This is a genomic window from Microbispora bryophytorum (assembly GCF_006874465.1).
In the GTDB taxonomy this organism is placed as follows: Bacteria; Actinomycetota; Actinomycetes; order Streptosporangiales; family Streptosporangiaceae; genus Microbispora; species Microbispora bryophytorum.
Window position 1 is genome coordinate 1 of record NZ_VIRL01000027.1, and the last position, 55,455, is coordinate 55,455.

Annotated in this window: 52 protein-coding genes (1 of these 52 only partly in view); 26 read left to right on the plus strand and 26 right to left on the minus strand. The window is 72.2% G+C overall.

Going from position 1 to position 55,455, the window contains the following annotated elements; all coding sequences use genetic code 11:
• Positions 1 to 128: 128 nt before the first annotated feature.
• Positions 129 to 410, minus strand: a complete 282-nt coding sequence (locus FLX07_RS32495; RefSeq protein ID WP_142575516.1) for a hypothetical protein — start codon at positions 408 to 410, stop codon at positions 129 to 131.
• A 318-nt stretch (positions 411 to 728) separates the two neighbouring features.
• Here FLX07_RS32495 and FLX07_RS32500 point away from each other — a divergent pair, with 318 nt between their 5' ends.
• The gene (locus FLX07_RS32500) at positions 729 to 1,013 is read left to right on the plus strand and encodes a hypothetical protein (protein ID WP_142575517.1); all 285 of its coding nucleotides are present in this window, start codon (positions 729 to 731) and stop codon (positions 1,011 to 1,013) included.
• 148 nt (positions 1,014 to 1,161) lie between these two features.
• Here FLX07_RS32500 and FLX07_RS32505 read toward each other — a convergent pair whose 3' ends face one another.
• On the minus strand, positions 1,162 to 2,556 hold the full coding sequence (locus FLX07_RS32505) for an aminopeptidase P family protein (protein ID WP_142575518.1): 1,395 nt from the start codon (positions 2,554 to 2,556) through the stop codon (positions 1,162 to 1,164).
• 167 nt (positions 2,557 to 2,723) lie between these two features.
• Here FLX07_RS32505 and FLX07_RS32510 point away from each other — a divergent pair, with 167 nt between their 5' ends.
• From FLX07_RS32510 to FLX07_RS32525, 4 genes are all read left to right on the plus strand, one after another.
• A complete protein-coding gene (locus FLX07_RS32510; protein ID WP_142575519.1) occupies positions 2,724 to 3,152 on the plus strand; it encodes a CBS domain-containing protein in 429 nt (142 codons plus the stop codon).
• An 80-nt stretch (positions 3,153 to 3,232) separates the two neighbouring features.
• Positions 3,233 to 3,487: a Smr/MutS family protein gene (locus FLX07_RS32515; RefSeq protein WP_142575520.1), complete on the plus strand. Its 255-nt coding sequence runs from the start codon at positions 3,233 to 3,235 to the stop codon at positions 3,485 to 3,487.
• A gap of 1,246 nt (positions 3,488 to 4,733) precedes the next feature.
• Positions 4,734 to 5,150: a YciI family protein gene (locus FLX07_RS32520; protein WP_142575521.1), complete on the plus strand. Its 417-nt coding sequence runs from the start codon at positions 4,734 to 4,736 to the stop codon at positions 5,148 to 5,150.
• Positions 5,150 to 6,376: an RNA polymerase sigma factor gene (locus FLX07_RS32525; protein WP_142575522.1), complete on the plus strand. Its 1,227-nt coding sequence runs from the start codon at positions 5,150 to 5,152 to the stop codon at positions 6,374 to 6,376. Before FLX07_RS32520 ends, FLX07_RS32525 begins: the two co-directional genes overlap by 1 nt.
• Positions 6,377 to 6,934: 558 nt before the next feature.
• Here FLX07_RS32525 and FLX07_RS32530 read toward each other — a convergent pair.
• Positions 6,935 to 7,585 (minus strand): cupin domain-containing protein, encoded by a 651-nt coding sequence (locus tag FLX07_RS32530; protein ID WP_142575523.1) that lies wholly within the window; start codon positions 7,583 to 7,585, stop codon positions 6,935 to 6,937.
• A 396-nt stretch (positions 7,586 to 7,981) separates the two neighbouring features.
• Positions 7,982 to 8,380 carry an HGxxPAAW family protein gene (locus tag FLX07_RS32535; RefSeq protein ID WP_208762508.1) on the minus strand — a complete coding sequence of 133 codons (399 nt, stop codon included), beginning with the start codon at positions 8,378 to 8,380 and terminating at the stop codon, positions 7,982 to 7,984.
• A gap of 67 nt (positions 8,381 to 8,447) precedes the next feature.
• On the opposite strand from FLX07_RS32535, the gene FLX07_RS32540 reads away from it, so the two are divergent.
• Positions 8,448 to 8,963, plus strand: a complete 516-nt coding sequence (locus FLX07_RS32540; protein WP_142575524.1) for a MarR family transcriptional regulator — start codon at positions 8,448 to 8,450, stop codon at positions 8,961 to 8,963.
• 149 nt (positions 8,964 to 9,112) lie between these two features.
• On the opposite strand, the gene FLX07_RS32545 is transcribed toward FLX07_RS32540, so the two are convergent.
• On the minus strand, positions 9,113 to 9,403 hold the full coding sequence (locus FLX07_RS32545) for a hypothetical protein (protein ID WP_142575525.1): 291 nt from the start codon (positions 9,401 to 9,403) through the stop codon (positions 9,113 to 9,115).
• A 39-nt stretch (positions 9,404 to 9,442) separates the two neighbouring features.
• Complete coding sequence (locus FLX07_RS32550; RefSeq protein WP_142575526.1) at positions 9,443 to 9,895, minus strand: carboxymuconolactone decarboxylase family protein; 453 nt, start codon at positions 9,893 to 9,895, stop codon at positions 9,443 to 9,445.
• A gap of 131 nt (positions 9,896 to 10,026) precedes the next feature.
• Here FLX07_RS32550 and FLX07_RS32555 point away from each other — a divergent pair, with 131 nt between their 5' ends.
• On the plus strand, positions 10,027 to 12,843 hold the full coding sequence (locus FLX07_RS32555) for an AfsR/SARP family transcriptional regulator (RefSeq protein WP_208762509.1): 2,817 nt from the start codon (positions 10,027 to 10,029) through the stop codon (positions 12,841 to 12,843).
• Between the two features lie 135 nt (positions 12,844 to 12,978).
• Here the strand turns inward: FLX07_RS32555 and dhaM are convergent, their stop codons facing one another.
• The 5 genes from dhaM to FLX07_RS38600 form a co-directional block, all read right to left on the minus strand.
• Positions 12,979 to 13,353: a dihydroxyacetone kinase phosphoryl donor subunit DhaM gene (gene dhaM, locus FLX07_RS32560; RefSeq protein WP_142575527.1), complete on the minus strand. Its 375-nt coding sequence runs from the start codon at positions 13,351 to 13,353 to the stop codon at positions 12,979 to 12,981.
• A gap of 108 nt (positions 13,354 to 13,461) precedes the next feature.
• Positions 13,462 to 14,088 carry a dihydroxyacetone kinase subunit DhaL gene (gene dhaL, locus FLX07_RS32565; RefSeq protein ID WP_142575528.1) on the minus strand — a complete coding sequence of 209 codons (627 nt, stop codon included), beginning with the start codon at positions 14,086 to 14,088 and terminating at the stop codon, positions 13,462 to 13,464.
• A gap of 28 nt (positions 14,089 to 14,116) precedes the next feature.
• Entirely contained in the window at positions 14,117 to 15,109 is a 993-nt protein-coding gene (gene dhaK / locus FLX07_RS32570) for a dihydroxyacetone kinase subunit DhaK (RefSeq protein WP_142575529.1), read from the minus strand.
• A gap of 136 nt (positions 15,110 to 15,245) precedes the next feature.
• Positions 15,246 to 16,724, minus strand: a complete 1,479-nt coding sequence (locus FLX07_RS32575) for a hypothetical protein (RefSeq protein ID WP_142575530.1) — start codon at positions 16,722 to 16,724, stop codon at positions 15,246 to 15,248.
• Positions 16,725 to 16,759: 35 nt separating this feature from the next.
• Positions 16,760 to 16,960 carry an aquaporin gene (locus FLX07_RS38600; protein ID WP_280116562.1) on the minus strand — a complete coding sequence of 67 codons (201 nt, stop codon included), beginning with the start codon at positions 16,958 to 16,960 and terminating at the stop codon, positions 16,760 to 16,762.
• A gap of 139 nt (positions 16,961 to 17,099) precedes the next feature.
• Between FLX07_RS38600 and FLX07_RS32585 the strand changes: the two genes are divergently transcribed.
• The 8 genes from FLX07_RS32585 to FLX07_RS32620 all read left to right on the plus strand — a co-directional run bounded on the left by FLX07_RS32585 (position 17,100) and on the right by FLX07_RS32620 (position 27,201).
• Positions 17,100 to 18,044, plus strand: coding sequence for an NAD-dependent epimerase/dehydratase family protein (locus FLX07_RS32585; RefSeq protein WP_142575532.1), 945 nt, complete (start codon positions 17,100 to 17,102; stop codon positions 18,042 to 18,044).
• A 6-nt stretch (positions 18,045 to 18,050) separates the two neighbouring features.
• Entirely contained in the window at positions 18,051 to 18,977 is a 927-nt protein-coding gene (locus FLX07_RS32590) for an RNA polymerase sigma-70 factor (protein WP_142575533.1), read from the plus strand.
• Between the two features lie 267 nt (positions 18,978 to 19,244).
• Positions 19,245 to 19,628: a DoxX family protein gene (locus tag FLX07_RS32595; RefSeq protein ID WP_142575534.1), complete on the plus strand. Its 384-nt coding sequence runs from the start codon at positions 19,245 to 19,247 to the stop codon at positions 19,626 to 19,628.
• 414 nt (positions 19,629 to 20,042) lie between these two features.
• Positions 20,043 to 20,612: a DUF1062 domain-containing protein gene (locus FLX07_RS32600; protein WP_229689963.1), complete on the plus strand. Its 570-nt coding sequence runs from the start codon at positions 20,043 to 20,045 to the stop codon at positions 20,610 to 20,612.
• Positions 20,612 to 21,385: a cyclase family protein gene (locus tag FLX07_RS32605; RefSeq protein ID WP_142575536.1), complete on the plus strand. Its 774-nt coding sequence runs from the start codon at positions 20,612 to 20,614 to the stop codon at positions 21,383 to 21,385. Before FLX07_RS32600 ends, FLX07_RS32605 begins: the two co-directional genes overlap by 1 nt.
• On the plus strand, positions 21,382 to 23,118 hold the full coding sequence (locus FLX07_RS32610; RefSeq protein ID WP_142575537.1) for a thiamine pyrophosphate-binding protein: 1,737 nt from the start codon (positions 21,382 to 21,384) through the stop codon (positions 23,116 to 23,118). Before FLX07_RS32605 ends, FLX07_RS32610 begins: the two co-directional genes overlap by 4 nt.
• Before the next feature lie 185 nt (positions 23,119 to 23,303).
• Entirely contained in the window at positions 23,304 to 24,041 is a 738-nt protein-coding gene (locus FLX07_RS32615; RefSeq protein ID WP_142575538.1) for a lysophospholipid acyltransferase family protein, read from the plus strand.
• A gap of 130 nt (positions 24,042 to 24,171) precedes the next feature.
• Positions 24,172 to 27,201, plus strand: coding sequence for a helix-turn-helix transcriptional regulator (locus tag FLX07_RS32620; RefSeq protein ID WP_142575539.1), 3,030 nt, complete (start codon positions 24,172 to 24,174; stop codon positions 27,199 to 27,201).
• 140 nt (positions 27,202 to 27,341) lie between these two features.
• On the opposite strand, the gene FLX07_RS32625 is transcribed toward FLX07_RS32620, so the two are convergent.
• Complete coding sequence (locus FLX07_RS32625) at positions 27,342 to 29,567, minus strand: M4 family metallopeptidase (RefSeq protein WP_142575540.1); 2,226 nt, start codon at positions 29,565 to 29,567, stop codon at positions 27,342 to 27,344.
• 415 nt (positions 29,568 to 29,982) lie between these two features.
• Here FLX07_RS32625 and FLX07_RS32630 point away from each other — a divergent pair, with 415 nt between their 5' ends.
• On the plus strand, positions 29,983 to 30,408 hold the full coding sequence (locus tag FLX07_RS32630) for a PPOX class F420-dependent oxidoreductase (protein WP_142575541.1): 426 nt from the start codon (positions 29,983 to 29,985) through the stop codon (positions 30,406 to 30,408).
• Positions 30,409 to 30,625: 217 nt separating this feature from the next.
• Here FLX07_RS32630 and FLX07_RS38135 read toward each other — a convergent pair whose 3' ends face one another.
• From FLX07_RS38135 to FLX07_RS32655, 5 genes are all read right to left on the minus strand, one after another.
• Positions 30,626 to 32,095, minus strand: coding sequence for an arabinofuranosidase catalytic domain-containing protein (locus FLX07_RS38135; RefSeq protein ID WP_142575542.1), 1,470 nt, complete (start codon positions 32,093 to 32,095; stop codon positions 30,626 to 30,628).
• A 405-nt stretch (positions 32,096 to 32,500) separates the two neighbouring features.
• Positions 32,501 to 33,316 carry an SDR family NAD(P)-dependent oxidoreductase gene (locus FLX07_RS32640; RefSeq protein WP_142575543.1) on the minus strand — a complete coding sequence of 272 codons (816 nt, stop codon included), beginning with the start codon at positions 33,314 to 33,316 and terminating at the stop codon, positions 32,501 to 32,503.
• A complete protein-coding gene (locus FLX07_RS32645; RefSeq protein ID WP_142575544.1) occupies positions 33,313 to 33,786 on the minus strand; it encodes a DUF6789 family protein in 474 nt (157 codons plus the stop codon). The genes FLX07_RS32640 and FLX07_RS32645 overlap by 4 nt, the downstream gene beginning before the upstream one ends.
• 19 nt (positions 33,787 to 33,805) lie before the next feature.
• On the minus strand, positions 33,806 to 34,216 hold the full coding sequence (locus tag FLX07_RS32650; protein ID WP_142575545.1) for a hypothetical protein: 411 nt from the start codon (positions 34,214 to 34,216) through the stop codon (positions 33,806 to 33,808).
• Between the two features lie 252 nt (positions 34,217 to 34,468).
• On the minus strand, positions 34,469 to 34,918 hold the full coding sequence (locus tag FLX07_RS32655; RefSeq protein ID WP_142575546.1) for a DUF4383 domain-containing protein: 450 nt from the start codon (positions 34,916 to 34,918) through the stop codon (positions 34,469 to 34,471).
• Positions 34,919 to 35,027: 109 nt separating this feature from the next.
• On the opposite strand from FLX07_RS32655, the gene FLX07_RS32660 reads away from it, so the two are divergent.
• The 3 genes from FLX07_RS32660 to FLX07_RS32670 all read left to right on the plus strand — a co-directional run bounded on the left by FLX07_RS32660 (position 35,028) and on the right by FLX07_RS32670 (position 38,139).
• Positions 35,028 to 35,819, plus strand: coding sequence for an alpha/beta fold hydrolase (locus FLX07_RS32660; RefSeq protein WP_142575547.1), 792 nt, complete (start codon positions 35,028 to 35,030; stop codon positions 35,817 to 35,819).
• Positions 35,820 to 36,950 carry a PP2C family protein-serine/threonine phosphatase gene (locus tag FLX07_RS32665; RefSeq protein ID WP_142575548.1) on the plus strand — a complete coding sequence of 377 codons (1,131 nt, stop codon included), beginning with the start codon at positions 35,820 to 35,822 and terminating at the stop codon, positions 36,948 to 36,950. It begins immediately after the preceding gene.
• 127 nt (positions 36,951 to 37,077) lie between these two features.
• Positions 37,078 to 38,139: a hypothetical protein gene (locus FLX07_RS32670; RefSeq protein WP_142575549.1), complete on the plus strand. Its 1,062-nt coding sequence runs from the start codon at positions 37,078 to 37,080 to the stop codon at positions 38,137 to 38,139.
• Here the strand turns inward: FLX07_RS32670 and FLX07_RS32675 are convergent.
• Entirely contained in the window at positions 38,122 to 38,724 is a 603-nt protein-coding gene (locus FLX07_RS32675) for a copper chaperone PCu(A)C domain-containing protein (protein WP_142575550.1), read from the minus strand. The two genes, FLX07_RS32670 and FLX07_RS32675, sit on opposite strands and share 18 nt — an antisense overlap.
• Before the next feature lie 125 nt (positions 38,725 to 38,849).
• Here FLX07_RS32675 and FLX07_RS32680 point away from each other — a divergent pair, with 125 nt between their 5' ends.
• Entirely contained in the window at positions 38,850 to 39,836 is a 987-nt protein-coding gene (locus tag FLX07_RS32680) for a serine hydrolase domain-containing protein (protein ID WP_142575551.1), read from the plus strand.
• An 11-nt stretch (positions 39,837 to 39,847) separates the two neighbouring features.
• On the plus strand, positions 39,848 to 40,180 hold the full coding sequence (locus FLX07_RS32685; RefSeq protein WP_142575552.1) for a putative quinol monooxygenase: 333 nt from the start codon (positions 39,848 to 39,850) through the stop codon (positions 40,178 to 40,180).
• Between the two features lie 72 nt (positions 40,181 to 40,252).
• Here the strand turns inward: FLX07_RS32685 and pruA are convergent, their stop codons facing one another.
• Positions 40,253 to 41,926: an L-glutamate gamma-semialdehyde dehydrogenase gene (gene pruA / locus FLX07_RS32690; RefSeq protein WP_142575553.1), complete on the minus strand. Its 1,674-nt coding sequence runs from the start codon at positions 41,924 to 41,926 to the stop codon at positions 40,253 to 40,255.
• Positions 41,926 to 42,837 carry a proline dehydrogenase family protein gene (locus FLX07_RS32695; RefSeq protein ID WP_142575554.1) on the minus strand — a complete coding sequence of 304 codons (912 nt, stop codon included), beginning with the start codon at positions 42,835 to 42,837 and terminating at the stop codon, positions 41,926 to 41,928. Before FLX07_RS32695 ends, pruA begins: the two co-directional genes overlap by 1 nt.
• Before the next feature lie 83 nt (positions 42,838 to 42,920).
• Here FLX07_RS32695 and FLX07_RS32700 point away from each other — a divergent pair, with 83 nt between their 5' ends.
• Positions 42,921 to 43,973 carry a PucR family transcriptional regulator gene (locus tag FLX07_RS32700; protein ID WP_223854254.1) on the plus strand — a complete coding sequence of 351 codons (1,053 nt, stop codon included), beginning with the start codon at positions 42,921 to 42,923 and terminating at the stop codon, positions 43,971 to 43,973.
• Positions 43,974 to 44,049: 76 nt separating this feature from the next.
• Here the strand turns inward: FLX07_RS32700 and FLX07_RS32705 are convergent, their stop codons facing one another.
• The 3 genes from FLX07_RS32705 to FLX07_RS32715 form a co-directional block, all read right to left on the minus strand.
• A complete protein-coding gene (locus FLX07_RS32705) occupies positions 44,050 to 45,489 on the minus strand; it encodes a hypothetical protein (RefSeq protein WP_208762510.1) in 1,440 nt (479 codons plus the stop codon).
• A gap of 63 nt (positions 45,490 to 45,552) precedes the next feature.
• Positions 45,553 to 46,605 carry a glycosyltransferase gene (locus FLX07_RS32710; RefSeq protein WP_142575557.1) on the minus strand — a complete coding sequence of 351 codons (1,053 nt, stop codon included), beginning with the start codon at positions 46,603 to 46,605 and terminating at the stop codon, positions 45,553 to 45,555.
• Positions 46,606 to 46,777: 172 nt separating this feature from the next.
• Entirely contained in the window at positions 46,778 to 48,583 is a 1,806-nt protein-coding gene (locus FLX07_RS32715) for a SpoIIE family protein phosphatase (RefSeq protein ID WP_223854253.1), read from the minus strand.
• 97 nt (positions 48,584 to 48,680) lie between these two features.
• Between FLX07_RS32715 and FLX07_RS32720 the strand changes: the two genes are divergently transcribed.
• On the plus strand, positions 48,681 to 49,391 hold the full coding sequence (locus tag FLX07_RS32720; RefSeq protein WP_142575558.1) for a GAF and ANTAR domain-containing protein: 711 nt from the start codon (positions 48,681 to 48,683) through the stop codon (positions 49,389 to 49,391).
• A gap of 124 nt (positions 49,392 to 49,515) precedes the next feature.
• Here the strand turns inward: FLX07_RS32720 and FLX07_RS32725 are convergent, their stop codons facing one another.
• Complete coding sequence (locus tag FLX07_RS32725) at positions 49,516 to 49,872, minus strand: STAS domain-containing protein (protein ID WP_229689964.1); 357 nt, start codon at positions 49,870 to 49,872, stop codon at positions 49,516 to 49,518.
• A 187-nt stretch (positions 49,873 to 50,059) separates the two neighbouring features.
• Here FLX07_RS32725 and FLX07_RS32730 point away from each other — a divergent pair, with 187 nt between their 5' ends.
• The 3 genes from FLX07_RS32730 to FLX07_RS32740 all read left to right on the plus strand — a co-directional run bounded on the left by FLX07_RS32730 (position 50,060) and on the right by FLX07_RS32740 (position 52,690).
• A complete protein-coding gene (locus FLX07_RS32730) occupies positions 50,060 to 50,839 on the plus strand; it encodes a SigB/SigF/SigG family RNA polymerase sigma factor (RefSeq protein ID WP_142575560.1) in 780 nt (259 codons plus the stop codon).
• A 120-nt stretch (positions 50,840 to 50,959) separates the two neighbouring features.
• Complete coding sequence (locus tag FLX07_RS32735; RefSeq protein WP_167748480.1) at positions 50,960 to 51,382, plus strand: ATP-binding protein; 423 nt, start codon at positions 50,960 to 50,962, stop codon at positions 51,380 to 51,382.
• Between the two features lie 9 nt (positions 51,383 to 51,391).
• Entirely contained in the window at positions 51,392 to 52,690 is a 1,299-nt protein-coding gene (locus tag FLX07_RS32740; RefSeq protein WP_142575562.1) for an NAD(P)/FAD-dependent oxidoreductase, read from the plus strand.
• 87 nt (positions 52,691 to 52,777) lie between these two features.
• Here the strand turns inward: FLX07_RS32740 and FLX07_RS32745 are convergent, their stop codons facing one another.
• Entirely contained in the window at positions 52,778 to 54,790 is a 2,013-nt protein-coding gene (locus FLX07_RS32745) for an ABC transporter ATP-binding protein (protein WP_142575563.1), read from the minus strand.
• Positions 54,787 to 55,455, minus strand: the 3' portion of a protein-coding gene (locus FLX07_RS32750; protein WP_142575564.1) for an ABC transporter ATP-binding protein. Its footprint extends 1,065 nt past the window's final position; the window shows 669 of its 1,734 coding nt (coding positions 1,066-1,734); the start codon falls outside the window, past its right edge; its stop codon occupies positions 54,787 to 54,789. The genes FLX07_RS32745 and FLX07_RS32750 overlap by 4 nt, the downstream gene beginning before the upstream one ends.

The window sequence follows — 55,455 nt, forward strand, 5'->3', positions numbered from 1 at the left end:
GAGGGCCTCCGGGCGATGTGAATCTTGGTCGACTCACACCACGCCAGAAGGCCCTCACCCTTTTCAAGGTCATCGACAGCGTGTCGCCGATCCTCCACCGCTGTCACCAACGTCCATGGTCAGAACATCTAGGCCAGGTCGAGCAGCAGGGCCCGAAGTTCGGGGTCCGGCTCGCTCTCCTGCTCCTCATGCTTGAGTCGGCCGTCGGGCTGCCTGACGACCTCGCTACGAATGAGCCGGCCGCCGAGTGAGGCGATGGCGGCGGCCTGCCAGGCGATCTCCTCTGGGATCCCGCAGGCATCGGCAGCCTCGTCGACGGAGCGGCGGGCCTTGATCTCTTCCACGAAGCGGGCTTCGAGCGCCCGCGGCAGCAGGCTCTTCGGCCGCTGCGGATCCTCATGCGCCTTCATGGCGGTAGGGGTACCAGACGAACGAACTAGGGTCGCGTCCTGAACTGCGTGAGAGGTCGCAAGCGAGCCGGTGTGATAACGCTGCCGCCGCTCCCCCGCCGTGCCCCAAGGTGAACACGCCGAAGCACAGCGGCTAGGCCACCTCCGCCACTACCAGCAGGGCCTGCTCAGTACCCAGCTGGAGGGATGCGAGCCCCGCCCGACACGCTCGACTCATGGACTTCAAGCTCGAAGTCGGGGCTGGAGTCGGCCGAGCGTGAGGATCTCCCGGAGGGCACGGTCGGTCTCATGGCCAGAATGCGACCGGTGTGCCAGGCCATGATCAACTTGACGTCCTGGGAACCCGTCTACTTCCAGGTCCCCGATCCGGTGGCACAGAAGTCCTGGCACCGGTTCGGGGTGGAAGTCAGGAAGGCGGGGTCTGCGTGCGTCCGGGCCGTCGACCGCGCAGACGTCGACGCATTCCACGTGTCCATGATCGGCCTCTTGGGCGGGTCCATAGGGGCGACAACCACCTCGGCCCTGATCGATGTGATCATCGATGATGCCGCCGACCCCGTTTACAAGGGCGAGCCCATAGAGCCGCCTCAGCCGCGTCTGTGAGGTGCGAGACGGCAACTCGTCGCGGAGGTACAGGCGGGGCAACCCGTCTCCGAGGTACGGGCCGGCACCCTGCAGGACGGCGACGGACACTCCTCCGGCTTCCGGTCCGGGCGGCGGGGCCCGGACCGGAAGCCACGAGCGGGGACGCTCACCCGGCCAGGGCGGCCATCCACGACTCGATCTCGTCGGCGCGGCGGGGCAGCGCGGCCGACATCAGCCGCGCGCCGTCGGCCGTGATGACGAGGTCGTCCTCGATGCGGACGCCGATCCCGCGCAGCTCCGGCGGCAGCGTCAGATCGTCGGGCTGGAGGTAGAGCCCCGGCTCGACGGTCAGCACCTGGCCCTCCTCAAGCACGCCGTCCAGGTAGGTCTCCGACCGCGCCCGGGCGCAGTCGTGCACGTCGAGGCCCAGCATGTGTCCGCTGCTGCACAGGGTGTAGCGCCGGTGCAGGCCTGCCTCGGCCTGCGCCCGGCTCAGCAGGCCCCACTCGCGCAGCCCGTCGGAGATCACCCGCATGGCGGTCTCGTGGAACTCGCGGAAGCGCACCCCCGGCCGCAGCACGGCGATGGCGGCCGTCTGCGCCTCGTAGACCAGGTCGTACACCTGCCGCTGCACCGGGCTGAACCGGCCCGACAGCGGCAGCGTGCGGGTGACGTCGGCTGTGTAGAGGTTGTCGCCCTCGACCCCGGCGTCCAGCAGCAGCATCTCGGCGGGGTTGAGCCGTCCGTCGTTGCGGATCCAGTGCAGCACGCACGCGTGCGCCCCGGAGGCCACGATCGACTGGTAGCCCACGGCGTTGCCCTCCAGCCGCGAGCGCATGCCGAAGACGCCCTCGACGTACCGCTCGCCGCGCGGGTGCGCGAGGGCCGCGGGCAGCGCGCGCACGACGTCCTCGAACCCGCGCGCGGTCGCGTCCACCGCCTGCTGCAGCTCCGCGATCTCCCACTCGTCCTTGACCAGCCGCAGCTCCGACAGGACCGCGGCCAGTTCGGCGTCGCGGTCGTCGCCGGCGGGGGAGACGAGCGCGTCGACCGAGGCGTCCACCCCGCGCAGAACGCGCGCCGGTCCGTTCAGCGCGGCCGGCAGCGCGTCGATGTGCGCGCACTCGATCTGGTACGCCGCATCGGCCTCCGCGAGGTCGAAACGGCGGCCCACCCAGAACTCGCCGTACCGCCGGTCGCGGTAGAACTCCTGCGACTCGGCACGGGACGGGCGGGGGTGCAGGAACAGCCGGGCGTCGCCCGACGGCTCGATCACCAGGACGTCGTCGGGCTGCTGGCCGCCGGTCAGGTACGCGAACGCGCTGTGCGTGCGGAACCGGTGGTCGTCGTCGTTGCTGCGGGCCCGCAGCGTGCCCGAGGGGATGACCAGCCGCTCGCCGGGCAGCCGTTCGGCGAGCCGCGCCCGGCGCTTGGCGGCGTACGCGGCGACCGGCAGCGGCGGCACGTCCTCGCGCGTGCCGGCCCAGCCGCCGCGCATGAACTCCGCGAGCGCCTCTGAGATAGGGAGATCGTGGCTCCCGGTGTTGATCTTCTCGGCCATCCTCTGCCCCCAGGGTGCGGTGATATTTCGCCATCGTAGGGGTGGGGGCCCTTGACGAGGTAGGACGACCGCTGTTGCCTGGGGAAACAGGATTCGCCGCTCCGGCCGGCCGGCGGGAGCGGAAGTGGGGACATGTCCCCCCGGGTGCCCCCTGAGAGGCGGTGTCGATGCTCATCGGAACGATCTTGCAGAGTAAGGGAACAGGTGTGGCGACCGTTCCTCCGCATGCCACGGTGTCCGAGCTTCTCGCCCGGCTGGCCGAGCTCAACATCGGCGCGGTCGTGGTCTCCGAGGATGGCCTGTCCATCGCGGGCATCGTGTCGGAACGCGACGTCGTGCGGAGGCTCAACGAGCACGGCGCCGCGCTGCTCGCCATGCCCGTATCGTCGATCATGACCGCGGAGGTGCGCACCTGCAGCCCGGACGCCAACGTCGACGAGCTGCGCCGCACCATGACCAACCACCGGATCAGGCACGTGCCCGTGGTCCGCGACGGCCGGCTGGCCGGCATCGTCAGCATCGGCGACGTCGTCAAGACCTCGATCCAGGAACTGGAGAGCGAGAAAGAGGCCTTGGTCGGCTACATCAACGGCTGACGCGAGGCCCCGCCGGCGTGGGGCGCGGTGACCTGCCTCGCCCCGCCCCCCGCGGCGAGCGGCGATTTAGACTCGGCTGCGTGAAGCTGAAGCTGGACCTCCACGACATCTACAACAAGGGCAGCGAGATCGACAAGGCGCTGCACGGCATCATCCAGGAGGCCATACGCAAGAAGGCGACCCAGGTGGAGATCATCCCGGGCAAGGGGTCCGGCCAGCTCAAGAAGAAGGTGCTGCGCTTCCTTGAGCAGAAGGAGATCAAGGCGCTCTACCACCGGATCGACAAGGATTCCAAGAACCACGGACGTCTGTTCGTCTACTTCCAGTGGAAGTAGGGGCGTCTCGCGTCCGCCCGGGTGAACGTCATGTCGATCCGGCCGAGGGCACGACCAGGGCACTCGGCGCGGTCGGCTCTTGGGTAGAAAGCGATCAGCGGCCCTGTGTCCAGGAGCAGCGGTCACACCGACCGATTGAAGCGCTCCGCCAGCAGATCTTCGACCCGTTCCGACAGATCGCCCTCTCCGGATGCGCCGATCCCCGCGATCGAAGGTCAGAGCGTGCCCGCTGCGTGCCCGTTCAATCGGCGATCAGCGGGGAAGCAACGGGAACGCACGGTGACTCCGCCAGCGTACGTCCAGGCCATCGTTTGCCCAGCTCAGATGGCTTGATCTTGAGAGACTTCCCAAGCACCTGGTCACGACATACGCCGTACCGCTCCTGGCGGCTATCGGGGGCGGCGGAGGGGCCCGTACGGACCGGACACCTCATTCAGGCAGTTCGCACAGCGTGAGGTCCGGCACGCCCAGGCTCCCGAAGGTGCACTGGGGGGCACTTCACTCACCAGCAGGGGCCCAGCAGACGGGCTCCTCGCCAGGCTCGGCACCCTCGCAACAGTCAGCCGGATCGCCGGAGCGAGCACCGGCCCGCAGCGATGAGATAAGCCCGTGCCCGTAGATCATCAGTGAGTCCACCCGGCGCCACCCTTCGCATCGGGGATCACAATCGCCCCAGCCGATCGTAATCACATTGACACATTCTGTCATCAGTACGTGTGTTCGCATCGTTCGGTCTGCACAGACACGCCTCTCGCGGAACCGCCGGTTAGGGGGTGGTGCCGGATGTGCGGCCACGCGCTGGTCACGAAGTTTGACAGCGCCGTAGGACCCGGGAATGCAGGGCATCCCTCAGGTGAACGTCCTGTCGATCCGGCCGAGGGCGCGACCAGGGCACTCGGCCCGGTTCGGCTCTTGGGTGAAGAACGCGTTCCCTGCGCGCCCCGGTCCGCTGCGTCCGGCGTCCGGAGGGCGTGCGTCGCGAAGCCGGGGTCCGCTGACCGAGTCACACGGCAACCGTGCGCATGTCCACCCCTGCTCCGAGTCATCCCTGCTCCGAGTCACCCCTGCTCCGGGTCACTCAGGCACTGCGGTGTGCCGCGGCACATGGCATCCGTACGGAACTGGGGGCGGGGGATCGGCCGTGACGCGACGATAAATTCTCCGGGGCCGTGTCGATCCGCGGGCCGCTCGTTCGACGTACGAGTGCGAGGGTCGACAGGCGGCCCCGCCGGAGGAGGAGAACACGATGTCGAAGTACATGCTGATCATGCGCGGCACCGATGAGTCGAACGCGGCCCTGATGGCCGACATCGACGAGATGATGGCCACGACCCGCCAGTTCATCGAGGAGATGGTCAAGGCCGGGGTTCTCCTGGCGGCGGAAGGGCTGGACGATCCGGGCCGGGGCGTCGTGGTCGACTTCAGCGGCGAGGTCCCGGTGGTCACCGACGGGCCGTACGGGGAGACCAAGGAACTGTTCGGTGGCTATTTCCTGCTCGATGTCGCCTCCAAGCAGGAGGCGGTCGAGTGGGCCAAGCGGGTCCCGGCGGCCACCGGGTCCAAGATCGAGGTCCGGCGGGTGGCCGGCGACGACGAGACGCCGCAGGACGCCGCGGGGTCCGTCGAGGCGCCGGCCCGGGGCGCGAGCAACGGCCCGATCTGATGGGCGCGGCCGACGTCGAGGCCGTCTGGCGGATCGAGTCGGCGCGGATCGTCGCCGCGCTGACCCGGTTCACCGGCGACTTCGCTCTGGCCGAGGACGCGGCCCAGGAGGCGGTGGCCCAGGCGCTGGTGTCGTGGCCGCTCGCTCCTCCGACCAATCCGGCCGGTTGGCTGATGGCCACGGCCCGGCGGCGGGCGATCGACGAGATCCGCCGCCGGACCGCCCTTCAGGACCGGCACGCCCTGCTGGCGGCCGGCCCGGCGGTCGACTCGGCGGTTGACGAAGAGGTCGACCCCGACAAGATCGACGATGACGTCTTGGCGCTGATGTTCATCAGCTGCCACCCGGTGCTTTCCCCCGAGGCCCGGGTGGCGCTGACCCTGCGCGTGGTCGGCGGTCTGTCCAGCGAGGAGATCGCCCGTGCGTTCCTCGTGTCCGTGCCGACCGTGCAGGCCCGCATCACCCGGGGCAAGAAGACGATCGCGGCGGCCGGGGTGCCGTTCGAGTTGCCGCCGGCCGACGAGCGCCGGCAGCGGCTGGGCGGGGTGCTCAGCGTCCTCTACGTGATCTTCACCGAGGGGTCGACGGCCACATCGGGTGACCGGCTGCTGCGCCCCGACCTCGCGTACGAGGCGATCCGGCTGGCCCGCACGCTGGCCGCGCTGCAGCCGGACGAGCCGGAGGTGCACGGCCTGCTGGCGCTGTGCGAGCTGACGGCCGCGCGCTTCCCGGCCCGGACCGGCCCGGACGGTTCACCGATCCTGCTGGAGGACCAGGACCGGCGGCGGTGGGACTTCTCGGCGATCCGCCGTGGGCTGGCCGCGCTGGTCAAGGCATCGACGCGCGGCCTCGGCCCCTACGGCCTGCAGGCCGCGATCGCGGCCGCCCACGCGACGGCGCCCTCGGTCGAGGAGACCGACTGGGACCGGATCGTGGTGCTCTACGAGGCGCTCGGCCGGGTGGCGCCCTCGCCGGTGGTCGAGCTCAACCGGGCCGTGGCCGTCGCCATGGCCTCGGGCCCGGCGCAGGCCCTGGCCATCGTGGACGAGCTGATCGCCTCAGACCGGCTCCCCGGTTCGCATTTGGTTCCGACCGTACGCGGGGAGCTGCTGGCCCGCCTCGGCCGGCGACCCGAGGCGCGCGCCGAGCTGGAGCTGGCGGCCCGGCTGTGCGCCAACCAGCGCGAACGCTCAGTGCTGCTGCGCAAGGCGGCCGCGCTGGGCTGACTTCTCCAGCCCGGCCGGCCGGGATCAAGCGCGACCTGGACGCCGCCGCGATCACGAGGGCGTCGAAGCCATGACCACACTCGATCCGGTGATCCACAGCGCGACAGCCTCGGCTCCGGCTTTCGGCAAGCCGTGCACCCTGCAGGGAGCCGTTTTGCCGTCTGCGGGTGCGGCCGGTGCGAGCATCGCGAGAGGCAGAAGCGATCACCACGGCTGGGGGAACATTGCGTCGAGCACTGATCGTGATATTGGGCGTGGCCATGGCGGCATCACCAGCCGCCACGGCCTGGGCGGGCCGGACGCCGGAGGTCGCGGGCGCGTCGGCGATCTTGCCGGGCGGGCAAGGGCCCGGTGCATGCGGTCCCGGATCCGGGCACGCAGACGCGGCCCGGACCACAGTCGACCGCCGCACACGGCCCCACCACGACACCTTCTGGCTCTGAGAACCGGACGGGCACGACGTCGTCGGCGCGACCGCGGCGGTCGCGGTGGCCGCCGCCGCCGCGGTGCTGCGCGGTGCGGTGCGGTGCGGTGCGGAGCGGGCTCGACGAGCCGGGTTCACACCTGGAGGCCGATCGCCGCTCCGATGGTCCGCGCCGGGTCACCAGGAGTGCCGGCAGGCGAGTTCGCTGGGCCGTCCGCCGTTCGCCCGTGCTGCGGGTGGGCCGGTCGCTGCTCCGGCTCCCGGGGCCACCACCGGCCCGGGTGCGAGCCGGGGCGGGCAGGCCGGTGATCCGAGCGGGGAGCCGAGGCGAGGTAGAACTCCGCCTTCTCCTCTTCGCTCATGTCCGCGAGCGTGAGCAGTCCCTCGAAATAGCCCTCTCGCGGGGCGCCCGGCGCGAAGTGCAGCAGCATCGACGCCGGCTCTCCCGACTCGTTGCGGAACGCGTGCACGCCGCCCTCCGGGACGTGCACGAAGTCGCCGGGGCCGGTGTCGATCCAGCGCCGCCCGTCGTAGATCCGCACCGTGCCGGTGAGGATGTAGAACGACTCGGAGATCGACCGATGGAAGTGGGCCGCCGGGCCGCTGGGCTCCGGTCCCATGTCCCAGCGGTAGAGCCCGAACTGTCCGTTGGTCGTCGCACCGGTCGCCAGATAGTGCACCGTGGTTCCGCTCGGATAGTCGAGCTCGGGCGTGGCGTCCGGGCGCCGGTACGAGGCCGTCGGCTCGCCCGTGTCACCGTGGTAGGTGGACGGTGGATAGGTCAATGGTCGTCCTCTCGTCGGATGCGGGTCGCTCGTCGGGACGCGGACCGAGCTGTTCGGCCTCCGTTCGGCGACACGAGCTGGTGAGGGTCAATCCTCCTCGCCCGTGGTGCTGAGTTCTTCGTACGTCCCCCTGCGTCGCTCGGTGTCGTTCGGCGTCGCCGGGTGCGTACGGCAGCACTCGCCGATTGAGATCGACAGTACGCCGACGGCCCGCCGAGGTGGACGAGGACGGCGTCCGCAGGGGGACCTGGTGCGAGTCCTCCGTCCTCTCCCGCGGGTCCTGTAGGGTCGCCGGGAAACCGGGGGCGTCCCGAGCCTCCACGGCACGGTAGAGGTCGTCGCACCGTTGATGGAGCACCTGGTCGAGCACCGCTCGATGCCGGGACGGTGCGGAGCTCAGCGGCCGGCGAATGCCGACATGCCGGAGAGGGCGGGTTCCTCGCGGACGGCGCCGGTGTGGGGAGCGCCTTCGGTTCCGGGTTCGTCTCCCCGGCCGCGTGGGCGGGCCGCGAGACGGCAGGCGAGGCAGTCGCCGTGGCCCGTCATCGGATCCTGCACCCGCCAGTCCCACTGCTCGGGGGGACGGGGGCCGCTGGGCTTGCCCCAGCCCGCCAGGTGCAGGGCCCAGGTGGCCAGGCCGCCCAGGACGATGACGCCGATGCCGAGCCAGACGCCGAGGGACGAGGCGGAACACATCGACACGCCCACCGTGGCGCAGCCGCACAGCGCGACGACGCAGCCGGTCCAGCCCGCGACCGTGTGCCCGAGATCCACGTCGTCGTGCATGCCGCTCATGATTCTCCTCGACGTGCGAGACAATTATCTCACGAACTAAACATCTTAGATTCTAAGGAGATTGAGGATGGACGGCAAGCCGCGCCCGGAGGCGACGCCCGAGCAGGCTCTCGCCGGCATGGACCAGCTGATCGCGCTCAGCCTGGTCGGGCAGCACGACATCGCCCAGCGGCTCGGGCTGAACGTCACCGACGTCACCTGCCTGGGCTTCATCCTGGCGGCGGGGGACGACCCGATCAGCGCGGGCGCGCTCGCCGAGCAGGCCGGCCTGACCACGGGTGCGGTGACCGGTGTGCTGAACCGGCTGGAGAAGGCCGGGTTCGCGCACCGCCGGGCGGACCCCGAGGACCGCCGCCGCGTGCGCGTCGTCGCCGACCCGGCCGCTGTCGCCACCGCCGCGGCCGTCTACGAGCCCTTCTACCGGAGGTTGAACGAGCTGTTCGCCGACTACACGCCCGCGGAGATCGCGGTGCTGTCCGACTGGTTCACCCGCGCGGGCGACCTGATGCGGACCTACCTGGAGGAGATCCGGCGCGACCAGCTCGCCGCCATGCCCCGCGCCCGGCGCACGCGGAGCCGTTGAGGCCAAGGCGCCCTGCCCACCGCTGCGCCCTGCCCACCCGCGCGCCCTGCCCCCTGCCGCCGCGCCCTGCTGCCGTACCCTGCCTCCCGCCTACCCGGCCCGGCCGCACCGGGCGTTCCCGCCCGGCCGGCCACTGCCTGTGGGCCGGGTCAGCGCTCGTCGACGACCCGGCCGTTCAGGGCGATGGCGTCCTTGGTCAGGGCCATGGTCAGCGGCGCCTCCGGGAAGGTCGGCATGGCGGCGAGCGCGGCGCCCATCTGCTCGCCGCTCTCCCAGTGCCAGGTGTCGGTGTAGGCGCCGTCCTCGAGCTGGACCAGCACGGTGCGGGTGAGGCCGGGATGCCCCTCCCTGACGGTCGCGATCAGCGAGGTCCTGCGGGCCAGGAACTCCTCCAGGTCGGATTCGGGGACGGAGTAGCGGTGCGAGCGGACGGCGGACATGTCGGTCTCTCCTTCTGTGTGGAGGTCGGGGGAGGGGGCCTACCAGCTGCCGGCGATCTGCCGGACCGGGGCGTTCAGGCGGTTGAAGAGGTTGCTGACGGCGGTCATCAGCAGGATCGAGGCGAGCTGCTTCTCATCGAAGTGGTCGGCGGCGTTGTCCCAGACCTCGTCGGAGACGGCGTCGGCGCGGTCGGCCAGCCGGGTGGAGGCCTCCGCCAGCGCCAGTGCGGCGCGCTCGGCGTCGGTGTAGTACGGGGTCTCGCGCCAGGCGGAGACCAGGCCGATGCGTTCGTCGCTCTCGCCGAGCTTGCGCAGGCTCTTCAGGCCGGCGTCGACACAGTAGCTGCACCCGTTGATCTGGCTGACCCGCAGGTGAATCATCTCCATGAGCTCCTGGGGGAGACCCTGCGACTGGGTGGCCTTCATCAGTTCCATGATCGGCTTCATCGCCGCGGGGATGATCGTGGCGGGGTTCTGCATCCGGGCTTCCATCGTGTTTCCTCCGTATCGGTTCCGGTGAGAGCCGTCTCGGTTCGTGCGAGAGCGGTTCGTGTGGGATCAGAGTCGCCGCCCGGATTGATACATTCGCTATGTGCGCACGATGTGATCGTGATGGGGGGGCGATGCTGCGCTTCACCCTTCTCGGCCCCGTCCAGATGGTCGTCGACGGCGCGCCCCTGACCGGCATCGCCCCACGTCATCGGGCTGTCCTGGCCTACCTCCTGCTCAACGCCGGCCGGGTGATCGGCATCGAGCGGCTGATCGACGCGATGTGGGGCTACGACCGGCCCGACACCGCCCGGTCGCAGATCCACGCCTCGATCACCGCGATCCGCAAGGTCCTGCGCGGCGCGGGAGCCGTAGGGCTCCTGCAGACGCGTGCCGGCGGCTACGTCGCGCAGCCGGAGCCCGGACAGGTCGACGCGCAGGAGTTCACCGAGCTGGTGGCCGCCGGCGAGCTGCGTAAGGCCCTGGACCTGTGGAGCGGCGAGGCGCTGGAGGACGTGCACGCGCATTACGTCACCGGCGTCCGGGAGCTCTGGAACGACCGGCGGCTGTCGGCGTACGAGCGCCTGGCGGAGGGCGAGCTGGCCGCGGGGCGGCACGGCGATCTGCTCGACGGGCTCGCGGCCCAGGTGGCCGCCAATCCGCTGCGGGAGAAGCTCAACGGTCATCTCGTCCTGGCCCTGCACCGGGCGGGGCGGCAGCCCGACGCCCTGGCCGCCGCGCGCGCCTACCGTACGGCTCTCGCGGACGAACAGGGCCTCGACCCCGGACACGCCTTCACCGAACTGGAACGGGCGGTCCTGAAGGACGATCCGGCCCTGCGCCTGGCCGGTCCGGCGCCGGTGGCTCCCCACCCGCCGTCCCGCTCCACCTTCCTGCCCTACGACACTCCCGATTTCTCCGGACGGACCGCCGAACTGGAGCGGCTCGCGGACGAGCACCACAACGACCACGACGAGCCGGCGGTCGTCACGATCGACGGCATGGCCGGGATCGGCAAGACCGCTCTCGCCGTCCACGTGGCCCACCGGCTGGCCGCCCGCTATCCGGACGGCCGGCTCTTCGTCGACCTGCAGGCCCACTCCGCGGGCCGGGAGCCGATCGACGCCGCCGCCGCGCTGGAGACACTCCTCCGCCAGCTCGGGGTGCCCGCCGGCCGCATCCCGGTCACCCCGGCCGAGCGGAGCGCCCTCTGGCGCGCCGAGCTGGCCGGTCGCCGGGTGCTCGCCGTGCTGGACAACGCTCTCGATGCCGAGCACGTGCGCCCCCTGCTGCCGGGACGCTCCGGCACCCTCGTCCTGATCACCAGCAGGCGGCGGCTCGTCGATCTGGACGGCGCCCAGGCGTTGTCGGTGGACGTGCTGGGCGAGGCGGACGCCGCCGGGCTGTTCGCGCGGATCGTGGGTGAACGCGCTCACCAGGAGCCGGACGCCGTCCGCGAGGTGCTGCGGCTGTGCGGGCACCTCCCGCTCGCCATCCGGATCTCCGCGGCCCGTCTCCAGCATCGCCCGCGCTGGACCGTGGCCTACCTGGCCGGGCGGCTGCGGGACCATCGCCGGCTCCTCGACGGGGTGTCGGCGGCCTTCGCCCTCTCCTACGAGCAGCTCCACGAAGACGAGCAGCGCATGTTCCGCCTGCTCGGGCTGGTGCCGGGGCGCGACATCGACGTCTGCGGCGCGGCCGTGCTGGCCGGGATCCGCGAGGACGAGGCCGAGGAGCTGCTCGAAGGCCTCCTCGACGCCCACATGCTCCTGCAGCTCGAACCAGGCCGCTACACCTTCCACGACCTGCTCCGTGAGCACGCCCGCTCGCTCGCCGATGACGACTGCGCCGTCATGCGGCTGCTCACCTACTACCTGCACCGCTCCCGGGCGGCGATGGACCGGCTCTTCCCGTACACGGTCGGCCAGCGGGAGGGCATCCCCCAGCCGGCCGCCCCGATCGCGCCCATCCGCGACGCCGCGGAGGCGATCGCCTGGCTCGACGCCGAACGCTCCAACATCATCGCGACCGCAGTGCACGGCCCCGAGATCTGCCTGGGCATGCTGGCCCTGGCACTGCGCCCCTACCTCGACCGGCACGCGCATCATGACGACGCGCTCACGCTGCACACCCTGGCGCTGCGGCGCAGCCGCGCGCTCGGCGATCCCGAGGTCCAGGCGCGAGCGCTCACCGACCTGGCGCGGACCTACTGGCGGCTCGGCGAGTACGAGCGGGCGGAGGAGCATGCGCGGCAGGCCCTCGACGCGTGCGAGGACGCCGGCGAGCGGGCCCGGGCACTGCTCACCCTGGGAAACGTGGCCCTGCGCCGCGGCCGGGACACCCAGGCGGAGCAGCACCTCAAACAGGCGCTCGACCTCACCCGCATCGGCGCCGACACCTGGGGCGAGGCCAACGTGCTCGGCATCCTCGCCCTCCTCCTCGACCGGGCCGGCCGCCCCGAGGAGGCCCGGCGCCATCTCGACCTGGCACTGGCGCTCCACCGCAAGGTGGGCGACCCGGCGGGAGAGGCGGTGATCCTCGACCACCTCGGCGTCGTCCTCCGGCGCCAGGGCGAGCTCGCCCAGGCACGCATCCGCCATGAGCAGGCCGTGGTTGTCTGCCGCACGCTCGGCAACACCGCCGGTGAGGCGTCCGCGCGCAACGGGCTGGCCGAGGCGGCGGGAGACCCGGCTCTGGCGGTCGAGGAGCACACGTCCGCACTCGCGCTCGCCGACCTCGCGCGCAACCGGCCGGAGCGGGCGCGTGCCCACGACGGGCTGGCACGCGCCTACCTCGCGCTCGGGCACGCGGAGCAGGCGTGTGAGCATGCGCGGCTGGCGCTCGGCCTCTACGCCGAGCTCGGTGTTCCGGAGGCCGAGGAGGTCCGCGACTTCCTGGAGAGCGCGGGAAAGTCCGCGAGGCAGGACCGCCCTGCGCCCGTGGGGTCCTGACCGCTCTGTCGCAGAACGGCTCCGGCCGCCTCGAACCGGGCTCCGGCGCGTCCGTCAGCCGCCGAGCACCACGCCGTGGGTTCAGAGCTCGCTGTGGGTTCAGAGCTCGCCGTGGGTTCAAAGCTCGCCGTGCGTTCAGAGCTTGCGGACACGCCACGCCTCCTCGGCCGCTGCCAGCACACCGTCCAGCGAGGCCCCGCCGCCCGCCGCGACGACCGCGGAGACGGCGCCCTCCACGAACGGCACGTCGGCGATCACGACGTGACCCGGAGTCTGCAGCAGTCTGGCGGTGAGCACCGAGCTGCCGAGGTCGGGGATCAGCACGACGCCGTCTCCCTGGTCCACCTCCTCGATGGCGGCGGTCACCCGGTCGGGGCTGGTGCCGAGGCCGCCGTCCTCGGTGCCTCCCGCCGCCGCCAGCGGCACCTGCGCGCCGCCGATCTGCCTGGCCAGATCGGCCACCTCCGCGGCCAGGCCGCTGCTGTGTGAAATGAGTACGATGCCAACCATTCGCTGTTCCTGAAGATCGTCCGGCATGGTCGAAAAGTGATCCGGTCGGTGGAGCGCATGGCGCTCATCACCGGCCCGGGCTCCGCGCGGCCCGGCCGGGGCTCGCGGTCATCGGGAGGCGGCGGCCTTCAGCGCGCCGAACAGCAGAGCCGTTGAGGCGGCGCCGGGATCCTCGTGCCCGACGCTGCGCGGCCCCAGGTAGCTGGCCCGCCCCTTGCGGGCCTGCAATGGGATCGTCGCCCCGGCGCCCTGCTCGGCCGCGGCGGCCGCGGCCTCCAGCGCCTCCTCCGGCTTCAGCCCGTCCCGAACGGCCTGGGCCAGCGCCTCGGCGGCCGGGGCGAGGGCGTCGACCATGGTCTTGTCGCCCTCGGCCGCGGCGCCGAGGCGCTGGACGCCGGCCAGGGCCGCGTTCAGGCCCGTGCTCAGCTCGGCCGGGGAGATCTCGGCTGCCTCGCCGAACGCCTTGCCCATCTCGCGGAAGGCGGTGCCGTACAGGGGGCCCGAGGCGCCGCCGACCTTGCGGATGAGCGTGGAGCCGACGAGGACGAGGAGCGCGCCCGGGGTCTGCGGGGAGGCGCCGGCCAGCGCCTCCTGCGCGGCGGTGAACCCGCGGTCGAGGTTGGCGCCGTGGTCGGCGTCGCCGATCGCGGCGTCCAGTTGGGTGAGGTGGTCGCGCCGCGCCCGCACGGCGGTGGCGATCTCCTCGATCCAGGCGGCGAAGAACTGGGTGTTCACGAGGGGACTCCAGAGGTTCGGATGGCGGTCAGCGGCCCCAGCGCAGCGCGGGTGTCTCCACCGGCGCGTCCCAGAGCCGGGTGAGCTCGCCGGTCGGCGAGCACGTCGTCACCGAGAAGCCTTGCATGTCGAGGCTGGTCACGTAGTTGCCGACCAGGCTGCGCACCGCTGTGGCGCCCTTCTCCCGCAGGTACGCCTCCACCTCGGCGAAGACGATGTACAGCTCGATGAGCGGGGTCCCGCCCATGCCGTTGACCATGACGAGCGTCTCGCCCGACAGCGGCAGGTCGGCGTCGATCGCGTCCATGGCGGTACGCGCGATCTCGCGGGCCTCGCGCATCGGGGCCCGGGTCCGGCCGGGCTCGCCGTGGATGCCGATGCCGAGCTCGATCTCCGTGTCGCTCAGCTCGAACGTGGGCTTGCCCGCGGCCGGGACCGTGCCGGGTGTCAGCGCCACCCCGAACGAGCGGCTGCGCTCGTTGACCTCCCGGGCGACCCGCGCCACCTCGGCCAGGGGCGCGCCGGTCTCGGCCAGCGCGCCGGCGATCTTCTCCACGAACAGCGTGGCGCCGGTGCCCCGGCGGCCCGCGGTGAACAGGGAGTCCTGCACCGCCACGTCGTCGTTGACGAGCACGGTCGCCACCTCGACGCCCTCGTCGCCGCTGAGCTCGGCGGCCATCTCGAAGTTCAGCACGTCGCCCGTGTAGTTCTTCACGATGTGCAGCACGCCGGCGCCGCCGTCCACGCCCTTGGCGGCCTCGATGAGCTGGTCGGGGACGGGGGAGGTGAAGACCTCTCCGGGGCAGGCCGCGTCGAGCATGCCGTAGCCGACGAACCCGGCGTGCAGCGGTTCGTGTCCAGAACCGCCGCCGGAGACCAGGCCGACCTTGCCCGGCCGGGGGGCGTCGGCGCGGAAGACGACCTTGTTCTCGATATCGACGCGGAGCGAGGGGTGTGCCGCGGCGAGGCCGCGCAGCGCGTCGGTGACGACGGAATCGACACTGTTGATGAGCTTTTTCATGATGCGGTCCCTACTGCCGTGGTCGTGCTCTCCAGCTTCGTCCTTCCTCGCGAGGCCGCAAGCGCCGTGTAGGCGAGTGCCCCGACCAGGCCGCCCGCGAACTCCCCGATGAAGGAGGCCGGCAGCCGGTCCCGGCTCACCCGCGGCGGTAGCCGCCACGGGCCCGGATCGCGAGATGCGCGCCGAGGGCGACGGCCGGACAGCACAGCACGACCGCCAGCAGCACGGCGGTGCCGTAGTCGTCGGGCCACCCGGCGCTCCAGCCACGGAACGGCAGGTAGATCGCGGCGAAGGTCAGCGGCGCCGCGATGATCGAGCTCAGCCCCCGCGTACTGGAGTAGACGACGGCGGCGGCCAGCCCGACGCTCCCGCCCAGCACGAGGAGCGCGCCCAGGATCGTGAACGGCAGCCCGAAGATGCCCGGCGGGCCCTTCACCGTCATGTAGAGGCCCCCCCAGGTGACGTACCCGGCGGCCACGAACCCGAGCGGCGACCTCCGCCAGCCCCCGGCGAACGCCAGTGCGGCCAGCAGCACGGTGAGCGCGGTGAGGTAGGCCGTCCCCGTCTCCGCCTCGATGTGCTCGCCCGCGTCGAAGAGGGGAGCGGCCGCCTGCTCCGACAGGTCCTCGTATCCCCGCAGACCGAGCCGGTGCCATCGCCCGGAGACATCGCGCAGCGCCACGCCGTCGCGGCCGTTCGCCACGGCGACGAGGTGCCCCCGGGGCGCGGGCAGGACCGTCACGGCCACGGACCGCGCCGTGTCGCTGCTCGCGTAAGGGGCGTAGATCCGGTTCAGGTAGCGCTGCCGGCTGGGGGAGATCTCCCAGGCCGTCGTCCAGGTGGCTCCCGCGTCGTCGGACTGCTCGACCCTGAGCAGTGGCGGGGCCACTCGGTAACAGCGCCTCGGCTCGCCGGGGACACAGGATGTCCGCGACGATTTCTCGGACGGCGGGCTGGTCCAGCGATGCCACGACCGGCCCTGGTCGCTCGTGGCGAGCCCGTCCGGGCCGTAGCCGAGGTACACGACGATCACCGCGTCGTGCGCCTCCACGTGCAAGGCGGACGGAGGGATCGGAGCCGCGGCGGTGGCGGTGACCGCGAAAACCGCCGCGGGCAGGGCGACCAGCAGCCGGGCGCGGCGTGCGGAACGGCCGGGGAGGGAGGACGGTCGTACGGCGTGCCGCCGGACGACCCAGGCGAGGCCGAGGGCGGGCAAGGCGAGCAGGTCGGTCGGGTCCGCGACGACGCCGGCGGAGGGGGTGAACAGCGCCCAGATGTCGGCGGCCGCCCGCGCTCCGACCGGCGTGGTCTTCACGAGGGCGAAGACCGCGCCGGTCAGCGCGATCGCCGCCAGCGCGGCCCGCCTGCCCGCCTCCCCGGGGGCGACGGCGCCGCCCGGGGCGGGCGCGGCGGGGCGCTGTACGGCGAGGGCCGCAGCGAGCGCCAGCAGCGGCGGGGCGACCAGCATGCCCGCGACGTCGCTCAGCTTGCCGGTGACCAGGCCCGGCCACAGGCGCTTGAGCAGGTGGTCGTTGACGAGGAGCACCGCGATCGCGGTCAGCGTCGCGGGGTGACCGAGCCACGCCCCGGCCGTCACCCGGCTCCGATCGGTCATCCGCGCCATCCCGTCCTCCCCGCGTCCCCTGATGATCAACCCGGCGTACGGTTCATCGCGGCCCGGGGCGCGGGCGTTGCACGGGCGTTGCACGGGCCGGGGATATGGCGTTCCGGGGGGAAGCGGCCGGTCGCGGCGAGGGCGACCGTGACCGCCGGATTGATGTGGGCGCCGGAGATGTGCCCGATCGCGTACACCATGCCCACGATGACCAGCATGAACGCGAAGCTGATCAAGCCGAGCTGGCCATGGAGAAGGGCGCTTGGGAGCCGCCTCCGGCATCTGTGTGAGGTGCGTCACGGCCGTTCATGGGCAGGCGGGGTGCCTCGTCTCTAGTGCTGAGCGCGACTTCATAGCGCAGTGAACGGAGACGACATGAGAATCTTCATCGCCGGGGCGTCCGGGGCGATCGGCACCCACCTCGTCATCCGGTTGGTGGCCCGGGGCCACCAGGTGGTCGGCACGACCCGCTCGCGGGCCAAGACCGGGCCGCTGCGGGCGCTGGGCGCCGAACCGGTCGTCGTCGACGCGCTCGATCCTGACTCGGTGGCCGACGCGGTGGCCAAGGCCGCGCCCGAGGTGATCGTCCACCAGCTCACCGCGCTGGGCGGGCCGTCGGGCTTGCGGCAGGTCAAGCGGATGGCGGCCGCCACCAACCGGCTGCGGACGGAGGGCACCGACCACCTGCTGGCGGCGGCGCGCGCGGTCGGCGTCGGCAGGTTCGTGGCGCAGGGCAACGCCTTTTGGATGGAACGCACCGGCGGACCGGTCGCCGACGAGAACGGCCGGATCGAGCCGCACCCGCCCGCCGACGCCGCGGAGGCCGTGGCCGCGCTGCGCCACGTGGAGGACGCTGTGACCGGCATCACCTGGGCCGACGGCATCGTGCTCCGCTACGGTTCCTTCTACGGCCCCGGGACGGGCCTCAGCGCCGCGCCGGACGCGGTCATGACCGAGCAGATCCGCAAGCGGAGGTTCCCCATCATCGGCAGCGGCGACGGCGTGTGGTCGCTGGTGCACATCGCCGATGCCGCAGCGGCCACCGTCACGGCCGTCGAGCAAGGCGAGGCCGGGATCTACCACGTCGCCGACGACGACCCGGCTCCGGTGCGCGTCTGGCTGCCCTACCTGGCCCGCATGCTCGGCGCCGAACCGCCGCGCCGGGTGCCGGCCTGGCTCGCCCGCCCGCTGGCCGGTGAGGGCGCGGTCGACATGATGACGCGGGCCCGCGGGATCTCAAGCGAGAAGATCAAGCGCGAACTGGGGTGGACGCCGCAGCACCCGAGCTGGCGCACCGGGTTCGTCAACGGATTGAGCTGACCAGGCATGTCCACCTCGGATCTGTACGGCGAGCTGCGGCCGCGCGCCTTCGCCATCGCCTACCAGATGCTCGGCAGCGTCGGCGAAGCCGACGACGTGGTGCAGGAAGCGTTCCTGCGGCTGCACCAGACCCAGAGCGGAGGCGAGACGATCGCCTCACCACGGGCCTACATCGCCACCCTGGTCACCCGGCTGGCCATCGACCAGTTGCGCTCGGCACGCGTACGGCGGGAGCGATACATCGGCGAATGGCTGCCGGAACCGCTCGCCACCGATCCCACGCCGGGCGAGCACGCCGAGACCGCCGACTCGCTGTCGCTGGCCGTCATGGTGCTGCTGGAAAGCCTGACGCCGCAGCAGCGGGCCGCGTTCCTGCTCCGCGAGGTGTTCGACTATCCGTACGCGGAGGTCGCCGAGATCGTCGGCACCGACGTGGACACCACAAGGCACCTGGTCGCCCGCGCCCGCGGCCACCTCCGGCAGCGCCGCCCGCGCTACCACGCCTCCCGGCAGCAGCGGCAGCAGCTCGCCGGACGCTTCTTCGCCGCCGTCGAGCACGGCGACCTGCGCGCGCTGGAAGAGCTGTTGGCACAGGACGTGGCGATGCACGGCGACGGTGGCGGCAAGGTGCCGGCGCTGGGACGGCCGCTCAACGGACGCCTGCGCGTGGCGCGCGTCCTGGCGGCGATGGCGCCCCTGCTGGCCCGTGCCGGCGGTGTGCGCTTCCACCTCACGCAGGTCAACGGCCAGCCGGGGGCCCTGGTCTTCGACGCCCGCGACCTGCTGGTCGGGGTGATGGGACTGGAGATCTCCGACGGCCGGATCCAGACCATCCACTCCATCGTCAACCCCGACAAGCTCCAGCATTTCGACCGGGTCGGCGACCTCGGCGCCCTGGTCCTCGCGGAGCACGGGGAAACCGGAAAGGGCTGAACCCGCCGGGCAGACGGGTCACGACGCCTCCCGGCGATCCCCGGCGATCTCCGCCGACGAGCGGATCGCCCCTGGAACCGGCCGATCCGGGCGCTCGCATTGTCGATGCGATCGAGCGGCGCCGCTCCCGGTTCCGACATCGTCCAGCAGCCGCCTGAAACCACCGGCTCGATCGCCGCCGGTCCGGACACTCGGCGGCCTCCACTTCATCCGCGCCCTTGGGCGCATCCACGACGTTCGTACCCCTGATCCCGATTGGACGACTCGATGAACCTCGCACTGTGGCTCGTTGCCGGCCTGCTGGCCGTGGTAGCACTGGCCGGCGGCGCCATCAAGGCACTCACGCCGAAGGAGAAGCTTGCCGCGACCCCAGGTGGAGCATGGACGCGAAGCGTCAGCGCCGGGGGAGTCAAGGCCCTCGGCGTCCTGGAGATCCTCGCCGCGGCCGGCTTCACGCTGCCCGCCGCGACCGGCATCGCACCGGTGCTGGTGCCGGTGACCGCCCTCTGCTGGACCGCGCTGATGGCCGGAGCGATGATCACCCACGGCCGTCGCGGCGAGCTCCGGTTCGCGGCGCTGAACCTGGCCTACCTCGCGCTTGCCGTGTTCGTGGCCTGGGGCCGCTTCGGCCGCGGCACCTTCACGGGCTGACCGCCCACTTCCCGGGCGGTGCCGGGGGCCGAGGCCGCGGGTTCGGCCCGGCCCCCGGCGCGACGCGGCCGAACCGCGGCCGAACCGCGGGCCCCGGCGATTCGTGGGCGCGTGTCCCACGCCGGCGTCCGCCGGCGGTGCCGAGGCAGCACCACCGTCGGCGGAAAAACCGTTTGAGCCTGCCGTACGCGCTCTCGTAGGGTGCCTGCGGCCCATCGCTGTGAGGACAGAGGACATAACCGCGTGACCCCGCCTGCTCTTCAGACCTGACACCTTCTTCCGCTCACCTTCACGCCGACCGTTCCGTCGGCTCTGCCGGGCTGCCCGCGTGCGCCCGGTCATGCAGCGTTTAAGGCCGCGCGCAATCGGCCTCGTGTCAGGTCTAGAGAGATCATGTCTTCACAACCTCATATCGTGCTGCCCTGGGTCGTCCGCCGGACCAGGCTGCCTCTGCTGTCGTCGCGGTGCGTGGACTGCCGGTCGGAGTCGGCCACCACCGGCGAGGGCAGGTTCCGCGTCAACGCCAACGGCAAGCTGCTGGACGTGTGGCTGCTGGTCCGCTGCGTGTCCTGCGGCCGTACGAGCAGGCTCGGCGTGCACGAGCGGGCGCCGGTCGGCTCGTTCGATCCGGCCGAGCTGGAGCGCTACCACGCCAACGATCCGGAGCTGGTGGCGGCCACGCTGCTGGATCCGCTGTTCGTCCGGCGCAGCCGCGTCGCTCTCGACTGGCAGGGGGCGTGGCGGCTGGACACACCGTCGGCATGGCTCGATGCCCCTGGCCGACGTACGGAGTCGGGTCCCCGGGGACGACCGAGCCGCGCGGTGGTTCCAGGGATCGGTTCGAGGGATCGGAATGCGCGCCGCGTCTGGCGTCGCCCGCATGGTTTGGACGATCATCGTCGCGTACGTTCACCCGCGTCTGATATGGCGTTCCGGGGGGAGGGTGTAGGAGTATCGCAGGGGCGTGAATCAAGGAGGCGTTGATGTCGGTGTTGCGGGATCTGGTGGACGGCATCCGGGGCGGCGGGATCGAGGTGCTCGACCTCACCGCACCGCTGAGCGACACGACGCCGATCCTGCTGCTGCCCGAGCCGTTCGGGCAGACGGTGCCGTTCTCGATGCAGGAGATCAGCCGGTACGACGACCGGGGCCCGGCCTGGTACTGGAACAACTTCACCACCGGCGAGCACACCGGCACGCACTTCGACGCGCCCGTCCACTGGGTGACAGGGCGCGACGGCGAGGACGTGTCGCAGGTCGCTCCCGCCAAGCTGATCGCCCCCGCCGTGGTGCTCGACTTCAGCGCGCAGTCGGCCGCCGACCCCGACTTCCTGTTGGAGGTCGACCACGTCAAGGCGTGGGAGGCCGAGCACGGGCCGCTGCCCGACGGCGGCTGGCTGCTGTATCGCACCGGCTGGGACGTGCGCGCCCACGACCAGGCGGAGTTCCTGAACGCCGACGAGACGGGGCCGCACACGCCGGGCATGTCGCCCGCCTGCGCCCGCTACCTCGCCGAGGAGACGCCGATCGCGGGCATCGGGACGGAGACCGTCGGCACCGACGCGGGCGCGGCCCACTCCTTCGACCCCGCCTTCCCCTGCCACTCCTATCTCCTCGGCGCCGGGAAGTACGGCCTGACCCAGTTGCGCAACCTCGACCGGCTGCCGCCGACCGGCGCGGTGGTGATCGCCGGTCCGCTGCCGATCGTCGGGGGCTCGGGCAGCCCGGTCCGCGTGCTCGCGCTGGTGGAGCGGTGAACGTCGCGGAGGCGGTCGGCGCGGTCCTCGCCGCCCTCGGCGTACGGGCGGCCTTCGGCGTCGTCGGCAGCGGCAACTTCCACGTCACCAACGCCCTAGTCGAGCACGGCGTGCGGTACGTCGCGGCGCGGCACGAGGGCGGGGCCGCCACGATGGCCGACGCCTACGCCCGGATGAGCGGCGAGGTCGCCGTGCTCACCGTCCACCAGGGGCCCGGCCTGACCAACGCGCTGACCGGTATTACCGAGGCGGCCAAGAGCCGCACCCCGCTGCTCGTGCTCGCCCCGGAGGTGACCTCGCCCACCTCCAACTTCAGGATCGACCAGACCGCGCTCGCCGAGGCCGTGGGCGCGCACTGCGCCAGGGCCGGGTCGGCCGCCACGGTCGTGGACGACACCGTGATGGCGTTCCTCGCCGCCCTGCTCGGGCGCCGTACGGTGGTGCTCAACCTGCCCCTGGACGTGCAGGCCGAGACGCTGCCCGACGAGGCCGGCGAGGCCGTACGCGAACTGCTGGCCGGCCGGGGCGGCGCGCACCGCGACGTGGCGAGCCGCGTGCCGGCGGCGTGGGGGCTGACGTTTCCCGTCGAGTCGGCGATTGAGGAGCCGGAGGGACTCACGTCCGACGAGCTGCCGCGGTTGGCGCGGATGCTGGCCGAAGCGGAGCGGCCGGTCTTCGTGGCCGGCCGGGGAGCCCGCGGCGCGCGGCGGGAGCTGGAGGCACTCGGCGAGCGGGTGGGGGCGCTGTTCGCCACCTCGGCGGTCGCCAAGGGCCACTTCCACGGCAGCCCCTGGGACCTCGACGTGAGCGGCGGCTTCGCCACCCCGCTCGCGGCCGAGCTGATCCGCGGCGCCGACCTCGTCGTCGGCTGGGGCTGCTCGTTCACCATGTGGACCACCCGGCACGGCGCGCTGATCGCGCCGGAGACCCGGGTCGTCCAGGTGGACCTCGACCCCGACGCGCTGGGCGTGCACCGCGAGATCGACCTCGGCGTGGTCGGCGACGTACGCGAGACCGCGCGGGCGGTCGCCGCCCTGCTCGGCGAACCGGGCGCGGGGGACGAGACGGGGACGCGCGGTTACCGCACTCCGGGGATCGCCGGGCGCATCGCCCGCGAGGGGCGCTGGCGCGACGTGCCCTACGAGGACCTGGGCACGGAAGGACGCATCGATCCCCGCACGCTGACCATCGGGCTCGACGACCTGCTCCCGCAGGAGCGGCTGGTGGCCGTCGACTCGGGGAACTTCATGGGATATCCGTCGATGTTCCTCACGGTCCCGGACGGCGGCGCGTTCTGCTTCACCCAGGCGTACCAGTCGATCGGGCTCGGCCTGGCCACCGCGATCGGCGCGGCCGTCGCACGGCCCGACCGGCTCGTGGTCGCCGCCCTCGGTGACGGCGGGGCCCTGATGGGCGTCGCCGAACTGGAGACGGTCGTACGGCTCGGCCTGCCGATGGTGGTCGTGGTCTACGACGACGACGGGTACGGCGCGGAGGTCCACCATTTCGGCCCGCACGGGTTCCCGCTCGGCGCGGTCACCTTCCCGCCCGCCGACATCGCGGGCATCGCGCGGGGCTTCGGCTTCGAGGCGGTGACCGTACGGCGGGAGGAGGACCTGTCGGGGGTCGCCGAGTGGCTGAAGGGGCCGCGCGACAGACCCCTGCTCGTCCATGCGAAGGTCACCGCCGACCGGCCGTCGTGGTGGCTGGAGGAGGCGTTCCGCGGCCACTGATCCGGCACGGAACCCGGCACGGACTCGGCACGCACCCGGCACGCACTGGCACCGACCCGAAGCGGCGCCCGGCGCTGACTCGCTACGGGCTCGCTGCGGACCCGAAGCGGACCCGAAGCGGATCCGGGCAGAAAGAGGACCTTCGGCCCGGATAAGTTACGCGCGAGTAGGTTACGGTTTCAGACATGGCTGAGCTCGTGTACCCGCCGGTCCTGCGGACCGCGCTGACCGCCTTCAAACTGCTCGACCTGAGGTTCCGCCTGGAGGGCACGGAGCGGATACCCCGCAGCGGCGGCGCGGTCCTGGTGAGCAACCACGTCAGCTACCTCGACTTCGTCTTCGCCGGCTTCGCCGCCCGCCCCGCCGGACGGCTGGTCCGGTTCATGGCGAAGAAGGAGGTCTTCGACCACCCGGTGTCGGGCCCGCTGATGCGGGGCATGCACCACATCCCGGTGGACCGGTCGGCCGGGGCGGGAGCCTACGACGCCGCCGTACGGGCCCTCAAGGACGGTGAGATCATCGGCAACTTCGCCGAGGCGACGATCAGCAGGTCGTTCACGGTCAAGGACATCAAGAGCGGCCCCGTCCGGATGGCGGCCGACGCCGGGGTGCCCGTGATCCCGGTCGCCCTGTGGGGTGGCCAGCGGCTGTGGACCAAGGGCCGGCCGCGCAAGCTGCTGCAGCGGCACGTCCCGATCACGATCCTGGTCGGCGAGCCGATGCTCGCGGGCCCCGGCGACGGCATCGCCACGCTGACCGGCGATCTTCGGCGGCGGATGGCGGACCTGCTCGACGAGGCCCAGCGGACCTATCCCGACCAGCGGCGGGGCGTGTGGTGGCAGCCGGCCCACCTCGGCGGCACCGCGCCCACGCCGGAGGAGGCCGACGCGCTGGACGCCGCCTCCCGGCCCCGCCGGGAGTAGGGCTCAGGACGTCTGTCCGGTTCCGCAACACGGCCGTTACGCCGGAGGGTTGACCGGCGGTCAAGGGGCGGGGATAACTGAGCCGTGGCTGAGCCCGGGGGACTCGCAACCCGTCACCTTGGAGCCGTGGATGAGCATCGTTCCCCCGCCCCCGCTGGTCGGACGCGCCACTGAGCTGCGGGCTCTCATCGACGCGGTGACCCGTCCACCGGCGGTCGTGCTGGTGGAGGGCGAGGCGGGCATCGGCAAGACCCGGCTCGTCCGCGCCGCGCTCGACCGCCTGCCGTCCGGCGACCGGGCCGTCCTGCTCGGCTACTGCCACCAGATCCGCGAGCCCTTCCCGTACGGGCCGGTCTTCGAGGCGCTGCGGGACATCAGGGGACGGCTCCCGGCGGCGCACCGGCTCAACCCGGTCACCGGCGCGCTCCGCGCCCACCTGCCCGAACTGGCCGGCGCGCTGCCGCCGTCGCCGCAGCCTCTCGACGACCCGCGGGCCGAACGCCACCGGGTCTTCCGCGCGATACGCGCCCTGCTGGCGGCCGTCGGACCGGCCGTGCTCGTCGTCGAGGACCTGCACTGGGCCGACGACGGCACGCTCGACCTGCTGCGCTTCCTGACCGGGCAGCCGCCGCAGGGGCTGGCGGTGGTGGCGACGTGCCGCCGGGACGGCGTCGCAGGCCCGCCGCTCGGCCGGGCCTACCGGCACCAGCCGGACACGGCCAACGTGGTCGTGCGGCTGGCGCCGCTGGACGCGTCCGGCGTGGCCAGCCTGGCCGGTGCGCTGCTGGAGCGGTCCGACCTGTCTGCCGGGTTCGTCACGCGGCTGCACGAGCGCACGGCGGGCATCCCGTTCGTGGTGGAGGAGCTGGTCCGATCCCTGCCCGCCTCGCTGCCCGGCGCGGACGACCCGGACGCGCTCGACCGTGCCGTCGACCGGGCCGGCGTTCCGCTGCTGCTGCGCGAGGCGATGGCCGAGCGGATGGCCGGTCTGTCTCCGGAGGCGGCCAGAGCGGTCCGGGCGGCGGCGGTGCTGCGGCTCCCCGCGGGTGAGCAGCTGATCAACGTGGTCGGCGGCGATCCGGCCGCGCCGAGTCACGCCGGGCCGGACTCCGCCGGGCAGAACTCCGCCGGATCGGGCCCCGCCGGGCCGGGGTCTGCGGGGCTGGGCTCTGCGGGGCTGGGCTCTGCGGGGCCGGGCTCTGCGGGGCTGGGGTCTGCCGGGCTCGCTGAGGCGCTGCGGGCCGGCGTCCTGCACGAGCACCCCGGCGGTCGTTACGGCTTCCGCCACGCGCTGGCCCAGCAGGCCGTCTACGCCGCCATCCCCGGCCCCGAACGTCGGTCGGCGCACGTGCGGGCGATGGCCGCGCTCGCCACGACGGACGCGCCGCCGCTGGTGCAGCTGGCCTTCCACGCCCGGCAGGCAGGCGACACCGACTGCTGGGTGCGCCACGGGACCGCCGCCGCCCAGCAGGCCGCCGCGCTGGGAGACACCGCACTGGCCGTGGAGGTGGTCGAGGGCATGCTCGACGACCCCGACCTGCCGGCGCGCGACCGGGGCCCGCTGGTGCTGATGCTGAGCCGCTTCGCGGCGACGGGCCTGTCGCACCAGCGGGTGGTGCGGCTGCTGCGCCAGGTGCTGCGGGGCGACTTCCTCTCTCGCGACGTGCGGGGCGAGGTGCGGCTCAACCTCGGCGTCGTCCTGTCCAACCAGGCGGGCGACGCCGCGGCGGGGCGGCCGGAGATCATGGCCGCCCTCGCCGAGCTGAACGACCGGCCGACGCTGGCCGCCCGCGGCTGGGCCAGCATGGCGATGCCCGAGTGGGGCGCCGAGTCGCTGGCGGAGCACGCGGAGTGGATGGCCCGTGCGGAGGCGCTCGTCGCCACCGCCGACAACCCGGAGCTGTCGGCCGCGGTCCTGGCCAACCGGGCCTCCTTCGAGATGACGACCGGCTCTCCCGGCGCGTTCGACGTCGCGGCCCGGCTTCCGGCCGAGGACCCGCGCGCCGGGGTACGGCGGGAGGTCGCCCGGGCGTACTGCAACCTGCACGACTCGGCGACGACCGTGGGGCTCTACGCGGCGGCCGAGCGGTTCGCCCGGGAAGGGCGGCGGCTCGCCCTGGAGACCGGCGCGCAGTATCCGGCCTTTCTGCTCGACGCCTCCGCGATCCGCAGGGAGTGGCTCACCGGGCGGTGGGACGGCCTGCGCGACCGGGCGGCGTCCCTGGGGGAGTCGGCCACGGAGACGCCGCTGATCGCGGTGGACCTGTGGCTGGTGCTCGGGCTGCTCGCCCTGGCCACGGGCGAGTGGGAGGAGGCGGTCAGGCAGTTCCACCGCGCGGGCCTGGACGCGCCGGAGGCCCGCAACGCACCGGTCGTGACGGCCGCCGCCGGGGGGCTCGTCGATCTGCACCTGGCCCGGGGAGCGGTGGACAAGGCCGCCGCGGAGGCCGAGCGGGCGGTCGCCCGGCTGCGCCGCAAGGGCGTGTGGGTGTGGGGCGCGAGCCTGGTCCCGTCGGCCGTCGTCGCGTTCGCCCGGGCCGGGCGGATGGGGGCGGCGGCGGAGCTGGTGGACGAGTACGCCGCCGGGATCGCGGGCCGGGTGGCGCCCGCCGCGCACGCCGCGCTCGACGCCGCCCGCGGCGCGCTCGCCGCCGCCGGACCGGGGCACGCTGCCGGATTGGGGCACGCCGCCGGGCATGGTCACGCCGACGCTGCCCGACCGGGGCTTGCCGACGCCGCCGCCTTCTTCGCCCGGGCCCGCGAGGCGTACGCCGCCCTGCCCCAGCCCTACGCGGCGGCGCGGTCGGCCGAGGGGGAGGCGCGGTCCCGGCTCGCCCTCGGAGACGGCGCCGCGGCCGTCGTCTACCGGGAGGCCGCGGAGCAGTACGGCCGGCTCGGCGCCACGCACGACGCCGCCCGGTGCAGGCGGGTGCTGCGCGACATCGGAGTGGACGTCCCGCTCCCGCGCGGCGGGCGGCGGGGCGCCGGCGCACTGTCGCAGCGGGAGCGGGAGGTCGCCAGGCTCGTCGCGCTCGGCCGGACCAACCGCGAGATCGCCGACGTGCTCTTCCTGTCCACGCGCACGGTCGAGACCCACGTCGCCACCGTGCTGCGCAAACTCGGCGTGCGGTCGCGGACCCAGATCGCACCGCCCGCCTGACCGGTCCCCGGGACGCGGAGACGCGAGACGCGGGAACCCCGGGACGCACAGACGCGGGACGCGGAGACCCCCAGGACGCGGAACCCCCAGGACGCGGAACCCCCGGGACCGTGCGGTCCCGGGGGCTGCGCCGCCGTCGCTCAGACCGTGATGGTCCACGAGTCGAGGTAGCCGGTGTCATAGGTGTACTGGTCACGGACCTCCAGGGTCCAGGTGCCCGCCGCCGTCTGGGTGACCGGGACGGAGTAGGTCCTGGTGCCGAAGGAGCCGCAGCTCCCGCCGCTGGACTTGACCGTGTACCAGGTGCCGTTCGGGCCCTGGAGCCTGATCCGCAGGTCACCGGCGCAGGTGTGCGAGATCGTGATGCTCAGCTGCACCGGGGAGACCGCCGTCCCCGTGGCGGTCGAGGTGATCGGGCTGGTGATGGTGGTCAGGTCGTTGATCGTGTAGTTGGTGCCGTTGGTGAACGTGCGCCCGCCCGAGGTGCCCGACACCGTCAGCGTGTACGACGCGGTGTGGCTGCCCGAGGAGCCGCTGCCGGTGACGGTGACCGTGTACGTCCCCGAGGGCGTGGACGCGCTGGTGGAGACGGTCAGGGTGGAGGAGCCGCCCGAGCTCACCGACGACGGACTGAAGCTCGCGGTCGCCCCGGACGGGAGCCCGGAGGCGCTGAGGCTCACCGTCTGCGCGCTCCCCGAGGTGGTCGACGTCGCGACCGTGGCGGTGGCCGACTGGCCGGGCGTCACCGTGCTCGCGGTGGGGCTGAGCGACAGCGAGAAGTCGTTGCCCGACGAGCTGCAGCTCGCCTCGCCCGACTGCGCCGGCACGCCGACCGCGTTCCAGGCCGCCTTGGTGGCCGCGCACTCGGCGCTGCTCGCGCCGTACAACTCGACCGCCGCGGCCAGCGACGCGGTCCTGACGTTGACGTACTTCCAGGTCGAGGTCTTGCGCTGCAGCGCGCCCAGGTAGATCTTGCCGGCCTTCTGGATGCCGACGCCGGTCACCGAGGAGGGACCGCCCGAGCAGATCGGGCTGTTCGGCTTGCCGCCGCCCGGCGAGGAGCCCTCGGCGAGCAGGTAGAACCAGTGGTTGAGCGGGCCGGCCGCGGAGTGGACCTCCGTACTCGGGATCGAGGAGGAATAGCAGTTGGGGTCGCCGGCGAGGGACGGGTTGTACATGTAGCGGATCGGCCCGTCGCCGACGAGGTTGACCTCCTCGCCCACCTGGTAGTCCGGCGGGTCGTTGGGGTTGTTGGCGTACGCCTCGGTGAGCGAGCCGAAGATGTCGCCCGTGGCCTCGTTCAGGCCGCCGTTCTCGTTGCCGGACCCCGCCCCGCCGGGCGTGGTCTGGAAGACGGCGTGGCCGAACTCGTGCGCCACGACGTCGATCGGGGTGGCCTGGCGGGCGTTGTCCTGCGAGTGGCCGAAGTTGGTGTAGCTGCCGTTCCAGTACGCGTTGACGTCGTTCAGGCCCACGCGGGCGGGGAAGCCGCCGCCGCTGCCGTTGATTCCGTTGCGGCCGAGCCAGTCGTGCAGCATGTCCCACTCGCGCTGGACGCTGTAGAGCGCGTCCACGCAGGCGGTCTCCAGGCTGGTTCCGCCGCCGGTGCCCCAGGAGTCGTCGGAACCGGTGTAGGCCGAGCCGTTCTGCCCGCCGCACCTGACGCCGCTGCGGGTGGAGTCGGTCATCGAGTACGAGGTGCCGGAGCCGCTGGTGTTGATGGTGACCGTGCCGTAGTAGTAGCCGTTGCCGGTGCCCGCCTTCACCTGGTCGTAGGAGTCGGCGATCTCACCGGTGGTCGCGTCGACGAAGACGTGCTGGATGCTCGGCCTGCCGTCGGCGATGCCGGAGACCACCGCCTCCCACGCCAGGCGCGGTGCGCCGCCCCAGGTCAGGACCACCAGGCGCGGGGCCGCGCTGTCGTCGACCCGGGACAGCACGGTCGTCGCCGTCGAGGTGGCGGCCTCGGCGGTGACCGCCGGTTGAGTCGGCACGCCCAGGGGAAGGGCGCCGGAGGCCGCCTCGGTGTCGCGTACGCGCCCGCCCGCGTCGGTGACCACGACCGCGTCGCCGCCCACGATGGGCAGCCCCTTGTACGCGCGCTCGTAGGTGACGTAGTACATGCCGGCGGCCGGCGTGACGGCGGTGCGCCGGTAGGTCTCGCCGGGGGACACGCGCAGGTCGTCCAGGCCGCTCGCGACGGCCTGGTCGGCGGCGGCCGCGGCCCGCTGCGCAGGGTCGTCGGCGAGGGACCTGACCGCGCTCTCGCTGCCGGGCGGGGGCTTGGCGGCGGCGTCGGTGGCGGGTGCCACCACACCGGTCACGGCCAGCGCGGCGGCCGCCGCGAGCAGTGCTGTGCGCCTCATGGGCGTCTTCCTTTCTCTGCCTCCCACGTGGCCTCCGCCTTATGGGCGGGCGCCGGCGGTCACGCCTCCGGGAGATCAGCCCTGGCGGCGGACATAGTGGGATTTGGGGGGTGATGAGAGAAATGGATGGTGCTTTCCGCTCCGGTAGGCACGAGCGGAGGCGTCTCTCCCATGGCGAGACTGCTGGGAGAAAAGAGGGGAGCTCTACGTCACGGGACTCCTCGTTTCGCCGACCCGGCCGGGGAAAACCGGCCCGTGCGCGACGCTAGAACCACGATCCGGACGCGAACATCCGTAGCGATATCCGTACATCTACGGAAAAGCGACGCGCTTTGTGCGTAGGGCGTAAGAAAACGGCCACCACGTGGGGGAGAGGAGACCGGCCGCACAGGCGGGCAGCGCTAGGTTCGACGCCATGGGCAGGATGACCGAGGCGGAGTGGCGCGAGTTCGCGATGGGCGGCACCAGGACCGGCAAACTCGCCGTCACCAGGGCGGACGGGCGGCCGCACGTGACGCCGATCTGGTTCGCCCTCGACGGGGACGACGTGGTGTTCACCACCCACGAGAGCGGAGTGAAGGCCAAGGCGCTGCGCCGCGATCCCCGGGCGACCCTGTGCGTCGACGACCAGGCCCCGCCGTACTCGTACGTGATGATCGAGGGAGAGGCGACCCTGTCGGACGACCTCGCCGAGGTGCGCCACTGGGCGACGGTGCTCGGCGGGCGCTACATGGGGGAGGACCGGGCCGAGGAGTACGGCCGGCGCAACGGCGGCCCCGGGGAGTTCCTCGTGCGGCTGCGCGCCGGCAAGGTCATCGCGTTCAAGGACGTCGCCGGCTGAGGATGCCGTGGGTGTCGTCCGGCTCCTGCACGAAGCCGTCGCCTCCTGAGCCGTCTCCCGCCGCGGCGCGCGAACAGGACGGCTCCGCGACGGCGACCTGCCGGTAGTCCTGGGCGGAAGCCCGGTCCGGGGAAGCCGTGGCCCCGCCCAGATGTCCGGACCTCCGCCCAGGGCGTCTCATCCGATCGCCCTCATGCTTGGAACCAGCTGGTCAGGATCAGCTGCGGAGGCTCCACTTCTGGTTGTTGCCGCCGTTGCAGGCCCAGAGGATGAGCTTCGTGCCGTTGGCCGTGCCGGCCGCGTTGGCGTCCAGGCACAGCCCGGACTGCACGCCGGTGATCGTGCCGTTGGAGTTGACGTTCCACTGCTGGTTGGTCTGGCCGTTGCAGTCCCAGATGATCACCTGGGTGCCGTTGGCGGTGCCCTGCCCGTAGGCGTCCAGGCACTTGTTGCCGTACACCTGCAGGCTCTTACCCGAGGTGTAGGTGAACCGCTGGTTGGTGCCGCTCCAGCAGTCCCACAACTGCACCTGGGTGCCGTTGGCGGTGCTGGAGTTCGGCACGTCGACGCACCGGCCGGACTGGCCGCCCACGATCTGGACGCCCTGCTGCGGGTTGCCGCCGCCCGCCGGCGCGTAGCCGGCGGCGGCGATGTTCGCCTGTACGGCGTCCTCGGTGGCGGCGGTCGGATAGCCGGAGGTCAACACGCCCTCGAAGAAGGTGCCGCGGCCGGAGACGCTGTTGTCGCCGCCGATGCCGAGCAGGATGGCGCCTTCCTTCTTCATCGGGTTGTAGCCGTTGGGGCGTCGTCCGTCGAAGTAGGTCGTCAAACCGCCCGACTGCGCGTCCGCGCCCCGGATCGCCCAGTGGTTCGGCTCGCCCTTGACCATGGCCGTGACGAAACGGTGGTTGATCGACGCGAGGTTGTTGTAGCCCGCGTTCACGCCGGAGAACAGGCCCCACTCCAGGTCGGCCATGATCCAGGGACCGGCTCCGGCCCCGTAGCCCCACTGCTTGTCGGCGCCGAAGTAGACGGTCTCCATGATGGCGGGGGCGTCGGCCTGGCCGTCCGTCTGCGCGTTGCCGTAGTCGAAGCAGCACCACTGGTTGTAGTGCGTGCCGTCGACGACGGCGTAGATGCCCTCGGGCTGGTCGCCGGTCGCGACGCCGTTGGTGTTGTTGTTGCGGTAGCCGGTGCCGGGCTCCACGCGGACGCCGTACGCCTTCTGGCCGCCGATTGTGATCGGGGCCGCGGTGGCGTCGGCCAGGTTGTCCCATCCGCCGGCGGCCGGGCCCTTCCAGTAGCCGGGCGGCGCCTGGGTGAGGCGGTTGTTGCGGCCGGACTGGTCGTAGATGATCGTGATGAGGCACGTTGTGCCGGCGCAGAACGAGTCCTGCGTGGCCGCGTTGGCCACCCCGCCCGCGCTCAGCACGCCGATGTCGCGGGTGGCGTTGTCCGAGGCGCGCCGGACCTGATAGAGCGGGCCGTTGTAGGAGCCGTACAGCGCACGGGTCGTGCTGTGCGCCGCCACACACGGCGTCCCGCCCGCGGCGTAGATGTCACACGGCTGCGACGCCGCGGCTTGGGCCGTACCACCGCCGACACCACCGCCCACCAGGCACGCGGCGGCGACCAACCCGCTCGCCCCGGCCGCCAGCGCCCTTCTCAGGCTTCCGAAAACCTTCATGCCTTCTTCTCTCGATCAGGAATCATGAGCGGACGGCGCCGATACGGCGAGGCCTGGCCAGCTGATGTTAGCGTTAACATCAAGTGCCGTCCGACAGCGATTCAGGGTTGACGGTAGTGCGGAGTCAATTCAATGAAGGTCCCGGCGTCAAGGACGTGGGCCGATGTCTCGGACGGCCGGGTGCTGTCGGCGCCCCGCCTGGGCACTTGCTATGGCGTGTTCGCACCGTTGCGACGAGACGTGAAACTTTCATTCGCGTGGTGAGCCGTCCCCGCCTCACCGCACCGCCGTCCGGCGGCTGTGCGCGGGATGCCGGTGGCATCGGTGATCGACTGGTGCGTGCCGCCGGCCCGGCCTCGCCGCCGCCGCCTTCCCGGGGAGGCGAGGCGCGGGTCCGGATTGCGCCTACGCGTCCTTCTCGGACGTGTCGCCCTTGCCGGGTTCGGCCATGCGGCGGTGCAGGGCGGCCTTGGCCGTGTCCGGGGTGACCCGGCCCGCCATGTCCTGGACCTTGTTCATGAAGGACCCGGCGACGACCTTGTCGTCGCCCTTCATCAGCGCGTCGAAGCCCTGCCGGGCGACCTCGGCCGGGTCGTCCTTCTTGCCCGAGCCCACCCGTGTGTCCTCCATGCCGGCCCGCTCGAAGATCTCGGTGTCCGTCGGGCCCGGCAGGAGCGAGGTGACGGTGACGCCGGAGTCCTTCAGCTCACCCCGCAGTGCCTCGGCGAACGAGTGGAGGAACGCCTTGCTCGCGGCGTACACGGCCTCGAACGGCCCGGGCGTGAGCGCGGCGACCGACGACGTGAACAGGATCTTCCCCTTGCCACGGGTGGTCATGGCGGCGACGGCGCGCTTGACCAGGTGCACCGAGGACGTGACGTTGAGCTCGATGAGCTTGAGCTCGGCCTCCAGCGAGGTCTCACGGGCGAAGGCGCCGCCCACGCCGACGCCCGCGTTGACCGCCACGGCGTCGACGGGCCGTCCGGCCGCGACGGTCGCGGTCCACAGCCGCTCGACCTCGTCATACCGGGTGAGGTCGGCGCGCACCGGCGTGACCTGCCCGCCGTACTCCCTCAGCGACCCGGCGGCGGCGTCCAGCTCCGCGTCCTCCGCCGTGACCACCACGTCGAAGCCGTGCTGGGCGAACTGCCTGGCGAGCTCATACCCGATGCCGCTGGAGGCGCCGGTCACGAGGGCCAGCGGCCGTTCCGTCGTCGTCATCTCTCCTCCTTCTCGTCGTGTCGTCCGTCCGTCCCGCGCATGGCGCGGACCGCGAGGGCCAGCGTGGCGCCGTACACCACGTGGGCCGCGGCCATGACGACCGGGCGGCCGCGCGCGGGGTCGCGCGAGACGGGCGGCAGGATGTTCAGCGCGGGCACCCAGCCCTGGTAGGCGCCGAGCCAGATCAGCAGGGCGTAGCCCACCCCGAGGGGGACGCCGGAGCCGCGCCCGCGGGTGAGCAGCGCGAACGCCGCGCCGCAGCCGGCGCCGAAACCCAGGTGCGCGGCGGCCCCGAGGACGTTCTCACCGCGTTTGGGCCGGTGCCGCCGGCCCGGCAGGGCCGCCCTCACGATGTGCTTGGGCGGCTGGCCCGGCATCAGGCCGCTCTTCTGGCCGGCGAGCATCACCGCGCTCATCGTGAGGGTGGACAGCGTTCCGGCGGCCGCGCCGCGTACGAGTCGGCGGATCAAAGGATTTCCTCCAGAGCTTCTACAGGCGCCGAGAGAGCTTCTCGGCGAGTCCCGCGGGGTCGGCGACCGTCACGGTCAGGCCGGGGTGGCGCAGCAGCCCGAGCGGCTCGCCGCCCCGGATCGGCTCGTGGAACCGCACGCACAGCCCCTTGCGGGCGCTGGTGGCGAACGTCAGCCCGCGGTCGGCGAGTGACACGTGGACCCCGATCGCCCGGAACGGCGAGTAGGGGCCGGTCGTCTCGACGCCGGAGACATTGGCCAGCGGGGTCTCGGTCACCCAGGGCCCGAAGCGGACCCGCAGTGTGCCGGGGCCGACCAGCACCCCGGCGGTGTCCGGGCGGATGCCCAGGACGGACAGCAGGGGGGCGAATCTGGGATCGAAGTCGAACGTGAAGCGTTCCGGCTTGCCCGCGGTGGTGTCGTCGGTCATCGCTACCCCTCCCGGCGCCTCGGTCGTCGATGGGTCCGGCCGGTGGGCCCGTTTCCCCGGGCCCCGGTCGCCGCGGCTCCGGCTCCGGCGACGTCCCGCCGGGACAGAGCGCGCGAATGCCGCCATACCCCCTCGGTCGGGATCAAACAGGGCCTCGCGTCGCGAAGCCCCGGCCGGGGGAGGGCCGGGGCTCCGGCGACCGCCCGCCGTACGGCGGCGCGGCCGGGGGTTCGGCCGCGCTAAGGGCCCGGGTCACACCCTGTCGGCGACCGTCCTGCGGGACAGCAGGAAGCCGAGGGCGATCATCCCGAGGCCGAGGAACAGGTGCAGCCAGTTGTCGGCGTTGTTGACCGGGACGAAGTTGGCCGCGCTGTCGTGCCCCACCAGCAGGCCGTACAGCCACAGCACCATGTAGACGGCGCCGCCGCCGACGAGGTAGGAGCGGGCGCCCGCCCGGGTGCGCGCCAGCGTCAGGCCGGCGACGCCGAACAGCAGGTGGACGATGTTGTGCAGGATCGACACCTCGAAGAGGCCGAGCAACATGGCGTCGGAGTGGTGCCCCGCGAACTGCAGCCGGTCGACGTTCCGCGTGATCCCGGGGATGAAGCCCAGGACGCCGACCAGGAGGAACACGGCGCCCACGATCAGTGCGGCCGTCTGTACGGGTGTACGCGTGGTGGTCCTCGTGGGAAGGGTGTCCATGACGCCTCCAGGGGGACCAGGGGACTTCCGCCGCCTACCCCTGACCGCGCTCCGTACACGGCCGCCCGAAATCACCTGTCATTGGGATTGGTTTGTACGCTTGCGCGTCATGAGTGTGATGGTGCGGAACAATGTGCGAATCACCGGCCGGCCGGACGGCCGCCCGATGGTCTTCGCCCACGGGTTCGGGTGCGACCAGAACATGTGGCGGCTGGTCGCTCCCGCATTCGAGGACGACCACCGGGTCGTCCTGTTCGACTACGTGGGCTCCGGTGACTCCGACCTGTCGGCCTACTCGCCCGAGCGTTACTCCTCTCTCCAGGGGTACGCGCAGGACATCCTGGATATCTGCGCCGAGCTCGACCTGACCGACGCGGTCTTCGTGGGCCATTCGGTGAGCGCGATGATCGGCGCGCTGGCGGCGACCAGGGAGCCGGCGCGCTTCGGTGCGCTGGTGATGGTCGGGCCCTCGCCCCGCTACATCGACGACGAGGGCTACGTCGGCGGCTTCACCGCGGCCGACATCGAGGAACTGCTGGAGTCGCTCGACAGCAACTACCTCGGCTGGTCCGGCGCCATGGCCCCGGTGATCATGGGTAACCCGGAGCGCCCCGAGCTGGGGGCCGAGCTGACCAACAGCTTCTGCCGCACCGACCCGGACATCGCCAAGCGGTTCGCGACGGTGACGTTCATGTCGGACAACCGGGCCGACCTGTCGCGGGTGCCGGTGCGCTGCCTGATCCTGCAGTGCTCCGAGGACGTGATCGCCCCGGTCGAGGTCGGCACGTTCGTGCACAAGCACATCCCCGGCAGCGAGCTGGTGCTGATGCGGGCGACCGGGCACTGCCCCAACCTGAGCGCGCCCGAGGAGACCGTCTCCGCGATCAGGGCGTTCCTGTAGGTGCGCGCCGTCGAGGACGACTTCGAGGAGCTCTACGAACACGCGCCCTGCGGATACCTGTCCACGCTGCCCGACGGGACGATCGTCCGGGTCAACCGGACGCTGCTGGAGCTCACCGGGTACGACCCCGGTGAGCTGACCGGCGGCATGCGGATCCAGAACCTGCTGGCCGTCGGCGACCGCATCTTCTACGAGACCCACTTCGCCCCGCTGCTCGCGATGCAGTCGGTCGTCCGCGAGATCGCGGTCGACGTGCGCCGCGCCGACGGCACCCGGCTGCCGGTGCTGCTCAACGCGGTGATGCGGGACGACCCGGGGGTCATCCGCTTCTGCGTCTTCGCCGCGACGGACCGGCGGGAGTACGAGCGTGAGCTGCTGCGCGCCCGCCAGCACGCCGAGCGGTCGGAGGCGGAGGCGCGCGAGCTGGCCCGCACCCTGCAGCGCAGCTTCATCCCCCCGGCCCTGCCGGAGATCCCGGGGCTCCAGGTCGCCGGGGCATTCAGGCCCGCCGGGCGCGGCGACCAGGTGGGCGGCGACTTCTACGACATGTACGAGACCGTGGACGGCTGGGAGCTCGCCCTCGGCGACGTGTGCGGCAAGGGCGTGGAGGCCGCCGTCGTCACCAGTCTGGCCCGCTACACGCTGCGGGCCGCGGCGATCCGGGAGCCCAGCCCGTCGGCGGTGCTGTCCGCGCTCAACCGGACCCTGCTGAGCGAGCGGGCGGGCCGGTTCCTGACGGCCGTGTACGGCCAGCTCGCGCCCGCCGGTCATCACTTCCGGCTCACCGTCTGCCTGGCCGGTCACCCGCACCCGCTGCGGGCCCGCGGGGACGCGGTCGGCGAGATCGGGCGGCCGGGCAACGTCCTCGGGCTGCTGCCCAGGGTCAGGCTGACCGACGTCGACGTCGATCTCGCCCCCGGCGACGCGGTCCTCTTCTACACCGACGGCGTCGTCGAGGGACGCAGGGACGAGGAACTGTACGGCGAGGAGCGGCTGCGGCGCCTGCTCGGCGCCTCCCGCGCCATGGGGGCGGCGGGGATCGCCGAGGCGGTCGTCAACGAGGCCGTCGCCTTCCAGTCCGGGCTGCCCCGCGACGACATCGCCGTCGTCGTGCTCAAGATCCCCGCCTGATCGCGCCGCACGCCGCGCCGTGCCGCCGACCGCCTGCACCACGGCCCGACGACGGTGGCGCTCTCACCGGCGCATAGGGCGAGCCGAGCCATGAGCCGTCTTCGTCCCTGTGGTTCACTGATGGATCATGCGAGGGACACGGGTCAGGGACGCGCGGGCCGCGGCGGCCCGCTGGGTCGCCCGTGAGGCCGCGTCCGCCGCGAACTTCGCCGGGGCCTATCTCACCGGGTCGGCGGCCTGGGCCGATCCCGACGCGATGCTGCCGCCCACGTCGGACGTCGACGTCGCGGTCGTGGTCACCGATTCCGCCCCGCCGCCCAAGCTCGGCAAGGTCCCCTGGGAGGGAGTGCTCGTCGAGGTCACGTACGTGTCCTGGGACGGGCTCGCCTCGGCGGACGACGTGCTGGCCTCCTGCCACCTGGCCGGCGCCTTCCGCACCGACACGGTGATCGCCGACCCCACCGGGCGGCTGGCCCGGCTCCAGGCCGCCGTCGCGGCGGGCTTCGCCGAACGGCGCTGGGCGCGCCTGCGGTGCGAGGACGCCGAGCGTCGTATCACCGGCGGGCTCGCGGCGCTCGATCCCCGCAGGCCGTTCCACGACCAGGTCACCGCCTGGCTGTTCCCGGCCGGCGTCACGACCCACGTGCTCCTCGCCGCAGGGCTGCGCAACCCCACCGTGCGGTTGCGCTACCCGGCCGTCCGCGAACTCCTGCGGGCATACCGCCGGATGGACGTCTACGAGGAGCTGCTCGGCCTGCTCGGCTGCGCGCACCTGACCCGCGAGCGGGTCACCGCCCACCTCGCCGCGATGACGAGGGCCTTCGACGCGGCGGCGGCCGCGGCCCGCACGCCGTTCCCCTTCTCCGCCGACGTCACCGAGGCGGCCCGGCCGGTGGCGGTGGACGGCGGCGCCGACCTCGTCGCGCGGGGACTGCACCGCGAGGCCGTCTTCTGGATCGCCGCGACGTACGCCCGGTGCCTGAAGATCCTCGCCGCGGACGCCCCGGGGGAGACGGGCCACCTCGCCGGGTTCGCGGATCTGGCGGCCGACCTGGGCGCCGGGTCGCCGGACGACCTGCGGCGCAGGGCGAGCGAGGTGACCGCGTACCTGCCCCGCCTGCGCGCGGTCGCCGAGGAGATCATGGACGCGAACCCCGAGATCCGGGACGGGTCAGCTCCCGGTGGGTGACGGGCTCGGCGAGACGGCCGGCGGTGAGCCGGGCGAAGCGGTCGGCGACGCGCTCGGCGAAGCGGTCGGCGATGGGCTCGGTGACGGGCTCGGTGACGGGCTCGGCCAGGGGGAGTAGGTGCTCCTCCACGTTCCGGGCGGCAGGACCGGGACGTCCACCCGGGTCGTTCCCGCGTTCTGGAACCGGAACGTCACGGGGATCGTGCCACCGCTGCGCAGCGGGCGGGTGAGGCCGGCGAGCAGCACCTGGGGGAGGGCCGTCCCGCCGACGTACTTCCCGCCGGGGATCTCCAGGCCGCCGGCGGGCAGGCGGGTCTCCCGGAACACGCCCCCGGTGTCCACCGACAGCAGGCGGTCGGTGCGGCCGCTCTCGTTGAGCAGCATCATGTACATTGGCATGTCGGTCCCCGCCGGGGCGGGCTGCTGCGAGCCGATGATGAAGGCGTTGCGGAGCAGCAGGCCGGGCAGGTTCACGTTCGCCCCCTCGTTCTGGGGCATCGTCTGGGTGTAGTAGTCCTGCTTGATGTCGCCGCAGGCGGTGACGGTCGCGGCCGCGATGCATAGAGCCGCCAGGATGCTGCGCATGTCGACCTCGGCTCGCTCGGAGGGCCTCTTTCGGGCTCGGTACCCCCTCTGGCAGTCGCTTACGACCGGGAAATAATGCGAGCCTTTGGGCAAGGGGGAATCACCGAGGAAAGCGGAGGAAACGCATGCAGTCGATCTCCCCGGAGAAGGCCGGGTTCGCGCCGGACCTGCCTCTCCGGCTGGACGCCCTCGTACGGCGGGGCGGGGCGCCGGCCCTGCACGGCGTCGTGGTGGCCCGGCACGGCCACGTCGTCCTCGAGTGGTACGGCGGCGGCGAGGACTACGTGCTGAATACCCCGCTCGGCCACGTGGACTTCGGGCCGGACACGCTCCACGACCTGCGCTCGGTCACCAAGAGCCTGGTGGCGCTGCTGTACGGCATGGCGCTGGAGTCCGGCGTGGTGCCGGACCCCGGCGCGCCGATCCTGTCGGTCTTCCCCGAGTACGCCGGCCTGGCGGCCGATCCCCGCCGGGCCGGGCTGACGATCGCCCACGCGCTGACGATGACGATGGGCCTGGAGTGGGACGAGAGCGCGCCCTACACCAGCCCGGCGAACAGCGAGATCGCGATGGAGCTGGCGCCGGACCGCTGCCGCTGGGTGCTGGAGCGCCCGTTCGTGGAGGAGCCGGGCGAGCGGTGGCGCTACAGCGGCGGCGCCGCGGCCCTCGTCGGCGCGATCGTGGAGAGGGGCACGGGCCTGCGCCTTCAGGAGTTCGCCCGCAGGGCGCTGTTCGAGCCGCTCGGCGCCGGAGCCTTCGAATGGTCGGCCGGCGCCGACGGGACCGCTCTGGCCGCCTCCGGCCTGCGCCTGACGCCGCGCGGCCTGGCCAGGATCGGGCAGGCGGTGCTGGACGGGGAGGTCGCCCCCGGCTGGACAGGGGAGATGCTGCGCCCACGTGTGCCCGCCTGGGAGGACGTCTCCTACGGGTACATGTGGTACGCGGGCCGGGACGGGCGGGCGGCGGCCATGGGCAACGGCGGCCAGCGGCTGTTCCTGCTGCCCGATCTCGGCCTCGTCGTGGCCGTCACGGGCGGCGACTACAACGGGCCGGACCAGGACACGGCGCCGAGGGCGGTCCTGGAGGATGTCGTCCTGCCCACCATGACGTGAGGAGAGGCCAGATGATTTTCATCACCGCGAAGTTCCGGGTGCTGCCGCAGTACGCCGACCAGTGGCCGGAGATCACCCGTGAGTTCACCGAGGCGACCCGCTCGGAGCCGGGCTGCCTGTGGTTCGACTGGTCGCGCGGCCTCGACGACCCGGCCGAGTACGTCCTCGTCGAGGCGTTCCGGGACGACGAGGCCGGAGCGGCGCACGTCGGGTCGGACCACTTCCGGACGGCCCGTCGGACGCTGCCGCCCCACCTCGCCGAGACCCCGAGAATCGTCAACGTCACGGTCCCGCAGGACGACTGGTCCCTCCTCGGCGAGATGGCCGTCCCCGCCGGAGACTGAAACTCGCTCAGAATCGGCAGGCGTCCCGGCGATGCCCTCGGAAGTCTCGTCTTCCGAGGGCATCGGGGTCCGTCAGTAGCCGAGGTCGCCGAGGTCGGGCTGCTGCCAGCCGCCCTGCGGCACGTCGCCCTTGTACGGCCCGCTCACGACCGGGGGCACGAAGGTCTCCTTGATCGTGCGGGCGTTGACCCAGCGGATCAGGTTGAAGATCGAGCCGGCCTTGTCGTTGGTGCCCGAGGCGCGGGCGCCGCCGAACGGCTGCTGCCCGACGACCGCACCGGTGGGCTTGTCGTTGACGTAGAAGTTGCCCGCCGCGAAGCGCAGCCGCTCGGTGGCGTCGTCGATCGCGTACCGGTCCTGCGCGATGATCGACCCGGTCAGCGCGTACGGTGCGACGCCCTCCATCTGGTCCAGCACGGCGTCGTACGCGGTGTCGTCGTAGACGTGGACGGCGAGGATCGGGCCGAAGTACTCCTTCACGAAGACCTCGTCGGCGGGGTCGGCGCACTCCAGCACGGTCGGCCGCACGAAGTAGCCGGTCGAGTCGTCGTAGGAGCCGGTGAGAACCTCGGTCGAGTCGGCCGACCGCGCCCGGTCGATCGCCTCCCTGTGCTTGGCGAAGGCCCGCGCGTCGATCACCGCGCCCATGAACGTGGACAGGTCGCCCGACACGTCGCCCACGGTGAGCGACTCGGCCGCCGAGACGAAGTCGTCGCGCATCCGGGTCCACAGCGAGCGCGGCACGTACGCCCGGGAGGCCGCCGAGCACTTCTGGCCCTGGTATTCGAACGCGCCCCGCAGCAGCGCGGTCGCCAGCGTCCCGGGCTCCGCGGACGGGTGGGCCAGGATGAAGTCCTTGCCGCCGGTCTCGCCGACGAGCCGCGGGTAGCCGCGGTAGCCCGTGATGTTCTCGCCAACGGTGCGCCACAGGTGCTGGAACGTGGCCGTCGAACCGGTGAAGTGGATCCCGGCCAGCTCGGGGTGGGGGAGCGCGACCTCGGAGACGGCGCCGCCGTTGCCGGTGACCATGTTGATCACACCGGGCGGCAGCCCGGCCGCCTCCAGCAGCCGCATGGTGAAGTGCGCCGAGAACTGCTGCGTCGGCGACGGCTTCCACACCACGACGTTGCCCATCAGCGCCGCCGCCGCCGGCAGGTTGGCCGCGATGGAGGTGAAGTTGAACGGCGTGATCGCCAGGACGAAGCCCTCCAGCGGCCGATACTCCATGCGGTTCCACACGCCCGGCGCCGACTGCGGCTGCTCGGCGAGCAGCCGCCGGGCGTAGGCGACGTTGAACCGGAAGAAGTCGATCAGCTCGCACGCGGCGTCGATCTCGGCCTGCTGCGCCGACTTCGACTGGCCGAGGATGGTGGCAGCGTTGAGTGTGGCCCGCCACGGGCCGCTGAGCAGTTCGGCGGCCCTGAGGAACACCGCGGCGCGCTCCTCGAACGGCAGGGCCCGCCAGCGCGGCGCGGCCTCCAGCGCCGTGTCCACCGCCGCCCGCAGGTCGGCCGCGGTGGCGTCGGCCGTACGGCCGAGCACGGCGGCGTGGTTGTGCGGCTGCACGACGTCGATCGGAGCGCCGCCGGCCATGCGCCGCTCGCCGCCGATCGTCATCGTCAGGTCGAGGGACGCCCCCGACAACTCCTTGATCCGGGTCTCCAGCGCCGTGCGCTCGGCGCTGCCCGGTCCGTACGCGTGCACCGGCTCGTTCGCCGGCACCGGGACGTCGGTGATCGCATCCATCATTTACCCCTCAGAGCGCGAAGGAAGAAGGCGACGTTGGCCGGGCGCTCGGCGAGGCGTCGCATGAAGTAGCCGTACCAGTCGTCGCCGTAGGGGACGTAGACCCGCACCCGCGACCCGGCCGCGGCCAGCGCCGCCTGCCTGTCGGCCCGGATGCCGTAGAGCATCTGGAACTCGTAGTCGCCGGCGCCGCGTCCGGCGCTCACCGCGAGCGACTCGGCGATCGCGATCAGCCGGTCGTCGTGCGTGGCCACCATGGGATAGCCCGTGCCCGACATGAGCGCCCGCAGGCACCGCACGTACGCGCGGTCGACCTCGGCCTTGCTCTGCCAGGCCACCGAGGCGGGCTCGGCGTAGGCGCCCTTGACCAGCCGCACCCGCGACCCTGCGAGGTCGCGGCAGTCGGCCTCGCTGCGGAACAGGTAGGCCTGGATCGCCACGCCCGTCTCCGGGAAGTCCTCCCGCAGCGCGCGCAGCACGCCGAGCGTCGCGTCGACGGTGGTGTGGTCCTCCATGTCCAGGGTGACCGTGGCGCCGCACTCCCGCGCCGCCGCGCAGATCTGCCGCGCGTTCTCCAGGGCCATGCCAGGGTCGAGGGCCTGGCCGACGGCCGACAGCTTGACCGACACCTCGGCCCGGTCGCCGAGGCCGAGCGGCCGCAGCTCCTCCAGCAGCGAGACGTACGCCTTGGCGGCGGCGACGGCGGTCCCGGGATCCCGGACCTCCTCGCCCAGATGATCGATGGTGACCGACAGCCCCGAGCCGGTCAGGCGGCGCGTCGCGGCGACGGCGTCCGCGGCGGACTCTCCGGCCACGAAGCGGTCGACGACCTTGCGCGTGAGCGGGAGCCCCGACACGGCCCGGCGGGCGAGCGGGCTGCGTGAGCCCGCGAGAAGCAGGGAACCGAGCATGGCTTCAGGCTAAATCCGCACGTCACAGAAGTTCCACGGACATCCGCCACAGCATTTTTCGACAAATGCACAAGAATGTCAGCATGCAAGACATCGTCGATGAGATCTCCCGGCTGCTGGACGCCTCCGTGACGCTGGAGGACCGCTCGTTCAACCTGCTGGCGTACGGCGCGCAGAGCGGGGACATCGACCGCGTGCGGCAGGAGTCGATCCTGCGCAGGCACGCCTCCGACGAGGTGCGCGCCCACTTCGAGGCGTACGGCATCGCGAACGCGACGGGCCCGGTGCGCATCCCCGGGCTGCCCGGCCTGCTCGGCCGCGTGTGCGTGCCGCTGCGGCATGGCGGGGTGACCTACGGCTACCTGTGGGCCCTCGAATCAGGGGCGCTCACCGACGAGCGCCTGGCCACCGTCGCGCCGCTGGTGAGTAGGGCCGCCGCGCTGCTGGCCACGCAGGCGCGCGGCCGGCACGCCCCGCTGCGCCAGTTCTTCTCGGCCGACCCCGCGGTCCGCGCCACCGCCCCGATGAACGTCGAGGGACCGGTGACGGCGGTGGCCGTGCGGACGCCCGCGGAGGCGTCCGGACCGCCGCGCGCGCTGCCGCGCGGCGTGCTGGCCGACCCGGAGGTGACCGACACGGCGGTGAACGCGCCGCTGCTCGCGGTGCTGGCGCCCGCCGCGCAGGCCGCGCACGTCGCGCGCCTCCTGCACGGCCTGTACGGCCTGGCCGCCGGAGTCGGGGGCCCGCGCGACGATCCCGGGGAGGCGTGGCAGAGCTGGCAGGAGGCGCTGCTGGCACTGCGGGTGGCCGAGCACGTCGAGCGGCACGCCCCGGTCGCCGACTGGGGCGCGCTCGGCGTCTACCGGCTGCTGGCCCGGCTGTCCCCGCGCGAGCTGGCCGACCTCGCCGCCGAGTCGGCCGCCCTCACGCCCAGGATCGCGGCGAGCGTGGAGGCCTACCTCGATCACGCCGGGCAGGTCAAGGAGACGGCGGCGGCGCTGGGCGTGCACCGGCAGACGCTGTACTACCGCCTGGGTAAGGCGGGGCACCTCACGGGGCTCGACCTCGCCGACGGGGAGGACCGCCTGCTGCTCCATCTGTCGCTGAAGGCGGCCCTGCTCGCAAGCCACGCGTGACGCTCACACCCGTCACGCGTCTCCGTCATGCGTCTTCGTCCGGCGTCAACGTCCCGCGTCCGGGATCATCGGAGGGCTACCGCTGCGGAGCAAGGTAGACCCGCACCGAGTCGACATAGACCGTGCCGCCGGAGGCGTCGTTGCGCAGCACCAGGCCCATCCGGGACCGGGGGACGTAGGGGCCGGTGTAGTTCCACACCTGCCTGCCGTCCAGCCAGAACGTCACCCGGCCGGGGAGCCAGTCGACGGCGACCGTGTGCCACTGGGTGAGGTCGGTCCCCAGCTCGGCTCTGGCCAGTTCGCGGCCCTGCCGGACGGAGAGCTCCGCGCGCCGCCCGCCCGCGATGCCGGCCACGCCGATCGCCGCGTCCTCCGTCTGGGCGTTCTCCGTCCCCGCACCGTGCGTCCCCGCGCCGTGCGTCCGGCCGAACTGCGAGACGCCGTCCTGCGGCCCGGCGTATTCCGAGTCGTCGCGCCATGAATCGTCAGAGCGCGAATCGTCAGAGCGCGAATCGTCAGAGCGCGGGGCGTCGTACCGCGAGTCGCCATACCGTGAGGCGCCGTACCGCGATTCCCCGGGCCGGGAGCGTTCGTATCGGGAGTCGCCGGTTCGGGAGCTTCCGGTTCGGGAGCCGGCGCCCCGCCGCGCCTCTCCGTCCTGGGCGGCGCCCGACTGGGCGGACTGCAGCAGCGCGACGGGAAGCGCGCCCTGCTCGGCCCGCAGGCGGATCTCCCAGCGGCCGTACTGCTGGACCGGCGTTCCGGACAGGTCCGCGCCGGCACCCCCGGCCAGGCGCAGCGCCTGCCCGCCGAAGTCCTCGGCCAGGGCCGGGTCGCTCCAACCGGCGGCGGAGGCGCCGGCTGGCGGCAGCGGCGTGGCGGACGGGGGCAGCGGCGTGGCCGAGGGCGCACGCGGTGTGGGGGAGGGCGCACGCGGCGGCGGGGAGGACTGCCGCCCGGCCCCGTTCGCGCCTCCGGGGGTGGCCTGGGCGGGTGAGCGATCCGCCCGGGGCACGTCTTCCGGTTCGATGGCGTTCACCACGACCGGCCGGTCGGCGGTGCGCACGGGCTGCGCGAGCCGCATCGGCGGCTCGGTCTCGGTTCCGGTCGTGGGGGCGGGCGTCGCCCGCGGGCCGGACGAGAGGCCGGGAGACGGAAGGGGGGAGGGGCGCGGCGACGGGGCCGCGGCGATGTCGCCGATCTTCTCCGCGACCGTGGTGTCGCCAATCGCGTCCGCGGCCTCCTCGCCCTTCCGGCCGGAGTCCTCGCCGGCGGATGCGCCGGCCAGTGCCGCGGCGGGTGCGGCGGCCGCGGTGGCGGTCTGCGTCGCGCTCAGCCCCGCCGCGTTCGCGTTGCCCGGCGGCGCGCCGGGAGAACCGGGGGAGGACGCCGACCCTTGTGCGGTGGACTCGTTCCCGGCGTTGAACACCTTCGTGGAGTCCCCGTTTGAACACGCCGTGGCGGCGGCGATGAGCATCGCCGCCGCCACCGCTAAACCAGGCCCATGACGTGACATGAGCCGAGTTAATCACAAGAATTCACTCAGTTAACGGCCTATATCCGGTAATATCGCTTGCCTTTACGCGCAGGTCTTCTCGTAAACGCGGAGCAGTTCCATGCTGATTCGCTCGACCGAATAGCGGGAACGGGCGCGGTCGGCGGCCGCGTAGCCGATGGCCGTGCGCAGGGTGGCGTCGCCGAGCAGGCGGCGGATCCGGTGGGCGATCTCCAGCGGGCGGTCGGGCCGGGTCAGGAATCCGGTCACACCGTCCACCACCGAGTCGAGGTGCGCCCCGGTGGCCGAGGCGATGACCGGAATGCCGCAGGCCATGGCCTCCAGCGCGGCCGTGCCCGTGGGGACGGTCGGCGGCAGCGACAGCACCAGGTCGGCGCTGCGCATGAGCTTGGGCATCGCGGTGTGCGGAACCATGCCGAGCATCTCCACGCGGTCGGTCACGCCGTGCTCCCCGGCGAGGGCGCGCAGCCGCTCGACGCTCTGGTCGTCGCCGCCCGCGATCACGAGCTCGGCGTCCGGCACGGCCCGCAGGGCGTGCACGGCCCAGTCGGCGCCCACGTGTCCCACGTGGAGGAGGCGGGGCCGCTCGCCCCTCGGGAAGGCCGGGCCCTGACGGCGGAAGCGCTCGATGTCCACGCCGTGCGGGATGACCGAGATGTTGCGGCGCGGCACGCCCATCCGGATCAGCTCGGACTCCTCGTCGGCGCAGGCGGCGATCACGGCCCTGGCCCGGCGGCCGATCGCGCACTCCAGCCGCCGCACGGGCGCGGCGCTCCGGGCGTCGTCGTAGTGACTGTGGAAGGTCTGGGTGACCGGCACGCCCAGGCCCTCGGACCCGGCGATGGCGGCCAGGCCGCTGGACCACGAGTAGGCGTGGATGATGTCCGGGCGGTGCTCCCGCCACCTGCGGCGCAGGCCGTCGCTGAAGTCCGAGATGTACGGGAGGAGGTCGCTTTCCGACAGCTCCACATCGGGTCCGGCGGGCACGTGCTCGACGCCGTCCCCCCGGACCTTCGAACGGGTGTAGACCGTCACCCGGTGGCCCCGGCCCAGCTCGCGGGCGATGGCGGGAGTGTCGGGAGTCAGCTCATGCGCGGAGACGATTGCGATATCCATGGCACACCTCAAGACAGGAAGGCGTCTGAAAGGGTGTGCCTGCGTCTTAGGCACGTTCGATGTAGATGATGTTTACCTTACTCTGATTCGCGCTAAACACCTAATCGGGAAAAATCGGGCCGACTCCCGTGGGCCCGACTCCCGCGGCCCCACTCACGCGGTCCCACTCCCGTCAGCGGGGCCGGCGCAGCGTGAGGATGGTGATCTCGTCGACCGCGTGGCTGCCGCAGAAGGCCCGGTGGTCCTCCTCGATGGCCTTGACGACCGCGCTCGGGGGCTGCCCGGCGCAGCGGGCGAGGGCCTCGGTGAGCCGCTGCTCGCCGTAGTTGTCCCCGGCGGGGCTCTGCGCGCCCACCAGGCCGTCGCTGTACAGCACGAGCGTCTCCCCCGGCGACAGCGTGAGCTCCTCCGTCGGGGGGACCGAGCCCTCCTCGAAGCCCAGGGGGACGCCGCCGCCCTCGGAGAACCTGACGCCGCCGCCCGGCTGGATCAGCGCCGTGGGATGGTGCCCCGCGGAGGCGAGCCGCACTTTGCGACCCCGGACGAAGCCCGCGGCGGCCATCACGAACAGGCCCGTGTTCTGCGCGACGAGGGCGTCGCTGACCTTGCTCAGGGCCTGCCCGGGGTCGTCCTCCCACACGCTCAGCACGCGCAGGCCGTTACGGACAATGGCGGTGACGGAGGCCGCCTCCTCGCCGCGTCCCGCCGCGCTGCCGATCACGAAGCCCCACCCGTTCTTGACGGGGAACACGTCGTAGAACTCGCCGCCGATGGCGCGTATGCCGGAGCCGCGGTGGTAGGCGGCGGCGATCTCGAAGCCGGGGATTTCGGGGAGCGTGCGGGGGAGCACGCCGGTCTGCAGGGTGTCGGCGGCCTGCGCCCGGCGCTGGAACCCCTGCTGGGCCCGCATCGCCAGGCCGAGGTGCAGGCCGATCTCCTCCATCAGGCCCAGGTCGGCCAGGCCGAACGGCGGCCGGTCGCGCAGCCGCACCAGCGTGAGCACGCCGTGCGCCTCGCCGTCGGTGCGGATCGGCACGCTGAGCAGCGAGCCCGCGCGCATCGCCTGAAGCACGTCGCCGCCGAGCAGGGAGTCGTCGGTCAGCATCTCGTGGACGACACCGCTCTGCGTGGTCATCACCTGCTCCACGACCGGGGCCAGCGCCGGCGGGGCCTCCTCGACCGTCCGCTGCAGCCGCCCGACCGGCTGGTCACTCGGGCCGATGACGACCGACCGGACCAGGTCGCCGTCCCTGGCGACGTCCGCGATCACCCAGTCGGCCGTCTCCGCCGCCAGCAGGCGGGCGGCCCGCAGCAGGGCGACGGGCTCGCGCAGGCTCTCCTCGTCCAGCAGCAGCCCGGTCAGCCGCGACAGCAGCTCGTGCCGCCTGGCCGCCGCCAGGACCGCGGCGTCGTCGGGCACACCCGCCTGTACGGCGGGCTCGGGCAGCTGGACCTCGGTGGGCAGCACGACCCCGGCGATCATCTCCTGCGGCTCGCCCGGCATGCGCAGGCGGCTCAGCACCAGCCGCACGGTGTGGGCGCGCCCCTGGTGGGCCAGCCGGGTCTGGAACGAGGCGCTGTCGTCGCCGTGGAGGACGGCGGCGAGGCGCTGCCGGAACGCGGCCCGGGCGGTCACGTCGACGAGCAGGGGGAAGGCGCGGCCGATGAGGTAGCCGGCCGGGCTGCCGAGCAGGCGCGTGGTCTCGTTGTTGATACGGCGCACCGTGCCGCCCGTGTCCATGATGATCACAGGGATCGGCAGTGCGCGGAACACCTGGCGCAGCAGCTTCTGCTCGCGCTGGCTGCCGCCGTCCCTGCGCCTGCGGCTGCGCGCCAGCTCGCTCAGGGCCTTGCGGACCAGTTCCTCGGCGGCGTCCAGCTCCCGTAGCATCGCACCTGGATCGGGATCGTCCCGTAGGGTGGCGATGCGGTCGGCGAGCCCGCTCAACGCGCGCTCGAGCTCGGCGGTGTCGGGCAAGCTGCCTCCCTCTCTCGACGTAGACGCTACGCCAAACCCCGGGTCTAATCGATCCAGCCTGGATTAACCCGAAAACTATGGGAACGGTCTTTCTACCATGGAGACGACATCCATTCTCGCGCGTGACCTCGCGGCGCTCGGCCGTGTGACGGGGGGCACGTCGGCCGAGGGCGTTCTGCGCGGCATCACCGAGGCGGTCGCGCGCGGCGTGCCCGGCTGCGCCGGCGGCACCGCCGAGCTGTGGATGGAGGAGCGCGTGCTGCTCGCCGCCTCCCACAGCGAGCTCACCGTGCTGATCGATCGAGAGCGCGACCTGCGCGAGGGCCCGTCGAGGGAGGCGCTGTCCACCGGGCGTTCGGTGACGATCCCCGACGTGATGCGCGAATCCCGCTGGTCCCGCTACGCCGCCACCGCCGTGCGGCACGGGGTGCGCTCGGTCCTCGTGGTGCCGATCGCCGTGGAGGGAGCCGTCGCGATCATCGGCCTGTACGGCGTGCGCCCCGGCGTGTTCAGCTCCGGCGGCTCACTCATGGCCCTGCTGCGCGAGCAGGTCACCGTGGCGCTGGCCAACATCTGGGAGTTCGACGACGTCCTGACCGGCGCGGCGCAGATGCAGGAGGCCCTGGCGGGCCGGTCGGTGATCGACCAGGCCAAGGGCATCATCATGTCGAAGAGCGGCTGCTCCGCCGAGGAGGCGTTCGATGAGCTCAGACGGGTGTCGCAGCATCACCAGGTCAAGGTGGCCGACCTCGCCAAGCTCCTGGTGACCGAGCACCAGCAGAAGCACGGGGGAGCGCCCCCGGCCTGAGCGGAGCCGTACGCGCGGGCCGCGGCCGGCAGGGGTGGCGGCGGGCGCGGCGGCGCGGGGCGGCGTGAAGTGGCCCCGCGGGGCGGCGGCAAGATGCGGGGGGACGCGGTGTGAAGTGGCGGGTTCAGACGGCGAACGCGGCCAGGGCCTCGTCGAGGGTGTCGAACAGCGGCAGCCGCTGCGACAGTCCGGTGACCCACATCACCTTGGAGTTGGGGTACTGCACGGAGATCAGCGCGAAGTTGCCGCCGGCCGTGGTCGAGCGCTGCCAGTTGTGCACGATCAGGCCCAGCGCGCGGGAGTCCATGAACGTCACGCCGCCCAGGTCAAGGATCATGTCGGGGCCGTGGTCGTCCGCCGCGGCGTCCAGATAGTCCGAGAACTGCTCACGTGTCGTGGCGTCGAGGACACCGTTCACATGGATCACCACGATGTCCCCCGCCATACTGGACGTCAGGGACAGCAGTCCGTTGTTAGACACCTCGCGCCTCCTCTTCGGCAACATTACTGGTGCAGAAGGGGTGGTGATACTCCTGATTTTGCGGCAATATACTGAAGCAGAGGTCCAGCAGAGGGCCTCGTCTCGACACTGTAGCGAGGCGCGCCTTCTGCTTGGTCACCCCAGCGCACAGGCGCCCTCGCGAGAAAAATACGAGGGGACTGCGCAGATGGCTGCCGAGGTTCGTGCAGAGACCGTCAGCAATCCGACCGCCGAAGAGCTCCTGGCCGAGCTGGCCGTGGACGGACTGTCCGAGGAGCGGCGGGAACGCCTCCGCGAGAAGATCGTAGAAATGCACCGTCCGATGGCGAGGGACATCGCCCGGCGGTACCTCAACCGCGGTGAGCCGATGGAAGACCTTCTCCAGGCCGCGTACGTCGGCCTCATGAAGGCCATCAACGGCTACGACCCCACGCTGGGCCACAGCTTCCGCGGGTACGCCATGGTCACCATGACGGGCGAGGTCAAGCGGCACTTCCGGGACCGCACCTGGGCCGTCCGGGTGCCCCGCCTCTACCAGGAGCGCCGGGCCGAGCTCAACCGGCACGTCGCCGACATGACCCAGGAGCTGGGCCGGTTCCCCACCGTCGCCGAGCTCGCCAAGAAGATGGGTCTGTCCGAGGAGGACATGCTCCTCACCATGGACGCCTCCTCGGCGTACAGCACCCTCTCCCTCGACGCGCCGATCGGCGCCGACGACGACGCCGCCGCCCTCGGCGACGTGATCCCCGAAGAGGACGACGCGCTCGACACCCTGGTGGACAGCGAGGCGTTGAAGCCTCTCCTCGACCTTCTCCCCGAGCGGGAGAAGAACATCCTCCTGCTGCGTTTCTACGGCAACATGACGCAGGCCGAGATCGCGGCGGAGTTCGGCATATCGCAGATGCACGTCTCACGGATCCTCCGCAAGACCCTCGACCAGCTCCGGGCGGAGCTCGTCGCGGGATGAGAGGATGCGACGACGCTCGGGACACCGTCTGTGCCAAGGCGGTGTCCCGGGGTATCTTCGTCCTGCCCACAGCCCATAGATCCTGAGACGGCCAGATTTCCGGCGGGAGGCGTGTACCGGGTGAAAGATGACGGCGTTCCCGCGCACGTCACCAGAGCGGCAAGGGAGTGTGCCTTCTCCTTAGCCGATCTGCCCGATCTGCGGGAGTACGCCGCCGCCGAGGCGCTGCGTCGCGGTATGCGGGAGGACGCGATCGGCGACTTCCTCGTCGCGCTCAACGAGGTCGCCACCAACGCCGTCACCCACGGGTCGACGAAGGCGCGGCTGACCATATGGAGCGAGGGGCCGGCCCTGGTGGTCGCCGTGCACGACGACGGCCCGGAGTGGCGTCTTGAGGGCGAGCCGGGCCACGACCCGCCTCCGGAGGACGCGACCAGCGGCATGGGGCTGTGGGTCGCGCGCATGCTGAGCAGCGACCTCCACGTCACCACCGGTCCCGGCGGAACAACCGTGACGATGCGTTTCCGCGTTGGGCAGGGGTAGGGGACAGCCATGGCTGTCCCACGGATTCTGATCGTCGGCGGCGGATACGTCGGCATGTACACCGCACTCCGCCTGCAGCGCAGGCTCCGCCGCGGCGAGGCGCTCGTGACCGTCGCGGACCTCGACTCCTACATGACCTACCAGCCCTTCCTGCCAGAGGCGGCCGCGGGGAGCATCGAGGCGCGGCACGTCGTCGTCCCGCTCAGGCGGGTGCTGAACAAGTGCCAGATCCTCAGCGGGCGGGTCACCCAGGTGCGGCTGGGCGACCGCAAGGCGGAGTTCACCCCGCATCAGGGCCCGGACCTCACCATCGACTACGACTACCTGGTCGTCGCGCCGGGCTCGATCTCACGGCTGCTGCCGGTGCCCGGCCTGGCCGAGCACGGCATCGGCTTCAAGACCATCGAAGAGGCCATCGCCCTGCGCAACCACGTGCTCGGCCGCCTCGACATCGCCGCGTCCACGCCGGACCCGGAGGTCCGCCGCAAGGCCCTCACCTTCGTCTTCGTCGGCGGCGGCTACGCCGGGGTGGAGGCCCTGGCCGAGCTGGAGGACATGGCGGCGGACGCGCTCAAGTACTTCGAGGGGCTGTCCCGCGAGGACATGCGCTGGATCCTGGTCGAGGCCACCGACCGCATCCTGCCCGAGGTGGGCCCCGACATGGGCAAGTGGACGGTCCTGCAGCTGCGCGCACGCGGCATCGAGGTCCGCATGGGCACGCTGCTGAAGTCCGCGGAGGGCCGCCGCATCGTGCTGAGCGACGGCGAGGAGTTCGACGCCGACACCCTCGTCTGGACGGCGGGTGTCAAGCCCAACCCGCTGGTCGGCGCCGGCGACCTGCCGCTGGACAAGAAGGGCAGGATCAGGGTCGATCCCTGCCTGCGCGTGCACGACACCGGCTTCGCCTTCGCCGCGGGCGACTGCGCCGCCGTCCCCGACCTCACCCGGCCGGGCGAGTTCTGCCCGCCCAACGCCCAGCACGCCGTACGGCAGGCCAAGACGCTGGCCGACAACCTGCTCGCGGCGCTGCGGGGGCACTCCCAGCGGCCGTACCGGCACAAGTACGCGGGGTCGGTGGCGAGCCTGGGACTCTACAAGGGGGTCGCGCAGATCTACGGCCGGGAGCTTCGCGGCTTCCCCGCCTGGTTCATGCACCGCACCTATCACCTGACGCGGATGCCGACCTTCAACAAGAAGACCCGGATCCTCATGGACTGGACCCTCGGGCTCTTCTTCCCGCGGGAGATCATCTCGCTGGGGGCCATCGAGGAGCCGCGCAAGGAGTTCACCCTGTCCGCCCGCTCGTGACCCACGGCGGGAGACGCCGTGTGACTGGGAGATGCCGGGTGACCCGCCCGGGGGAGTGCCGCGTGGCCCGAGGCCACGCGGCACTCCTCAGCCCACTTCTGTGGGGGTGTCGTCGCCGGCCAGGGCCCCGGTGGTCAGTGTCCCGTTGAACTGGGCCGAGTAGAGCCGGTGGTAGGCGCCCCGGGCGGCGAGCAATTCGTCGTGGGTGCCGTGCTCGACGATGCTCCCGGCCTCCATCACCAGGATGAGGTCGGCGTCGCGGATGGTGGACAGCCGGTGGGCGATGACGAAGCTGGTCCTGTCGCTGCGCAGCGCGGCCATCGCGTGCTGCACCAGGACCTCGGTGCGGGTGTCGACCGAGCTGGTCGCCTCGTCCAGGATGAGCAGGGACGGGTTGGCGAGGAAGGCGCGGGCGATGGTCAGCAGCTGCTTCTCGCCGGCGCTGATGTTGCCGCCCTCCGCGTCGATCACGGTGTCGTACCCGTCGGGAAGGGTGCGGACGAACCGGTCGACGTACGTCGCCCGTGCCGCCGCCTGGATTTCCTCCTCGGTGGCCCCGGGGTTGCCGTAGGCGATGTTGTCGCGGATCGTCCCGCCGAACAGCCAGGTGTCCTGGAGCACCATGCCGATCTGGGAACGCAGGTCCTCGCGGCGCATCGCCGTGATGTCCGCGCCGTCGAGGGTGATGCGGCCCGCGTCCAGCTCGTAGAAGCGCATGATCAGGTTGACCAGCGTGGTCTTCCCCGCGCCGGTCGGGCCGACGATCGCGATCGTGTGCCCGGGCTCGGCCACCAGCGACAGGTCCTCGATGAGGGGCTGCTCGGGGTCGTACCTGAAGGACACGTGCTCGAACTCGACGCGCCCCCGCCGGATCGCGGGCAGCGCCGGGTCGGCCGGGTCGGGCTCCTGCTCCTCGGCGTCGAGCAGCTCGAAGACCCGCTCGGCGGAGGCCACCCCCGACTGCAGCAGGTTGGCCATCGAGGCGACCTGCGTCAGCGGCTGGGTGAACTGCCGGGAGTACTGAATGAACGCCTGGACGTCGCCCAGGCTCATCGATCCGCCGGCGACCCGTACGGCGCCGACGACCGCGATGGCGACGTAGTTGAGGTTCCCGATGAACATCATCGTCGGCATGATGATCCCGGAGATGAACTGGGCGCCGAAGCTCGCCTTGTACAGGGCCTCGTTCCGCTCCCGGAACACCTGCTCGACCTCCGGGCCCCGCCCGAAGACCTTCACGAGCTCGTGACCGGTGAACGCCTCCTCGATGTGGGCGTTCAGCGTGCCGGTGTGGGCCCACTGGGCGACGAACTGCTTCTGCGAGCGCTTGGCGATCTGCCCGGTGACGACCATCGTGACCGGGATCGTCACCAGTGCGATGACCGCGAGCAGCGGCGAGATCACGAACATCATGACCAGCACGCCGATCACGGTGAGCAGCGAGCTCAGCAACTGGCTCAGCGTCTGCTGCAGGGTCTGGGACACGTTGTCGATGTCGTTGGTGACCCGGCTGAGCAGCTCGCCGCGCGGCTGGCCGTCGAAGAACCTCAGCGGGAGCCGGTGCAGTTTGTCCTCGACGTCGGCCCGGAGGCGGAACACCGTCCGCTGCGTCACGTCGTTGAGCAGCCGGCCCTGCAGCCACATGAACAGCGACGCCGCGACGTACAGCACCAGCACCCAGGTCAGGACCGTGGCCAGCGCACCGAAGTCGATGCCCTGACCGGGGACGAGGTCCATCCCCGCGACCATGTCGGCGAAGTCGCCGTGGCCCGAGGCGCGCAGTCCCTGTACGGCCTGCTCCTTGGTCGTTCCCGCGGGCAGCCGTCCGCCGATCACACCACTGAAGATCAGGTCGGTCGCGCGGCCGAGCAGCTTCGGCCCGATGACGGAGAACACCACGCTGATCACGGCGAGGGCGATCACGGCCAGGAGCCTCGGCCGTTCCGGGCTCAACCGGCGCAGCAGCCGCCGGACGGAGGGGCCGAAGTTCATCGACTTCTCCGCCGGCATCTGCCCGCGGCCGAAGGGCCCGAAACCGCCGCCTCCGGCGGGCCGCGGTCGCACCGGTGCTGTGGGCTGTGCCGTGGGCCGGTCGCTCATACCGCACTCCCCGCGGTCAGTTGGGACTCGACGATCTCGACGTACGTCGGGCAGGAGTCGAGCAGTTCGTCATGGGTGCCGATGCCGATGACGACGCCGTCGTCCAGGACGACGATCTGGTCGGCGTCGGCGATGGTCGAGACCCGCTGAGCGACGATCACCACGGCGGCGTCGGCCGTGTGCGGGCGCAGCGCGGCGCGCAGCCTGGCGTCGGTGGTCAGGTCGAGTGCCGAGAACGAGTCGTCGAACAGATAGATCTCGGGTTCGGCGACCAGCGCGCGGGCGATGGACAGGCGCTGGCGCTGCCCGCCGGACACGTTTGTGCCGCCCTGGGCGATCGGCGCCTGCAGCCCCTCGGGCATGGCCTCGACGAAGTCGCGGGCCTGGGCGATCTCCAGCGCCTCCCACAGCTCCTCGTCGGTGGCGTCCGGGTTGCCGTACCGCAGGTTGCTCGCCACGGTGCCGGTGAACAGATACGGCTTCTGCGGCACCAGCCCGATGCGCGTCCAGAGCATCTGGGGGTCGAGGTCGCGCACGTCGGCGCCGTCGATCAGCACGGCGCCGGAGGTCGCGTCGAACAGCCGGGGCACCAGGGAGAGCAGGGTCGTCTTCCCCGACCCGGTGCTGCCGATGATCGCGGTGGTCCGTCCCGCGGTCACGCGGAA

Excerpts from the sequence above, each read along its gene's own strand:
- FLX07_RS32710 (WP_142575557.1), bottom strand. The coding sequence starts at position 46,605 with ATGGATATCGCAATCGTCTCCGCGCATGAGCTGACTCCCGACACTCCC.
- FLX07_RS32495 (WP_142575516.1), bottom strand. The coding sequence starts at position 410 with ATGAAGGCGCATGAGGATCCGCAGCGGCCGAAGAGCCTGCTGCCGCGG.
- FLX07_RS32500 (WP_142575517.1), top strand. The coding sequence starts at position 729 with ATGATCAACTTGACGTCCTGGGAACCCGTCTACTTCCAGGTCCCCGAT.
- FLX07_RS32660 (WP_142575547.1), top strand. The coding sequence starts at position 35,028 with ATGAGTGTGATGGTGCGGAACAATGTGCGAATCACCGGCCGGCCGGAC.
- FLX07_RS32590 (WP_142575533.1), top strand. The coding sequence starts at position 18,051 with ATGTCCACCTCGGATCTGTACGGCGAGCTGCGGCCGCGCGCCTTCGCC.
- FLX07_RS32575 (WP_142575530.1), bottom strand. The coding sequence starts at position 16,724 with ATGACCGATCGGAGCCGGGTGACGGCCGGGGCGTGGCTCGGTCACCCC.
- FLX07_RS32650 (WP_142575545.1), bottom strand. The coding sequence starts at position 34,216 with ATGACCGACGACACCACCGCGGGCAAGCCGGAACGCTTCACGTTCGAC.
- FLX07_RS32720 (WP_142575558.1), top strand. The coding sequence starts at position 48,681 with ATGGAGACGACATCCATTCTCGCGCGTGACCTCGCGGCGCTCGGCCGT.
- FLX07_RS32685 (WP_142575552.1), top strand. The coding sequence starts at position 39,848 with ATGATTTTCATCACCGCGAAGTTCCGGGTGCTGCCGCAGTACGCCGAC.
- FLX07_RS32555 (WP_208762509.1), top strand. The coding sequence starts at position 10,027 with ATGCTGCGCTTCACCCTTCTCGGCCCCGTCCAGATGGTCGTCGACGGC.
- pruA (WP_142575553.1), bottom strand. The coding sequence starts at position 41,926 with ATGGATGCGATCACCGACGTCCCGGTGCCGGCGAACGAGCCGGTGCAC.
- FLX07_RS32510 (WP_142575519.1), top strand. The coding sequence starts at position 2,724 with ATGCTCATCGGAACGATCTTGCAGAGTAAGGGAACAGGTGTGGCGACC.
- FLX07_RS32595 (WP_142575534.1), top strand. The coding sequence starts at position 19,245 with ATGAACCTCGCACTGTGGCTCGTTGCCGGCCTGCTGGCCGTGGTAGCA.
- FLX07_RS32540 (WP_142575524.1), top strand. The coding sequence starts at position 8,448 with ATGGACGGCAAGCCGCGCCCGGAGGCGACGCCCGAGCAGGCTCTCGCC.
- FLX07_RS32695 (WP_142575554.1), bottom strand. The coding sequence starts at position 42,837 with ATGCTCGGTTCCCTGCTTCTCGCGGGCTCACGCAGCCCGCTCGCCCGC.
- FLX07_RS32615 (WP_142575538.1), top strand. The coding sequence starts at position 23,304 with ATGGCTGAGCTCGTGTACCCGCCGGTCCTGCGGACCGCGCTGACCGCC.
- FLX07_RS32680 (WP_142575551.1), top strand. The coding sequence starts at position 38,850 with ATGCAGTCGATCTCCCCGGAGAAGGCCGGGTTCGCGCCGGACCTGCCT.
- FLX07_RS32675 (WP_142575550.1), bottom strand. The coding sequence starts at position 38,724 with ATGCGCAGCATCCTGGCGGCTCTATGCATCGCGGCCGCGACCGTCACC.
- FLX07_RS38135 (WP_142575542.1), bottom strand. The coding sequence starts at position 32,095 with ATGAAGGTTTTCGGAAGCCTGAGAAGGGCGCTGGCGGCCGGGGCGAGC.
- FLX07_RS32535 (WP_208762508.1), bottom strand. The coding sequence starts at position 8,380 with ATGAGCGGCATGCACGACGACGTGGATCTCGGGCACACGGTCGCGGGC.
- dhaK (WP_142575529.1), bottom strand. The coding sequence starts at position 15,109 with ATGAAAAAGCTCATCAACAGTGTCGATTCCGTCGTCACCGACGCGCTG.
- FLX07_RS32670 (WP_142575549.1), top strand. The coding sequence starts at position 37,078 with ATGCGAGGGACACGGGTCAGGGACGCGCGGGCCGCGGCGGCCCGCTGG.
- FLX07_RS32550 (WP_142575526.1), bottom strand. The coding sequence starts at position 9,895 with ATGGAAGCCCGGATGCAGAACCCCGCCACGATCATCCCCGCGGCGATG.
- dhaM (WP_142575527.1), bottom strand. The coding sequence starts at position 13,353 with ATGGTTGGCATCGTACTCATTTCACACAGCAGCGGCCTGGCCGCGGAG.
- FLX07_RS32505 (WP_142575518.1), bottom strand. The coding sequence starts at position 2,556 with ATGGCCGAGAAGATCAACACCGGGAGCCACGATCTCCCTATCTCAGAG.
- FLX07_RS32740 (WP_142575562.1), top strand. The coding sequence starts at position 51,392 with ATGGCTGTCCCACGGATTCTGATCGTCGGCGGCGGATACGTCGGCATG.
- FLX07_RS32620 (WP_142575539.1), top strand. The coding sequence starts at position 24,172 with ATGAGCATCGTTCCCCCGCCCCCGCTGGTCGGACGCGCCACTGAGCTG.
- FLX07_RS32730 (WP_142575560.1), top strand. The coding sequence starts at position 50,060 with ATGGCTGCCGAGGTTCGTGCAGAGACCGTCAGCAATCCGACCGCCGAA.
- FLX07_RS32700 (WP_223854254.1), top strand. The coding sequence starts at position 42,921 with ATGCAAGACATCGTCGATGAGATCTCCCGGCTGCTGGACGCCTCCGTG.
- FLX07_RS32525 (WP_142575522.1), top strand. The coding sequence starts at position 5,150 with ATGGGCGCGGCCGACGTCGAGGCCGTCTGGCGGATCGAGTCGGCGCGG.
- FLX07_RS32705 (WP_208762510.1), bottom strand. The coding sequence starts at position 45,489 with ATGTCACGTCATGGGCCTGGTTTAGCGGTGGCGGCGGCGATGCTCATC.
- FLX07_RS32745 (WP_142575563.1), bottom strand. The coding sequence starts at position 54,790 with ATGAGCGACCGGCCCACGGCACAGCCCACAGCACCGGTGCGACCGCGG.
- FLX07_RS32625 (WP_142575540.1), bottom strand. The coding sequence starts at position 29,567 with ATGAGGCGCACAGCACTGCTCGCGGCGGCCGCCGCGCTGGCCGTGACC.
- FLX07_RS32630 (WP_142575541.1), top strand. The coding sequence starts at position 29,983 with ATGGGCAGGATGACCGAGGCGGAGTGGCGCGAGTTCGCGATGGGCGGC.
- FLX07_RS32545 (WP_142575525.1), bottom strand. The coding sequence starts at position 9,403 with ATGTCCGCCGTCCGCTCGCACCGCTACTCCGTCCCCGAATCCGACCTG.
- FLX07_RS32585 (WP_142575532.1), top strand. The coding sequence starts at position 17,100 with ATGAGAATCTTCATCGCCGGGGCGTCCGGGGCGATCGGCACCCACCTC.
- FLX07_RS32520 (WP_142575521.1), top strand. The coding sequence starts at position 4,734 with ATGTCGAAGTACATGCTGATCATGCGCGGCACCGATGAGTCGAACGCG.
- FLX07_RS32655 (WP_142575546.1), bottom strand. The coding sequence starts at position 34,918 with ATGGACACCCTTCCCACGAGGACCACCACGCGTACACCCGTACAGACG.
- FLX07_RS32605 (WP_142575536.1), top strand. The coding sequence starts at position 20,612 with ATGTCGGTGTTGCGGGATCTGGTGGACGGCATCCGGGGCGGCGGGATC.
- FLX07_RS32640 (WP_142575543.1), bottom strand. The coding sequence starts at position 33,316 with ATGACGACGACGGAACGGCCGCTGGCCCTCGTGACCGGCGCCTCCAGC.